Here is a 55,305-nt window from a genome sequence, read left to right on the forward strand (position 1 = left end):
GGGGGTGGGGGGGGGGGGGGGGGGGGGGGGGGGGGGGGGGGGGGGGGGGGGGGGGGGGGGGGGGGGGGGGGGGGGGGTGGGGGGGGGGGGGGGGGGGCCCCCCGCCCCCCCCCCCCCCCCCCCCCCCCACTCCATGCGGCCGCGATGTGCAGATCTGGCGCGTTCTCCCGCCGGAACGCGCCATCGGCGCACATCACCGGCGGCGCCGAGTGCTGTCCGGGGGCTCTTCCGTCGGAAGAGATCTCAGAGGGCGGTGCGCTCCGGGCCGGGGAGCTCCTGGAGGTTGGCGCGCAGGTCGGGGTGCGGGAAGAAGCAGACCAGGACGAGGTCCGACGTCCCCGACGCGACCGTCGCGTGCGGCACCCCCGGCGGGAGGACGACCAGGTCACCGGCGCCGACGGCGGAGGGGACGTCGTCCTCCCACGCCGTGCCGGTGCCGGAGACGACGTAGACGAGCTCGGCGCTGTGCGGGTGGACGTGCGGCGTGCGCGGGCCGGGCGCGATCCGCACCACGCGGGCGCTCGCGCCGACGGCGAGGCCGGCCGGCAGCGGGTCGGCGGACGTGCGACCGGGCAGCGGGACGAAGTCCAGCTGCCCGGCCCGGACGACGGGCATGGGCGGGATCCCTACGAACCCTCGACGCCGACCTTCTCGATGACCTCCTGCACGAGCACCGCCTCGCCGTTGCGCTTGGAGGACTCGAGCACCGCCCGGACGACGCCCAGCGCGCGCACCGCCTCCACCGCGCCGACCTCGACGGTCGCCTGCCCGCGGATCGCCAGCCCGAACTCCTCCAGCTGCTCGCGGAACATGTCGGTGCGCGGCAGCTCGACCTTCTGCCGCTCGGACTCCCCGTAGAACTGGGACTTCAGCGACGACCAGTCGTCGGCCAGGTGCGACTCGTCCCAGTGCGTGAAGTCGAGGTCGTACATCAGGTTGGCCTTCGTGCCGAGCAGCTTCATCGTGTAGACGCCCGGCGACGCCCAGCCGGTGCCGATGTAGCCCAGCGGGCCGCTCTCGAACTCGAGGATCGCCATGACCGCGTCGGGCACCTCGGACTTCGTGTAGAGCTTGCGCGCGTGCGCGGTCACGCTCTTCACCGGGCCGAGCAGGAACTGCAGCGTGTCGGCGTGGTGCACGCCCAGCTGGATGAACGCCCCGCCCGGGCTCTTGTCGGCGTAGTAGCGCCAGGTCTGCGGGGTGAGCTCGAGACCGCGCTCGTTGGAGAAGTTCGCCTCGGCCAGCGAGATCTGCCCGATCCGGCCGTCGTCGAGCCAGCGCTTCATCTCCCGGTGGCCCGACAGCCGGCGCGAGCTGTGCCCGACGGCGAACACCTGCCCGGTGTCGGCGACCGCGGCGGCGATCCGGTTGGCGTCCTCCAGCGTGTGCGCGATCGGCTTGTCGGTGTAGACCGCCTTGCCCGCCTCCAGCGCCTGGATGATCACGTCCATGTGCGTGTCGTTCGGCGTCGTCACGAGCACACCCTCGACCCCCGGGTCGGCCAGCAGCTCCTCGTAGGACGACGCCGTGTTCGGGACGCCGAACTCCTCCTGGAACGCCGTCCGCTTCGCCTCGTCGCGGCTGAAGCAGCTGTAGATCTCGACGGCGTCGCCGCGCTGGATGCCGCGGGCCAGCACGCGGGCCCAGCGGCCGAGCCCGACCGATGCCAGTCGCACCTTGTCCGTGGAGGAGCTGTCCTGGGTCACGAATCCTGCCTTCCGTCGGATCGGATGTCGCGGGCTTTCAGGACGACGTCGAGGAGCTCCAGCACCCCGTCGGCGACGACCTTCGTGAACGTGGCCGCCCGGTCGGGCGTGGCCCACCGCGGGTTGCCGTACCAGCCGTCGGAGGCGAGCTCCGAGACGTCGGTGATGAAGCCGTAGACCTCGTGCGAGCGGCGCATGGCGTCCATCTCCAGCGCGCCCGGCGGGCGGGTCGGCTCGCCGGCCCGCTCGGCCTTCACCAGCGCCGGGTCGTGGGCCAGCACGGCGAGGGTCTCGATGCCGCCGCCGTGGGTCAGCTCGCCGCCCTCGTCGCGGTAGAGCCGCTGCGCGACGTAGCAGGCCTGCGCGGCGACGAACGTGCAGTCGAAGCGGTCCTGCAGGTCGGTGGCGACCGCGTTCATCGACGCGATGTTGCCCTCGTGCCAGTTGACCAGCACGAACGTCTGCACGCCCATGCGGATCAGCTCGGTGCAGATGTCGGTGAGCAGCGCCTCGAAGGTCTCCCGCCGCAGCGTGACCGTGCCGGGGTGCCCGGCGTGGATCGGCGTCACCCCGTACGGCCCGAACGGCGCGTAGACGGCGTCGAGCCGGTCGGCCACCTCCCGGGCGACCAGCTCCGCGGCGAAGGTGTCGGTGCCGTTGGGCAGGTGCGGCCCGTGCTGCTCGATGCTGCCGATCGGCAGGACGGCGGTGCGCGAGCGGGCGACGGCCTCGGCCGCCTCCGGGCTCGTCATGTCGGCCAGGTCGTACCTCATGCCCGCACCCCTCCCTCGACGACGGGATCGCGCAGCGGCTCGCCGCGCAGCAGCCGGGCGGCCTCGTCGGCGGCCTTGCGGCGCATGTCGGCCTCCGACTCGTCGGTGTACCAGGCCATGTGCGGGGTCAGCAGCACCCGCTCGGCGACCGGGTCGAACACCGCGGCGTCGACCGGCTCGGACGGGTAGACGTCGAGCGCGGCCCACCCGGGACGGCCGGCGGCCAGCCCCTCGAGCAGCGCCGGCAGGTCGACCAGCGATCCGCGGGCGGTGTTGACCAGCACGCTGCCGGGCTTCATCTCGGCCAGCTCGGCCGGCCCCAGCAGCGGCCGCCCCGACGGATCGCCGGGCGCGTGCAGCGTGACGACGTCGCTGGTGGCCAGCAGCTCCTCGAGCGGCACCGACGCCACGCCGTCCCCCGGCGGGACGTCGACGTACTCGTCGTGGGCGACCACGGCGAAGCCGAGCGCGCGCAGGTAGCCGGCCGCCTGGCGGCCGATCCGCCCGTACCCGACGACACCGGCGGTGGAGGCGCTCGGCAGGTGCAGCGGGCGCAGCCCGGCCACGCCCCAGCCGCCGGCACGCACCGTGCGGTCGGCGTCGGGCAGCCGGCGGAACAGCGCCATCGCCGCCGACACCGCGTGCACGGCGACCGCCTCGGTGCCGTAGTCGGCGACCCGGCCGACGGCGATCCCCCGGTCCCGCGCCGCGTCGAGGTCGATGGTGTCGACACCGATGCCGTAGCGCACGATCCCGCGGCAGCGCAGCCCGTCGAGGACGGCGGCGTCGAAGCGCGGCCGCGACCCGGCGAGCACCACCTCGGCGGTGGCGGCGACGGCCAGGATCTCCGCGGCGCTGCCGCCGTCGCCGAGCACCAGGTCGACCCCGAGCGGCCCGAGGACCTCCTCCTCGATCGCCAGGTCGGCGTAGCGCGTGCCGAGCACCGCGACCGTGCGGGATGTCACGCACACCACCTCCGGGACGACGACGGCGCCACTGTTGCCCAATCGTTTGCGCACGTCAAGCCTGCCCGTTCACGCGCGGTTTCGCGCCCATGGTGCGGACTCCTTGACAATCGCTGCGCATACGTTTGTATGAGCCTGCGCGGCACCGGAGCCAGCCTGGGAGGAACGCGATGGCGCACAGCTTCTTGGTCCACGCACCGGACGACGTCGTGGGCGTCGCGGTGCAGGACATCGACCCCGGGCAGGCCGTGCCCGGGAAGATCCAGTCCAACGGCCAGCCCCTGCAGCTCGACGTCCTCGACCCCGTCCCGCTCGGTCACAAGGTGGCGCTGCGCGACCTCCCCGCCGGCGAGCAGGTCGTCAAGTACGGCATCTCGATCGGCCGGGCCACCCGCGACATCCGGGCCGGCGAGCACGTCCACGTCCACAACGTCAAGGGAGAGCGCTGGGCATGAGCGCCGGACGTACGTTCCTCGGGTACCGCCGCGCCGACGGCAGCGTCGGCTGCCGCAACCACGTGGTCATCCTGCCGATCGACGACATCTCCAACGCCGCCGCCGAGGCCGTGGCGAAGGTCGTCCAGGGCACCACGGCCCTCCCCCACCCCTACGGGCGGCTGCAGTTCGGCCCCGACCTCGACCTGCACTTCCGCACGCTCATCGGCACCGGCGCGAACCCGAACGTCGCCGCCGCCGTGGTCATCGGCATCGAGCCGAACTGGACCAAGCGGGTGGCCGACGGCATCGCCGCCACCGGCAAGCCGGTCGCGGCCTTCTCCATCGAGGGCCTCGGCGACCTGAAGATCATCGAGCTGGCCAGCCGGGCGGCGGTGCAGATGGTGCACGACGCCACCGCGCTGCAGCGGGAGGAGATCCCGCTGACCGACCTGGTCATCAGCACCAAGTGCGGCGAGTCCGACACCACCTCGGGCCTGGGCTCCAACCCCACGATCGGCCGGTTCGCCGAGCGCTTCAGCAGCGCCGGCGGCACGTTCTTCTTCGGCGAGACCTCCGAGCTCACCGGCGGCGAGCACATCGTGGCCGACCGGATCACCGACCCGGTGCAGCGGGAGAAGTTCCAGCGCCTCTTCGACGAGCACCAGCGGATCATCCTCGAGCAGGAGGCGAACCTGCTCGGCTCGCAGCCGACCGAGGGCAACATCGCCGGCGGGCTGACGACGATCGAGGAGAAGGCGCTCGGCAACATCCAGAAGATCGGCCAGGCCAAGATCGACGGCGTCCTCGAGATGGCCGAGGCGCCCACCCGCCGCGGCCTGCACTTCATGGACACCTCCTCGGCGGCCGCCGAGTCGGTCACCCTCTTCGCCGCCGGCGGCGCCGCGCTGCACCTGTTCACCACCGGCCAGGGCAACATCATCGGCAACCCGATCGTCCCGGTGCTCAAGCTGACCGCGAACCCGAAGACGGTGCGCACGATGAGCGAGCACGTCGACCTCGACGTCTCGCCGCTGATCACCGCCGACATGACGCTGGACCAGGCGGCCGACCTCACCGAGGACGTCGTCGTGGCGACGGCCAGCGGCCGCTGGTGCGCCGCGGAGGTCCTGGGTCACAAGGAGTTCGTGCTCACGCGCCTGCACCGCACTGCGTGAGCGCTGTCGACCTCGCGGTCATCGTGGTGGCGATCGCCGCCGGCGCGTTCGTCAAGGGCGCGACCGGCGGCGGTCTCCCCCAGATCGCCATCCCGGTGATGGCGATCTTCCTCGGCGTGGAGCACGCGGTGGTGGTCATGGCGATCCCCGGGGTGGTCGCCAACGGCTGGCTGGTGTGGACGCACCGGGCCGAGGCGGGGCGCACCCGCGACCTGCCCGGCATGCTCGTCGCCGGCACGGTCGGCGCGGTCGCGGGCACGTTCCTGCTCACCTCGCTGGACGGGCGCATCCTCTCCGGCGTCCTGGCCGTGGTCATCATCGGCTACATCACCGTGGCCCTGCTGCGGCCCGGCTTCACCATCCCGGCCCGGGTGACCCGGGTGGCCAGCCCGCCGGTGGGGCTGGTGGCCGGCGGGCTGCAGGGCGCCACCGGCATCTCCGGCCCGCTGCTCACCACCTGGCTGCACGGCTTCGGCCTGCCGCCGCGCGCGTACGTCTTCGCGCTGTCGTCGCTGTTCTTCGTCTTCGCCGCCGTCCAGGCGGTCACCCTGGCCGCCGTCGGCCTCTACACGCCGTCCCGGCTGGTCGAGAGCCTGCTCGCGCTGCTGCCGATCCTGCCGTTCCTGCCGCTCGGGTCGGCCGCCGCCCGCCGGCTCTCGCCCCGCACCTTCCAGCGCGTCGTCCTGGTTCTCCTGGCGGCGTCGGTGGTCTCGCTCCTGCACGACACCTTCGCCGGAGGCAGCGCATGACCGACGCCAAGGTGGAGGCGGTCGTCGCCCACTGGTACCCGCGCTTCCTGGCCAACGGCATCGACTTCTTCGACCTGCGGCGCACGCTCGCCGCCGTCGACGACTGGGCCGACTGGGCGCCGGCGTGGACGCAGGCCGCCGACCGGTACGAGGAGCTCGGCCGCGCCGCCCTCGCCGCTGGGCACCGGGTGACCGCCGCCGAGCACCTGCGCCGGACGGCGCTGACCCTGCAGTTCGCCCAGTTCGTGCTCACCGACGACCGGCCGCGGCGCGCCGCGCTGCAGGCCCGCATGGCCGCGGTCTACCGGGAGGCGGCACCGCTGCTCGACCCGCCCGCCGTCCGCACGGTGGTGCCGTACGGCGAGGGCCGGGAGGTCGTCGGCTACCTGCGCGTGCCGCGCGGCGCGAGCTCTCCCGGCCTGGCGGTGCTGCTGCCCGGTCTGGAGTCGACCAAGGAGCAGTTCAGCACCTACGAGCCGTACTTCCTGCGCCGCGGCGTGGCCACCCTGTCGGTGGAGGGGCCGGGGCAGGGCGAGGGCGCGTTGTCAGCACCGTTCCGCGACGAGCTCTACGGGACGGCGGTGGCCTGCGTCGGCGAGGCGATCGCCGGGTTCCGCGGGGTGGACACCCGGCGGGTCGCCGTCGTCGGCACCAGCTTCGGCGGCTACCTGGCGCTGCGGCACGCGACCCGGCTGCCCGGCCTGCGCGCCGTCGTCGACATCGCCGGGCCCTACGACCTGCACGCGTTCGGCGAGCTGCCCGAGGTGACCCGGGAGGGCTTCCGCGAGTTCGTCGGCGCGGACGACGAGGAGCAGGCCCGCGCGCTGCTGGCCGACGTCACGCTGGACGGTGCGCTCGACCGCCTGCGGGTGCCGGTGCTGGTCGTGCACGGCGAGCAGGACCGGATCATCCGCGCCGGGCACGCGCACCGGATCGGCGCCGCGCTGGGCGAGCGCGGCACCGTGCGCCTGGAGCCGGACGGCAACCACTCGTGCAACAACCTGGCCCCCGTCGTGCGACCGGCCGTCGCCGACTGGGTCTCCGACCGACTGGGAGGCACGTTGTGACCGATGCACTGCACCTGCGCACCGTCGCGCAGGACGTTCTGGGCGGCTACGGCGACGGCATGCAGGTCATGCGCGAGGGCGACGCCGTCTACGTCGGCCACTTCGGCCCGAGCGGCATGGGCACCAGCGTGCTCGACGCCTCCGACCCGACGCGGCTGCGGCTGGTGAAGCAGTGGCGGGCGCCGCACGGCAGCCACACCCACAAGGTGCAGGTGGCCGACGGCCTGCTGCTGGTCAACCACGAGCAGTTCCGCGGCGGCGACCCGTACAGCGCCGGCATGGCGGTCTACGACCTGGCCGACCCGTTCGACCCGCAGCAGGTCGGCTGGTTCGACTCCACCGGCAAGGGCGTGCACCGCATCGTCTGGGAGGGCGGCCGCTACGCCTACGTCTCCGCGATCCCCGAGGGCTTCGGCGACCGCATCTGGGTGGTCGTCGACCTGGCCGACCCGCGCAACCCGGTCGAGGCCGGCCGCTGGTGGTGGCCCGGGCAGCGGGACGGCGAGGAGCCGACCTGGCCGGCCGGGAAGCGCTACGCCGCGCACCACGCGCTGGTCGACGGCGACCGCGCCTACCTCGGCTACGGCGACGCCGGCCTGGTGGTGCTCGACATCGCCGACCGGTCCAACCCCAAGCAGCTGGCGACGCTCAACTGGGAACCGGGCGGGGACACCCACACCTGCCTGCCCCTGGCGGGCCGCGACCTGCTGGTGGTCACCGACGAGGTGGTCACCGACGGCCGCACCGGGGAGCCGCACTACGCGCGGATCGTCGACGTCGCCGACCCGACCGCCCCCCGGGTCGTCGGGATCTGCCCGCCGCCGCCCGACGAGTTCTACGACCACGGCCTGCGCTTCGGCCCGCACAACCTGCACGAGAACCGGCCGGGCACCTACCGCAGCGCCACCCTGGTGTTCTGCACGTACTTCAACGCCGGCCTGCGGGTCTACGACGTCGCCGACGCAGAGCACCCGGTCGAGGTCGCGCACTGGGTGCCGGACACGCCGCCGGGCCAGCAGGCGCCGCAGATCAACGACGTCTTCGTCGGGGCGGGGTTCGACATCTGGGTCACCGACCGGGTCACCGGTGGGGTCTACCGCCTGGAGGCCGACGACGAGCTGGCCGCGCGGATGCGGGACGCCGCGCTGTGACCACCGACGTCCACGCCCACTGCGTGCCGGTCGGCGTGCTGGAGACCCTGCGCGCCGAGGGCGGGCGCCACGGCATCGAGGTGGCGCAGGCCGACGGCCGCTGGGCGGCGACCATCGCCGGGCGGGTGCGCACCCGGCCGATGGTGCCGGGGCTGCTCGACCTCCCCCGCCGGCTGGCGGCCATGGACGCCACCGGCGTCGACGTGCAGCTGCTGTCGAGCTGGATCGACCTGACCGCCTACGCCCTCGACGCCGACGTCGGCGCCCGGTACTCGCGGATGTTCAACGAGGGGCTGGCGGCCACGGTGGCCGAGGCGCCCGACCGGTTCCGGGCCCTGGCGACCGTGCCGCTGCAGGCGCCGGAACGGGCCGCCGAGGAGCTGCTCACCGCGGTCAAGGCGCTCGGCATGGTGGGCGCCGAGATCGCGACGACGGTGGACGGCGCCGAGCTCGACGACCCGTCGCTCGAGCCGTTCTGGGCCTGCGCCGAGGAGCTGCGCTGCCTGCTCGTCGTCCACCCGTACGCCTCGCTGGCGGGGCGGAACGTGTCCCGGTACGGGCTCGCCAACCTGGTCGGCAACCCGGCCGAGTCGACGATCGCGCTGGGGCACCTGCTCTTCGGCGGCGTGCTGGAGCGCCACCCGGGGCTGCGGCTGTGCGTGGTGCACGGCGGCGGGTTCGCGCCCTACCAGGTGGGCCGGTGGGACCGCGCCTACGCCACCGGCGCGCGCGGGGCGGCCGAGCACCTCACCCGCTCCCCCGGCGAGTGGCTGCGCTCGGTCTACTTCGACACCGTCCTGCACTCGCCGCGGTCGCTGCGCCACCTCGTCGACGTCGTCGGCGCCGACCGGGTGGTGCTGGGCAGCGACTACCCGTTCGTCATGGGCGAGCCCGAACCGGTGCGCGCGCTGGCCGCCGTGGCCGACCTCGACGACCGGCAGCGGCACGCGATCCTGCAGGGCAACATCGCCGCGGTCCTCGACGGGATCGCGCGGTGAGCGGGCCGTCGTTCAGCGACGCCGAGCTCGCTGACCGGCGCCGGCGGGTCGAGGAGGTCGCGGTGGCGCTCGGCCTGGACGCCGTCGTCGTGTACGGCGCCAACCGGTTCGGCAGCGCCGTCCCGTGGCTGACCGGCTGGCCGGTCACCCGGGAGGCCGTCGTCGTCCTGCGGCCCGGCCGGCGGCCGCAGCTGTTCGTCGGCTTCCCGAACCACGTGCCCAACGCCCGCCGGCTGGCCCGGGACGCCGACGTCGACGGCGTCGGCGAGCGCACCGAGGAGACCGTGGTCGCGGCGCTGCGGGCCGGCGGCCCGGTCGGGCGGATCGGCACGATCGGCCCGGTGCCGGTGCGCATGCACGACGCCCTGATCGGCCTCGGCGCCGTCGTGCCGCTGGACGCCCAGCACACCCGGCTGCGCAGCGTGAAGAGCGACGAGGAGCTGGCGGTGCTCCGGCACGCGGCGGCGCTCACCGACGCCTCGGCGGCCGCCCTGGTCGCCGCCGCCGTCCCGGGCGCGACCGAGCTCGACCTGGTCGCCGCCGTCGAGAGCTCCTACGTGCGCACCGGGGCGACCAACCACATCCACTACGTGGCGGCCACCTCCATGGCCGACCCCGACCGCCCGGCGCCGGCGCAGTGGCCGACCGACCGCCGGCTGGAGCCCGGGTCGGTCGTGCTCTTCGAGCTGTCCACCAGCTGGGGCAGCGACTACCCGGGGCAGCTGCTGCGCACGGTCGCCGTCGAGGCCGACCCGACGCCGCTGTACCGGGAGCTGCACGAGGTGGCCGAGGCGGCGCTGGCCGGGATCGCCGCCCGGCTGCGGCCCGGGGTGCTGCCGGCGGAGCTGCTCGCGGCCGCCGACGTCGTCCCCGGCGCCGGCTTCACCACGCTCGACGACCTCGTGCACGGCTTCGGCGGCGGCTACCTCCCACCGGTGCTCAGCCACCGCGGCCCGGCGACCGGGGTGCACGCCGAACCGCTGGCCGAGCGGATGACCGTCGTCGTCCAGCCCAACGTGGTCACGCCCGACCTGCGGGCCGGGGTGCAGACCGGCGAGCTGTTCGAGATCACCGCCGACGGCGCCCGCTCGCTGCACGCCTTCCCGCCGGGTCTGCTGCGCGGCGGCCCGCGCTAGGAACCCCCGGACGGCGACCGGTAGGAAGGGCGCATGGCCGAACCCTTCCCCACCGTCGCCGAGCTCGCCGCCGAGGAGGCCGAGCTGCAGTTCACCTCGTTCACCAACGACGACGCGTGGGAGCTGGGCTCGGCGCTGGTGGCCACCGCCCGCCGCGACCGGCTGCCGGTGGCGATCGCGATCACCCGCAACGGCCACGGGCTGTTCAAGGCGGCGCTGACCGGCGCCACGCCCGACAACGACACGTGGATCGAGCGGAAGACGCGGGTGGTGCAGCGCTTCGGGCACAGCAGCCTGTACGTGCGGCAGGCCAGCGTCGAGCGCGGCACCACCTTCGAGGAGGAGTTCGGCCTCGACCCGCAGCAGTACGCCGCGCACGGCGGCGCCTTCCCGGTCCTCGTCCGGTCGGTGGGCCCGGTCGGCGCCGTCGTCGTCTCGGGTCTGCCGCAGCTGCAGGACCACCGCGTGGTCGTCGCGGCCCTCCGCGAGCACCTGGCCCGTCAGGCCGCCTGACGCGTCGCGGCTCGGCAGCGGGCGATCCGCGCGCACCGGGCGATGCGGGCGGCCTCGACCTCCGGCACGACCGGCAGCGGCGTCGTCCCCTCCAGCTCGTCGCCGTCCAGCGCGAACCGGCCGTGCAGCGGCGCGGCCAGCCGGCGGACCTTGAGGTTGTGCGCGTCCATGAGCCAGAGCAGCGAGCGCACGCCGGCGTCGCCCGCGGCCACCCCGACGACGTCGACGAGCAGCCGGCCGATGCCCAGCCCCTGGTAGCGGTCGACCACCTCCAGCGCCACCTCGGCCAGCTCGGGGTCGTCCCTGTCGCGGATGTAGCGCCCGATGCCGACCGGCTCGCCGTCGACCTCGGCGACCCAGCACCCGTGCCGGTCGTGGTCGACGTCGGTCAGCGCCCGCAGCACCGCGGGCAGCAGCGCCGGGATCGGCGCGAGGAAGCGCATCCGGCGCGAGTGCGCCGACATCCCGTCGAAGACCGCCTGGACCGGTCCGGTCTCGCCGTCGGCGAGCGGACGGACGACGACCCGCGGCAGCGACAGGCCCCGCCGGCCGGCGACCTCGAGCGACGGCATCCCATCGGCGGCCGTCGTGAGCGTGATCATCTCCGTCTCCTCCGCCCGGCGGATCGGGGAGGCTGCCGGGCTGCGGACCAGGCTGCCGACGGCGTCTTTCGCGGACCTTCCGCGCGGCGGGCCCGGGGCGGACGCCGCGGAAGGCCACCGGAAGGCGGTCGCCCGACCCTCGCCCCATGACCTCGACGACGTCCCCTCCCGTCCGCACGGGCGCCGACCTGCTGGCCGGTGCGCGTGCGTGCGTACCGCTGGTGATCGGCCTGGCCCCCTTCGGCCTGACCGTCGGCGCCGCGGTCGGCGCCAGCGCCGACCCGGTCGCCGCCTGGTTCGGCAGCCTGCTGGTCTTCAGCGGCAGCGCCCAGCTCGCCCTGCTGCAGCTGCTGGGCGACGGCGGTGCGCTGTGGACCGCGGTCGCCGTCGCCGTCCTCGTCAACGCCCGGCTGCTGGTGTACAGCGGTGGGCTGGCCGCGCTGTGGACCGGTGCCCCGCTGTGGGCGAAGGTGCTGGGTGCCGCGACGATCGTCGAGCCGACGTGGGCGGTGGCCGAGCAGCGCCGCCGCTCCGGGGCCCCGCCGGCCGGCGCGCTGGCGCACTACGCCGGCGCCGCGATCGCGATGGCCGTCGGCTGGATGGTCGCCATCAGCGCCGGGATGGTGGTCGGCGGCGTCGACGGTCTCGCCGCGCACCTCTCCGTCGCCGTCCCGCTGTGCCTGGTCGTGCTGGTCGTCCCGCACCTGCGGCTGCCCGGCGGCGTCGCCGCGGTCGCGGCCGGCGCGGCCACGGCCCTGGTGGCCTCGGCGGTGGTCCCGGGTGCGGAGGTCCTGCCCGCCATGGCCGCCGCGGCGCTGGCCGGCGGGCTGGCGGAGCGGGGGCGGTCGTGAGCGCCGTCTGGACCGCCGTCCTGGTGGTCGGCGGGGTGAGCCTGGTGTTCCGGTTGCTGCCGCTGGTCGTCGTCGAGCGGACCGGGCTGGGCGAGCGGACGGCGGCCGTGCTGCGGCACGCCGCCGCGGGGGCGATCGCGGCGCTGGTGGTGCTGAGCGTCGCGGGCGGCAGCGGCGGGCCCGACCCCGCGGTGCTCGCCGCGCTGGCCGTGGGCGGGGTCGTCGCGTGGCGCGGCGGCTCGATCGTGCGGGTCGTGCTCGCCGGCGGGGGCGTCTACGCCCTGGTGGCGCTGGGCGCCGCCCTGGTATGACCGCGGGCGTGGGAGTGCGGGTCCGCCTGCTCGGCGGCTTCGCCGCGGAGGTCGACGGGCGCCCCGTCGACGCCGCCGCCTTCGCCCGGCGCAGCGCCCCGGCGCTGGTCGGGCTGCTGGCGCTCGCGCCGGCACACCGGCTGCACCGCGAGCGGGTGATGGACGCGCTGTGGCCCGACTCGGCTCCCGAGGACGCGGCGAACGCCCTGCACAAGGCGGCGCACTACGCCCGCCGCGCCCTGGGCGCCGCGGACGGGGTCGTCCTCCGCAAGGATCTCGTGTCGCTGTTCCCCGGCCAGGACGTGGAGGTCGACGCGGCCGCCTTCGAGGCGGCCGCGCGGGCCGCGCTGAAGGCCGGCGACGCGGCGGCCGCGGTGCGGGCGCTCGACACCTGGGCCGGCGAGCTGCTGCCCGACGAGCCGTACGCGCCGTGGGCCGACGGCCCGCGCCAGCACCACGCCCGGCTGCGCCGGGAGCTGCTCCGGGTGGCCGGCCGGTGGACCGAGCTGGTGGCCGCCGACCCCACCGACGAGCCGGCTGCGCTCGGGCTGGCCGGCGAGCTGCTGGCCGCCGGCGACCGGTCCGGTGCCCTGCGGCAGATCGCCCGCATCGAGTCGGTGCTGCGCGAGGAGCTGGGCATCGGGCTCAGCGCGGAGGGGCGGGCGCTGCGCGCCGGCGCGCTGGGCGGCCCCGACCGCCTGCCGCCCCGGCCGGGCGCCCGCCCCGCGCCGCGGGAGGCCCCGCTGGCCCGCCAGACCCTCGGCTCCTGCCGGGCCTCGGACGGCGTCCGACTGGCCTACGCCACGAGCGGCAGCGGGCCACCGCTGGTCAAGGTGGCCAACTGGCTGACCCACCTCGACCACGACTGGGGCAGCCCGGTCTGGTCGCACTGGTGGCGGGAGCTGTCCCGCGACCACACCCTGGTCCGCTACGACGAGCGGGGCTGCGGCCTGTCCGACCGGGACGTCGACGCCGACTCGTTCACGCTCGAGGCCTGGGTGCGCGACCTGGAGACCGTCGTCGACACCCTCGGCCTCGAGCGGTTCCCCCTCCTCGGGCTCTCGCAGGGCGGGCCGATCGCCGTCACCTACGCCGCCCGGCACCCCGAGCGCGTCTCGCACCTGGTCGTGTACGGCACCTGCGCGCAGGCGCTGTGGCCGCGGGCGAGCGCGGCGCTGCGCAGCGAGCTGGTGGCGCTCGGCCAGCTGCTGCGGGTGTCGTGGGGCTCGGAGACGCCCGGCTTCCACTCGGTCTACGACGCCCGCTTCCTCCCCGACGGCCCGGTGGAGCTGTGGCGGGCGTTCGACCGGCTGCAGCGGCGCTCCACCTCGCCGGAGAACGCCTTCCGGCTGTGGAGCGCGTTCGGGCGGCTCGACGCCTCGGCGGCCGCGCGGCAGCTCGACGTCCCGACGCTGGTCCTGCACCCGCGCGGTGACCTCGTCTGGTCGTTCGAGGAGGCCGAGGAGCTGCACGCCGCCATCGCCGGCAGCCGCCTGGTGGCGCTCGACAGCCGCAACCACATCCTGCGGGCCGACGAGCCGGCGTTCGCTCACTTCCTCCGGGAGGTGCGGGCCTTCCTCGGCGGCTCGGGCGGCTCCTCGGCGGCGTCGTCGGTGACGAGCTCGTAGCGGCGGCCGTAGGTCTCGACGACCGCCTGGATCGCGGCGACGACCGGGATGGAGACCAGGGCGCCCAGCGCCCCGAACAGCGACGCCCCGGCGATGACCGAGCCGAGCGCGACCGCCGGGTGGATGTTCACCGTGCGGGCGGTCACCCGCGGCCCGATCAGGTAGTTCTCGACCTGCTGGTAGACGGTGCCGAACACGACCACCCACAGGGCGTCGAACGGGTCGACGGCGAGGGCGACCAGGGCGGGCAGGCCGATGGCGAGGTAGGTGCCGATGGTGGGGACGAACTGGGAGACCAGGCCGGTCCACAGCGCCAGCGGCAGCCAGAACGGCACGCCCAGCACCAGGAGGACGACGGCGGTCACGACCGCGCTGACCACGGCCAGGACGAGCCGGGAGACGACGTAGCCGCCGGTCTTCTCCACGGCGATCTCCCAGACCGTCGAGATGACCCGCTGCTGCCGCGGCGGGAAGCGGCGGGCGACGCTGCGGCGCAGCGCCGGCGCCTGGGCGGACATGTAGTAGGCGAACAGCAGGAAGGTGAAGGTCTGGAAGAGGGCGCCGATCAGCGTGGTGACGACGCCGACCAGTCCCGGCGTGAGGTCCTGCGCCAGGTCCTGGATCCGCTCCGGCGTGAGCTGCAGCGAGTCGACGACGTCCCCGGCCGCCAGGTCGGTGTCGAAGCTGCGGTTGACCCAGTCGACGACGTCCCGGACGACGTCGGGCAGCGCCCGCACCAGGGCGGCGACCTGGTCGACCAGCAGGGCGCCGAACACCGCGAAGAAGCCGACGGTGAGGACGACCAGCGCGGACAGCACGATCCCGGTGGCCCCGCCGCGGCGCACGCCCCGCCGCACGAGCGCGGCGACGACCGGCTCGATGCTGATCGCGAACAGCCAGGCCAGGAACAGCAGGCCGAGGAAGCCGCGCAGGTTGGTGAACGCCCAGAGCACCACCTGGTAGGCCGCCACCGCCGCCAGCACCAGCAGCAGCGCGCGGCGCAGCCACGGCGGCTCCCGCCGTCCGGCGGTGCCCGGCCCGCCCCCGTCCGCTGCGCTCCCTGCCACGGCGGCACGCTAGATCCCCGACCCGGCCCGTGGCAGGGGACGCGCCCGGAGGTCACCGGGGAGGGGGATGCACCGTCCCGCCCGCCCGGCCCCGGCGACCCGGTCAGCGGGCCCGGAGGGCCCGGAGCTCGCCGACCAGCCGCTCGGTGCGCGGGACGGCGACCCCGTGGCGGGCGGCCGCCCGGAGCACCGCTCCCCCGATCGCCTCCAGCTCCAGCGGCCGGCCGGCCTCGGCGTCGCGCTGCATCGACGAGCGCATGCCGGCGGGCAGCCCGGCGAAGAACCCGACGATCCCGTCCGGGTCGACCGGCACGCCCTCGGCGCGGGCGACGGCGGCCACCTCCCCGACGACGGCGGCGACGTCGTCGGGACGGCGGTCGCGGACCACCCCGACCGGCGCCGCCTCGTGCGTGGTGAGCAGCGCGAACGGGGCGAGGAACGCGAGCTTGCCCCACAGCGCCGCCCGCTCGTCGTCCACGACGGTGGTGTCGACGCCGGCGGCGCGCAGGTCGGCGGCCAGCTCCTCGGCACGGCCCCGCAGAGCGGCCGCCGGGGCCAGCTCGACGCGGACGAACGGGCTGTCGTGCCGCACCTCCCCCGGCGCCACGCGGCTGGCCTCCACCCGGATGGTGCCGGCCATGACCGCGGCCCCCGGGTAGCGCTCGCGCAGCACCGCCATGTGCTCGACGCCGTTGAGGAACGGCACCAGCAGCGCCCCGCCGAGCACGTCGGCCGGGACCCGGTCGAGCGCGGCGTCGAGCTGGGTCGCCTTGACCGTGACCAGGCAGGCGTCCACGGGGTCCGCGAGCCGCTCGGCCGCGGCGACCGGGACGGCGAAGTCGCCCAGCAGCCCGCTGCGGACGGCGATCCCGCGCTCGGCGAGGGCGGCGACCGTCGACGCCCCGGCCAGGCAGGTCACCGCCGTCCCCCGCCGGGCGAGGGCAGCGGCCAGCAGCCCGCCCACCCCACCCGGACCCAGCACCGCGACGGCGTCCACGGCGGGCACCGTAGCGCCGGGGTCAGTGGCCCGTCAGCGCCGTCATCGCCCGGTCGAGCAGTGTGGCCGGGCGGCCGGTGCGCCGCTCCCGGCCGTCGAGCAGCGCCGCCAGCCGGAAGCCGGCGTTCACGCCCACCCACCGCAGCGGCTCGGGCTCGAAGCGCCGCGACCGGTGGCCCACCCACGGCAGGCGGGTGATCGGGGTGTCGTCCCCGCAGATCAGGTCGGCGAGCGTCCGCCCGGCGAGGTTGGTGAGCGCGACGCCGTCCCCGCTGTAGCCGCCGGCCGCGGCGAGCCCGGTCGCCCTGTCCAGCGTGACCGACGGCCACCAGTCCCGCGGCACGCCCAGCGGCCCACCCCAGCGGTGGGTGATCGTCGCGTCGGCGAGCGCCGGGAAGAGCTCGACGAGGCTGCGCCGCAGCTGCTCGTGCACGCCACGGGCCCGCTCCGACGCCGGGTCGATCCGCGAGCCGAAGCGGTACGGCGCGCCGCGGCCGCCGAAGGCGATCCGGCCGTCGCGGGTGCGCTGGCCGTAGACCAGGAGCCGGCGGTCGTCGTTGAGGGTCTCCCGCCCCGCCCAGCCGGTCTCCGCCCAGAAGTCGTCGGGCAGGGGCTCGGTGGCCAGCATCAGCGAGTAGACCGGCACCAGCGCGCGGCGCGCGCCGGGCAGGGCCGGCGTGAAGCCCTCGGTCGCCCGGACCACCACCCGGGCGAGCACGTCGCCGTGCGGCGTGCGGGCCCGGTGCGGCTCGATCCCGGTCACCGGCGTGCCCTCGTGCAGCACGACGCCGCGCCGCTCGACGGCGTCGGCCAGCCCGCGCACCAGCCGGGCCGGGTGGACGGCGGCGCAGTGCGGGGTGTGCGTGGCGCCGAAGGCGCCGTCGGCGGCCACCCGCTCGCGCAGCTCCGCGCGGGAGAGCCAGCGCAGGTCGTCCTCGCCGAGGTCCCACTCGCGCGCCCGCGCGACCGCCGCCCGCAGCCGCCGCGCCTGCAGCTCGGAGGTGGCGAGGCGGAGGTAGCCGCCCTTGTCGGCGTGCGCGTCGATGCCCTCGTCCGCCGCCACCCGGAGCACCTCGTCGACGGTGGCCTCGGCGGCGCGCTGCCAGGCCAGGGCCGCGTCGCGCGAGGACGCCGCGGCCACCGTCTCCAGCGACACCGGCAGCAGCCCCGACACCCAGCCGCCGTTGCGGCCGGAGGCGCCGAACCCGGCGAACTCGGCCTCCAGGACCACGATCCGCAGCCCGGGGTCGCGCCGGGCCAGGTAGTAGGCGGTCCACAGCCCGGTGAAGCCGGCGCCGACGACCACCACGTCGGCCTCGGTGCCGCCGGGCAGCGGCGGCCGCCGCCGGTCCAGCTCGCCCTCGGGCAGCGTGGCGTGCCAGAGCGACAGGGAACGGCGATCCTGGGGCACGTCGCCAGCCTGCCGCATGCCCCCCGAGGAGAGCCCGTGCGCCGCACCGCCGCCGTCGTCGCCGTCCTCGCGCTGGTCCTCCCCGGCTGCGGCGCCGAGGCGCCGCCCGAGCCGACCGTCGCCGACGCCCCGGGCGAGGAGCTCGACGCCCTGACGATCCCCGAGCTGCAGGAGCGGATGGCCGCCGGCGACCTGACCGCCGTGGAGCTGACCGAGACGTACCTGGCGCGCATCGAGGCCCTGGACGACGACCTGGGCGCCGTCCTGCACGTCAACGAGGACGCCGTCGCCGAGGCGGAGGAGAGCGACCGGGTGCGCGCCGGATCGGGCCCGCGCAGCCCGCTGGAGGGCATCCCGGTGCTGCTCAAGGACAACATCGACACCGCCGACCTGCCCACCACCGCCGGGTCGCGCGCCCTGCTGGGCAGCGAGCCGGACGACGCCACGATCACCCGCCGGCTGCGGGAGGCCGGCGCGGTGGTGATCGGCAAGGCCAACCTCTCCGAGTGGGCGTTCTTCCGCGGCGAGGGCGGGACCAGCGGGTGGAGCGCCGTCGGCGGCCAGACGCACAACCCGCACGTGCTCGACCGCAACCCGTGCGGCTCGTCCAGCGGCTCGGCGGTCGGCGTGGCGGCCAGCCTGGCGCAGGTGGCCGTCGGGACCGAGACCGACGGGTCGATCGTCTGCCCGGCCGGCACCACGGGGATCGTCGGGCTCAAGCCGACGCTGGGCCTGGTCAGCCGCGACGGGATCGTGCCGCTCTCGGCCGAGCAGGACACCGCCGGGCCGATGGCGCGGCACGCGGTCGACGCGGCGGTCCTGCTGGCCGTCCTCGCCGGGGCCGACCCCGCCGACCCGGCCACCGCGGAGATCCCCGCCGACCTCGACGCCGACCCCGCCGCGCTCGACCCGGCGGCGCTCGACGGCGCCCGGATGGGGGTGTGGACGCTCACCCCCGAGCAGTCCGAGGCCGTCGACGACGCCACCGAGGCCGTGTACGAGCGCGCGGTGAAGGTGCTGGAGGCGGCCGGGGCGACCACGGTGGAGGTCGAGCTGCCGTACCAGGCCGGGATCCTCGAGGGCGAGACGCCGGCGCTGCTGGCGGAGTTCCACCGCGACGTCGACGTCTACCTGGCGGCCACGCCGGGCGACCACCCGGAGGACCTGGCCGGGCTGATCGCCTTCAACGAGCAGGACGACGTCGAGCTCGAGCACTTCGGGCAGGAGCTGTTCGAGCAGGCGCTGGCCGCGCCGGTGCCCGAGGAGGACCCGTCGGTGGCCGAGCTGCGGGCCACGATCCGCGACCTGGCCCGCCGGTCGGTCGACGAGGTGCTGGCCCAGGGGCTGGGCACCGAGGACGACCTCGACGCGATCGTCGGGCTGACCGGCACCCCCGCCTGGGTCACCCGCTACCTCGACGAGGACGGCGCCGGCGACGAGTTCGTGTACAGCACCTCGACGCCCGCCGCGGTGGCCGGCTACCCGAGCATCGCGGTGCCGGCCGGGTTCGCCGGGCCCGAGGAGGCACTGCCGGTGGGCATCACGTTCTTCGGCGCCCGCTGGTCGGACGCGGCCCTGCTGGACCTGGCCGCCGCGTTCGAGGCCGCCTCCCCCGCCCGCCGAGCCCCGGAGTACCTGGCCACCGTCGGCTGAGCCTGTGGAAACGGCCGGCGGGCTCGGCGCGGGAGCTGACACCGTGCCGCCATGACGACCGTGCCGAGCCCCGAGAGCCCCGTCCGCTCCGCCGCCGAGCTCACCGCCCGCTGGGCGGGCCTGCTCGAGCCGCCGGTGTTCCGCCGCCGCAGCCTCTGGCTGGCCTGGGTGGCCCCCGACGGCCTGATGCTGCCGCTGGTCCTGCCCGTCGACGACGTCCCGCCGGTGCCCGACCGGTTGCTGCTGTCGGGCCTGCTCGACCTGCACGAGGCGATCTGCGAGCAGGGTCTGCCGCGCGGCAGCCACCTGGCGATGGCCCTCTGCCGGCCGGGCGCGCCGGCGATGCGGCTGGACGACGCCGAGTGGGTCGACGCGCTGCACGACGTCCTCGACGGCGCGGCGGAGGGCACGTGGAGCCTGCACCTCGCCGCGGGGGGCGCGGTCACCGAGCTCGTCGGGCCGCCGGAGGGCCCCCTCGCGCGGTAGGAACGGCGCATGACCGGTCGAGACGCGTCCGTCGACGAGTACGTCGCCGCGCTGCCCGACGACGTGCGGCCGGTCCTGGAGGGCCTCCGCGACGCGGTGCACGCCGCCGTCCCGGGAGCCGGCGAGACGATCAGCTACAAGATGCCGACGTTCACCCTCGACGGCCGGCCGCTGCTGCACGTCGCCGCCTGGAAGCGGCACATCGGCCTCTACCCGTTCCCCGAGCTCGACGGCGAGCTTGGTGCCGCGCTCGAGCCCTACCGCGGCACCGACAGGGGCACCATGCGCCTGCCCCTCGCCCGCCCGATCCCCTACGAGCTGGTGGGCCGGATGGCCGCCGCGCTGGCCCGGCAGCGCGACTAGGTGTCCTTCGCGTTCACCGACCGCCGCCCCGGCGGGCGGCTCGGCCGCTACGTCGAGTCGGTGTGGCACGCCTCCGGGCAGATCCCCTACCGCCGGGAGCGGATCGCGCCGACCGGTTCCACCGTCGCCGGGATCTTCCTCGGGCCGCCGATCCGGCAGACGCCGGACGGCGGGCCGCCCTTCCTCGCCGACACCGGTTTCCTCATCGGCCCGCACGACCGGCCGCTGGGCAACGAACCGACCGGGCGGACCGAGGTGGTCGGCGTGGTCACCACCCCGGTCGGCTGCCGGGCCGCCCTCGGTGTCGACCCGGCCCCGCTGCGCGGCCGGGTCGTCGACCTGCTCGCCGCCTGGCCGGCGGCCCGCGCCCTGCGGAGGCGGCTGCTGGACCTCGGCGACGACGCCGGGGCGCTGCTCGACGCGACCGAGGAGGCCCTCACCGCCGGCCTGGACGAGTCCGTGCCCGGCCTGGACCGGTGCGCCGCCGCGGTGGCCGCGCTGGAGGCCGACCCGGCCCGGCCGATCGCCGAGCTCGCCGCCGGGCTCGGGGTCTCGCACGGCCACCTCGACCGGCAGTTCACCCGGGTGGTCGGGTTGAGCCCGCGCACGCTGGCCCGGGTGCTGCGGGTGCGCCGGCTGCTGGAGCGGATCGACGTGCAGGACCGGGTCGCCTGGACCGAGCACGCCGCCGAGCTGGGCTGGTACGACCAGGCGCACCTGGTCCGCGACGTCGCCCGCGCCACCGGCGTGCCGCCCTCGGCCTACGTCGCGGCGCAGCGGGCCCACCTCTCCCCCGGCGAGCAGGCGCCCGGGTTCGTGCCCGACCCGGGGTGAAATCCGTCCAAGACAGCCGAGCCGGCGACGGTCACGCTGCCGCCATGGCCCGCCCTCCGCTCCGCACCGCCTTCACCGCCTCCCGCACCCTCGACGTCCCCGCCGACCGGGTGTGGCACCAGCTCACCGACTGGCCGGCCGCGGCCGGCTGGCTCGGCGTCGACGCGATCCGCGCCGAGGGACCCACGGCCGTGGGGACGGCGCTGACGTTCACCGCCCGGGGCCGGGAGCGGCGCAGCGAGATCGTGGCCCTGGACCCGGGCCGCTCGCTCACCCTCCGGTCGGTGCAGGGCGGCGTGACGGCCGACTACCGCTACTCGGTCGAGCCGGCCGACGGGGGCAGCCGGCTCGAGCTGGTGGCCGACGTCGGCACCCGCGGGCCGTGGGGCCTGCTGGCGCCGGTGATCCGGGCGGCGATCCGCCGCCAGGACGCGGGCCAGCTCGACGCGCTGGCCCGCGCCGTGGGTCAGCGGCTGCGGTAGGGCTCCGTCACCGGCTGCGTCACCGGCTGCGTCACCGGCTCCGGTACAGCCGGGTGGTCAGCGGGAGGAACACCAGCGCGAGCACGGCGGCGACGGCGAGCGAGACCACGATCGCCGTGCCGTCGGGTTCGCCCTCCATCAGCGACCGCGACGCCGTGGCCAGGACCGAGATCGGGTTGACGTCGACGAACGCCTCCAGCGGCCCGGGCAGGGTGGTCGGGTCGACGAACACGTTGGACAGGAACGTCAGCGGGAAGATGCCCATGAAGCCGGCGTTCATGACCGCGTTCGGCGAGCGCAGCAGCAGGCCGAGCACCGAGAACACCCACGACAGCCCGAACGAGAAGACGACGACCAGGCCCAGCGCCCCGAGGACGCCGAGCACTCCCCCGTCGGGCCGGTACCCGAGCGCCAGCCCCAGCGCGATGATCACCGTGCCGGCGATGACGTAGCGGACGCTGTCGCCGAGCAGCGAGCCCAGCAGCGGCGCCGGGCGCCAGATGGGCAGCGACCGGAACCGGTCGACCACGCCCTTGGTCAGGTCGGTGTTCAGCGAGACGCCGGAGTAGACGGTCGTGAACAGCACCGACATCACCAGGATGCCGGGCAGCACGTACTCGAGGTAGGCGCCGGTGGAGCCGGCGATGGCGCCGCCGAACAGGTAGGTGAACATCAGCACGAACATCACCGGCGTGACCGTGACGTCGAGCAGCTGCTCGGGGACGTGCTTGACCTTGAGCATGCCCCGCCAGCCGAAGGTGAGCGCGGTCGACAGCCGGCCGGGGCGCGGCGGGCGGGTGGTGCCGGCGATCGCCCGGCGGACGGCGGCGGTGTCGGCGGCAGCCGTGGTCTCGGTGGCGGTGGTCATGACGGCTGCTCCTGCAGGGTCGGCTCGTCGGCGGCCGGCTCGGCGGCGTGACCGGTGAGGGCGAGGAAGACCTCGTCGAGGCTGGGCTGGGACAGGGCGAAGTCGGCGATGCCGATGCCGGCGCGCGCCAGCGCGGCGACGCCCTCCGCGGCGAGGGCGGCGTCGGCGCACGACGCCGACAGCGCGGCGGGATCGGGTTCGAGCACCGGCGGGCCGACCACCCGCTCGAGGACGGCGGCCGCCTCCGGGCGCTGCCCGGGGTCGAGCAGCCGCACGTGCAGCCCGCCGGAGCCGACCGAGGCCTTGAGCTGGCCGGGGGTGCCCTCGGCGATGACGCGGCCCTTGTCGATGACGGCGATGCCGTCGGCGAGCTGGTCGGCCTCCTCCAGGTACTGGGTGCAGAGCAGGATCGTCGTCCCGCCGGCGACCAGCGCCCGCGCGATCTCCCACACCTGGTTGCGCGAGCGCGGGTCGAGGCCCGTGGTGGGCTCGTCGAGGAACATCAGCTCCGGCGTCACGACGATGCTGGCGGCGATGTCGAGCCGGCGGCGCATGCCGCCGGAGTAGTTCTTCACCAGCCGACCGCTCGCCTCGGCGATGCCGAACGCCTCGAGCAGCTCGTCGGCCCGCGCCCTGGCCGCGGGGCGGCCCAGGCCGAGCAGCCGGCCCAGCAGGATCAGGTTCTCCCGGCCGGTCAGCTCCTCGTCGACCGACGCCAGCTGCCCGGTGAGGCTGACCGCGCCGCGGACGGCGTCGGCGTCGGCGACGATGTCGTGCCCGAGCACCCGCGCGCTGCCGCCATCGGGCGCGATGAGGGTGGCGAGCATGCGGATGGTGGTGGTCTTGCCGGCCCCGTTCGGCCCGAGCACGCCGTAGATGGCGCCGGCCGGCACGGCCAGGTCGATGCCGGCCACGGCCTGGGTGCTGCCGAACGACTTGGTCAGGCCGGTCGCCTCGATGGCCAACGGCGTCTGGGTCATGTCCTCGTCCTCTCCGCGCTGCGTCGTCGCCAGCGTCGGGGTTCAAGCCGACTCGAGGTCAAGAGGCGCCGTCCGCGCCTCCCGGACTGCCTGCAGCGTCCTCTGCCCCTACGACAGGATTGGCGGGCGGAAGTCATCGCGGCGCCACTGGTTTTCCGCTGGGACGGCTGGGACGGCTGCGCCGGTGTGCCGGACGACGCACCCCGGGGTCCCGGCGTCCGCGACCCGGGCGCGGCATCGTGGGGAGCCGTGTGCCGACTCCTGGGCTGGGCCTCGCGGGTGCCCACGCCGCTGCGCGACCTGCTCGGCGAGGCCGACCTCGACGCGTTCACCGAGCTGTCGGCGAAGCACGCCCACGGCTGGGGGCTGGCGCGCAGCACCGGCGCCGGCGTGGAGGTGCGCAAGCAGGCCGACGCCGCCCGCGGCAACGCCGAGTTCGCCGAGCTGGCGCGCGCCGGGCGCGCCGACCTGGGGCTGGCGCACCTGCGCCGGGCGACCCTGGGGCTGGGCATCGGCCTGGAGAACACCCACCCGTTCACCGACGGCCGGGTGGCCTTCGCGCACAACGGCTCGATCATCCCGCCGCGGTCGGTCGACCGGCTGATCCCCTGGCGGCTGCGCCGCGAGCGGCGGGGGGACACCGACAGCGAGCGCTACTTCCTCGCCGTCCTGGCCCGGATGCGCGACGGCCTCGCGCCCGCGGAGGCCCTCCTCGACACCGTGGGCGAGCTGGCCGCCACCGGCGACTTCACCAGCCTCAACTGCCTGCTGCTCACGCCCGACGAGCTCCACGCCGTCTGCCGTGTCAACCACGCCGCGTCGCAGGAGTTCGACGAGGGTCCCGACTACTACGAGCTGCGCTACCGGGTCACCGGCGACGCCGTCGTCGTCGCGTCCAGCGGCTGGGGACGCGACTGGTCGGCGCTCGGGAACGGGGACCTGCTCTCCGTGCGCCGGGGGACCCTGGAGGTCTCGCTCCGGTCCCTGGACGACGACGGGGTGCTCGTCGCCTAGCAGCGGGTGGGCGGCGGGTCAGGGGGCGCACCGGCTGCTCGACGCGTACGCCGAGCAGGACCGGCGGATCAGTCGTCCGCGGTGACCGGCGGCCGCTGCTCCTCCTCCCAGCGGGCGGTGACCGGCCGGGCGAGAGCGAGGATGAGGAACGTCATCACGAGCAGCCCGAGGGCGGACCCGACGGCCCACAGCATGAGGTCTCCACCATTCTGCGCCGGTCGCTGTCGTTCCGGTCCCCCCGCGTACCCGACGCCGGTCCACCATCCCCGACATGTCGACATGGCGACAAGCCACCCCGCCGCGACGAAGATCACGCGCCGGTCTCGGACGGTCGCGCCGCTCCGCGACGCGATCTTGCGGTCGCTCACCGTGCGCTGAGGCCCTCAAGTCACAGCACTAGAACTTCTCTCTAGAACATCAGTCCAGAACCGGTTAGGGTCGCCGGCGTGCCCTCCGCGTCCTCCCGCCCGGTCGCCGTCGTCACCGGCGGTGCCGCCGGCCTCGGGCTCGCCGTCGCGGAGGCGCTGGGCGGGCAGGGGCGGCGCGTCGTCCTCCTGGCCCGTGACCCCGGCCGGGGGACGGCGGCCCGCGACCGGCTCCGGGCGCAGGGCGCCGACGCCGAACTGGTGGTCGGCGACCTCGGCGACACCGCGTCGACGCGCAAGGCCGCCGCGGCGCTGCTCGACGCCTGCCCGCGGCTGGACGTGCTGGTGCACAACGCCGGCGCCTGGCCCAGCCGCCGGGTGCTCAACGCCGACGGCGTCGAGGCGGCCTTCGCGGTCAACCACCTCGCGCCCTTCCTGCTCAACGCCCTGCTCGAGGAGCGCCTGGCCCGGTCGGGGGCCCGGGTCGTCCAGGTGAGCGCGGGCATCTACGTCAAGGGCCGCGCCGAGCCCGGGGTGACGGCGGTGGGCGGCCGGTTCTCGGGGCTGCGCACCTACGCCGACACCAAGCTGGCCAACCTGCTGGTGACCCCGCTGTGGGCGCGGCGCTGGGCCGGCTCGGGGACGACGATCAACGCGGTGCACCCCGGCGTCCTGCGCACCGGCCTCGGCGACCGCCGCGGTCCGGTCGGGCTGCTGCTCGCGCTGGTCAAGCGCAGCTGGGAGCCCGCGGAGGCCGGCGCGGCGCGCGTCGTGCGGCTGGCCACGGCGGCGGAGTTCGCCGGGGTGACCGGGCGCTACGTCGAGGAGGAGACGGAGAAGGAGCCCGCTCCCCCGGCCGCCGACCCGGCGCTGGCCGCGGCCCTGTGGGCGGAGGCCGAGCGGCTCACCGGGGCCGGCCCGTGACGGCGCGCGGCAGGGAGACCAGCGCGCGGCTGCTCGACGCCGCGCTGGCGGTGCACGCCGAACAGGGGCACGACGGCATGACCGTGCACGCCGTGCTGGAGCGCAGCGGGGTGAGCCTCGGCAGCCTGTACCACCACTTCGGCAGCGCCGGCGGGCTGGCCGCCGCGCTGTACGAGCGCTGCCTGGGGGAACTGCTCGACGCCGTCCTCGCCGACCTGCGCCGGGCGCGCACCGCCCGCACCGGTGTGCGGGCCGTGGTGACCGCGTACCTGCGCTTCACCCGCGAGCACCCGGACGTCGCCCGGTACGTGCACGCGTCGTCGTACGCGTCGTTCCTGCCCGAGCACGCGCCGCGGATCGCGGCCTCCCAGGCCGCCCGCATCGAGGAGTTGCACGGCTGGTTCGCCCGCCAGGTGGCGGCGGGGCGGATCGTCGACGTGCCGCCCGACGTGCTGGAGGTGGTGGTCATCGGGCCGGCCGCCGAGCGGGCCCGCCGCTGGCTGGCCGCCGGCCCGGGTGTCGACCTCGCCGTCGCCGCATCGGGCATCGCCGACCTGGTCTGGCGGGCGGTCCGCACCGACGGGTGAGGATCAGCGCGGGTGCCGCTTCTCCACCACGCGGGCGAACTGCAGCACCATCGGCCGGCCGCGCAGCAGCATGAGCGCGTCGGAGACCGGGTTGTGCAGCCACGACGCCGGCCCGCGCAGCGGGTGCTCGTCCAGCTCGACCACGGTGTCCTCCCCCCACTCGTCGAGCTCGATCATGATCCGCGCCGAGCCGAGCAGGCCGGCGTCGGCCTCGAGCCCGAGCCGGCGGCCCTTGTCGAGCTGCCGGACCGTGGTGCGTCCCTTCAGCGTCAGCGGGCCGACGCCGACGGTGTAGTGGAGCGCCGTCCCCACCGCCGGCCAACCGGGGTCGACGGCGCGGATCTCCTTGGTGCCGATCACCCACTCCGCGTAGGCGTGCCCGTCGGCGAGCACGTCCCAGACCTGCTCGGGACGGCGCGGGACCAGCACGTTGACGACCGCCATGGGCGCATCCTGCCCGGGCGGTGCGCCGCTCACCCCTCGGGGCTCACCCGTCGGGGAAGGAGTGGTGCTCGTGGGCGACCACCCAGCGGCCGTCCTGCCGGCGCAGGCCGAGGGTGAGCCGCAGCCGCCGTCCCGGGTGCTCCGCGAGGTCGTCGGCCGTACCGCAGCGCAGCAGCGCGGCGGCGTACGCGACGTCGGTGCCGGCGGTCACCTGCAGCTCGACGACCTCGAACGACGCCCCGGACCGCTGCCACTCGAAGAACGGGGGCCAGGTCTCCCGGTAGGCGTCGATCCCCCGCACGCCGTCGTCGGGTGGCGGCACGTCGAACATGAGGATGTCGGCGGCGTGGTCGGCCAGGACGTCGTCCAGCCGGCCCTCGTGCACCGCGTCGGCCCACCGGTGCACCAGGTCCCGGATGTCGGTGTCGTCCATGCAGCAAGGACGCCGGGAGCCGCCTCTTCTCATCGGCGACCTGGCACCGTGTACCCCCGTGACGCCGCAGACCGGGATCTTCGCCCTGGGCACGCCGGAGCACTGCTACCTGGAGCTGGACCTCCTCCCCGGGGTGTCGCCGGAGGAGCTGGTGCGGGCGGTGGCCTCGCTGTCCGGGCCGCTGTCGACCACGGGCGGGGTCAACCTCGTCGTGGCGTTCCGGCCGGAGCTGTGGGTCGCCGTCGCACCGGGTGAGGCGCCGGCCGACGCGGCCGGGTTCGACGAGCCGGTGCAGGGGCCGGGCGGGTTCGCCATGCCGGCCACGCAGCACGACGCGTGGGTGTGGGTGGCCGGCGGCGACCGGTCCGCCGTCTTCGACAACACCCGGCTGGTGATCGACCAGCTGCGCGAGGTCGCCGACGTCGCCCGCGAGGTCACCGGCTGGCTCTACCACCACGACCGCGACCTCACCGGGTTCATCGACGGCACCGAGAACCCCTCGCTGCTGGAGGCACCGGGGGTGGTCGCGGTGGCCGACGGGCCGGGCGCCGGCTCGTCGGTCGTGCTCTTCCAGGTCTGGCGGCACGACACCCGGGCGTGGGAGTCGCTCGGGACCGGCGGGCAGGAGCGGGCGATGGGCCGGACCAAGGCCGACAGCGTCGAGTTCGACGAGGACGACATGCCGCCCAGCGCGCACGTGGCACGGACGACGGTCGAGCGGGACGGCGAGGAGCTGCGCATCTTCCGCCGCAACGTCGCCTACGGCGGGGTGACCGACCACGGGACGGCGTTCGTCGGGTTCGCCCAGGACCGCTGGCGGATGCACGAGATGCTGCGCCGCATGGCCGGGGCGACCGACCGGGTCCGCGACGGCCTCACCCACTGGCTGGTCCCGCTCAGCGGCTCGTACTACACGGTGCCGTCGGTCCGGTCCCTCGCCCGCTTCGCCCCCGTGGACGACGACTGACCCGACCCGCGGGTCTACCGCGAGCGCTGCTGGCGGCGGGCGATGAGCACGAGCACGCCCATCACGACCACGATCGGCACCCACGACGGCAGGCCGAAGGGCCCGAGGATCATCTGGGCGACGAAGAGGACGAGCTGGAAGCCGAGCCAGAAGCCCACCAGGAGGACGATCCAGAAGAGCACGGGCCGCTCGTACTGCAGCCGGCGCAGGTAGTCCATCGCCCCTCCTCGGGTGTGCCTGGGCCCATCGTCCCCCCGCCAACGCCCCGCGCGCCGGACCGGGTTCCCGCCCTCCCTCCTCCGAGGGCCCGGCAGCCGGGCTCGCCCTCCGGAATGCCCGCTCTCCGCGCGCACCGCCCGCGCTGCAGCGCGGGCGACGGGCGTGGAGGGCGGGCGGAGGGGCGTTCCCGCGGGAACGACGACCCGGCGCGCTGCCCCACGGCCGCGCTCCCCCACCGGGCGACCGGCCGGGCCACGACGGCGGTGAGCAGGGCCAGCGCGGCCACGCCGAGCATCGCCGTGCGCAGGCCCGCCGCGTCGGCCAGCGCGCCGACGAAGACCGGGCCCAGCACGAAGCCCAGGTAGGAGGTCGTCGAGACGGCGGAGGTGGCCCGGCCGCGCACCTCGTCGCGGACGTCGGCCAGCGCGGTGCGCATCAGGGTCGGGAAGAGCACCGCGGTCCCGGCGGCGGCGAGCGCCAGCCCGGCGAGCGCGGTGACCGACGACGAGGAGCGGGCCAGCAGGAGGGTGCCGGCGGCGGCCGTGACCGCGCCGCCGGTGAGCAGCGCCCCGGCCGGCACGCGCGCCGACGCCCCGGCCGCGAACCGGGCCGCCGCCGCGACGCCGGCGAAGACCGCCGGGGCGGTCGCGGTCAGCCCGCCGGCCACGGCGAGCTCGTCGGCCAGGAACACCGCGCCCCAGGACTGGTGGGCGTTCTCCACCGCGAACGCCAGGGCCCCGACCAGCCCGACGGCGACGAGCGGCAGCACCCACGAGGGCGTGCGCGCGGGCGGCGACCCGGCGGCCGGCACGGCCACGCCGGTGGCCGGCCGCACCGGCCACAGCGAGACGGCGGCGGCCAGGGTGGCCAGGACGACGAGGCCGAACGCGACGGCCACGGGCAGTCCCAGCGCCTGGATGCCGCCGGTGCCCAGCGCCCCGGCGACGACCGCCGTCGAGAACACCCCGTGCGCCCGGGTGAGCACCGGCCGCCCGGTGAGGCGCTCGGCGGCGCCGGCCACCGCGTTGATGCCGACGTCGCCCGAACCGGACATCGCGCCGAGCAGGAGCAGCAGCACGGCCAGCGACACGGCGTCCGAGGCGGCCGTCGCCACCGCGACCCCGGCCGCCGCCATCAGGACCAGCGTCACCGCCGCCGCCCGGCCCCCGAAGCGGTCGACCGCCCGGCCGGTGAGCAGCATCGCGGGGAGCGCGCCCAGGCCGATGAACAGCAGCGCCGTCCCCAGCTGCCCCTGGGTGACGCCGGCGGCGTCGCGCACCGCGGGCAGGGCGGCGCCCCACACCCCCCAGAGCGCCCCGTAGGAGGCGAAGGCGAGGTAGGCCGTCCGGGAGGAGGGTGAGGTCGCCGTCCGCATGATCTTAACGTTACACAGCCTGCGCTAGTCTCGCACCATGGCACGGAGACCGACGATGCCCGACGTCGCCCGGGCGGCCGGCGTCTCGGCGATGACGGTCAGCTACACCTACAACCGGCCCGACCGGGTGGCGCCCGCGACCCGGGAGAAGGTCCTCGAGGCCGCCGCCCGGCTGGGCTACCCGGGCCCGGACGCGGCGGCGCGCAACCTCCGCCGGGGCCGCACCGGCAACCTGGGCGTCGTCCTCGGCGAGCACCTCACCTACGCCTTCGCCGACCCGCAGGCGACCGCGTTCCTCGCCGGCATCGCCGAGGTCTGCACCGAGCACGGCCTCGGTCTCACGCTGATCCCGATCTCCGGCGAGGCCTCGGACGTCGACCGCGTGCGCGAGGCCGCGGTCGACGGGTTCGTCGTCTGGACGACGGTCGACGACGACCCCGTGCTGGCGGCCGTGGCCGCCTCCGCGCGCCCGGCCGTCGTGCACAGCGGACCGGCGGTCGAGGGGCTGCACGTGGTCACGATCGACAACCGGGCCGCCGCGGCGGCCGTGGCCGCGGTCGGGCTGCGCGGGTCGGCCCGGCCGGGCGTGCTCGCCTTCCCGCTTGACCGCCGCCGGGAGCCCGGCCTGCTGTTCGGGCCCGACCCGGAGGCGGCGCCCTTCCCGGTGACGCGCGAGCGGCTGGCCGGCTACCGCGACGCCGTCACCGCCGCCGGGCTCGACTGGGCCGAGGTCCCGGTCGTCGTGCTCGCCCGCAACGACCCGGCCGAGGCCGAGCGCGCGATCGCCCGGTTCCCGGCCGGCACCGACACCGTGCTGGCCATGGGCGACCAGGTGGCCCTCGCGACGCTGCGCGCCACGACGCGGTCGGTGCCCGACGAGCTGGCCGTCACCGGCTGGGACGACGCCGCCGGCGCGGCGGAGGCAGGGCTCACCACCGTGCGGCAGTCGCTGCAGGACCAGGGCCGGCGCTGCGCGCGGCTGGTCGTCGGTGACCCGCCGGGGCCGGAGCCGTCGTGGGCGGTCGTCGAGCGGCGGAGCACGCGGTGACCCGCGCAGCCGCGGACCTCGGACGCGCGGCGCCGTGGGCCCGCGCGGCCGGGATGACGGGCATGGCCGCCAACGGGCTGCTCGTGGCGGTCGTGCTGGCCGCCAGCCCCGACCGGTGGACCCGCCGGCTCGGGCTCGCCGCGACGGGCGTGCTCACCCTCGCCGGGCCGGCCCTGGTCACCGGCCTGGTGCCCTTCCGCGTGCAGATGCCGGTCGCCCTGGGCGGGTTCGGCGCCCTGGCCGCCTGGATCGGGCTGAGCAGCCGGCGCGCGCCACTGCCGGACGACGTCGCCCGCCTCGGCGTGCTGTCCGGCGGCGCGCCGGCCGCGCTGGGCGGACTCGCCGTGCCGACCTGGTTCCTCCGCCACGGGCGGGTCACCGGCCGGCTCCCCGGGTAGGCGCTGCGGGCACCGCAACCGAACCGGAGGAGCACGGCATGGACGTGGGAGGCCTCGCCGACAAGGCGAAGAACGCCCTGGACAGCGAGCAGGGCGAGAAGCACAGCGACCAGGCGCTGGACCGGGCCGAGCAGTTCGCCGACGACAAGACCGGCGGCAGGTTCGACCAGCAGTCGGACAAGGCCGGCGACCTGGCCGACCAGCACATCGGTCAGCAGCAGCCCGGCTCGTAGGCCGGGAGCTGGCGGCGGTGGGCGACACCCGCCGCCGCCCACCGGCTCCGGGGAGGTGCCCGTGGCGGACGTCCTGGAACAGGTGCTGGACCGGTGGGACGGCGAGCTGACCGTCGTCCACCGGGCCCGGGGCGCGGATGCGTGGATCGTCGTCGCCGTCCACTCCACCGCGCTGGGACCGACAGCCGGCGGGTGCCGGATGGCGGTCTACGCGACGCTCGCCGACGCCGTACTCGACGCCCACCGCCTGTCGTCGGCCATGACCGCGAAGTTCGCGGTGTGCGACCTGCCGCTCGGAGGCGGCAAGGCGGTGCTCGCGGTTCCCCGCATCCCGGACGGGCGCGGGCGGGTGCGGCTGCTCACCGAGTTCGGACGTGTCCTGGCCGGGATGCGCGGCCTGTACTCGACGGCCCCGGACGTGAACACCTCTCCCGCCGACATGGACGTGATCGCGGACGTGACCGACCACGTGTTCTGCCGGAGTCCGGAGCGAGGCGGTTCCGGGAGCACGGCGCCGGCCACGGCCGCGGGCGTGCTCCACGGGATCCGGGCGACTCTCGAGCGCCTGCACGGGTCTCCCCAGCTGCAGGGGCGGCGGATCGCCGTCCAGGGCACCGGGGCGGTGGGGGCGCTCCTCGCCACCCGTCTGCACGAAGCCGGCGCCGACGTCACCGTGGCCGACGTCGACCCGGACCGGGCGGCCGTCCTCGCCCGGCGCCTCGGCGCGAGGGCCGTCCCGGCGGACCGCATCCTCGAGCACCCGTGCGACGTGCTGGCCCCGTGTGCGGTCGGCGGAGTGCTCGCCGTCGACGACGTCCCCCGCCTCGCCTGTGCCGGGATCGCGGGCGCCGCCAACAACCAGCTGACCGACCCGTCGGTCGCCGAGCGGCTCGCCGAGGCGGGGATCTCGTGGGCTCCCGACTTCGTCGTGAACTGCGGCGGTGTCCTGCACGGCGTCGGCCTCGAGCTGCTCGGGTGGACGACGGACCAGCTCGAGGCCCGCCTGCGCGGGATCGCGGACACGGTGAGGGGTGTCTTCGCCCGGGCGAGCGCCGACGGGGTCAGCACGCTGACCGCCGCCGAGACCCTCGTGCGGGAGCGACTGGCCCGTACCGACCGGCCGCAGCCGGACTCGTAGGCCGCCGCGTGGCGGGGCTGGGCGGGAGAACGCCCAGCGTCAGCGGCGGGCGCCCAGCCGGTCCACGTCGATGCGCTCGCGGGCGACGTAGTAGAGCGTGGCGCCCTCGGGCACCGGCGTCTCCCACGGCGGGCTGACCACCAGGTCGCCCTCGACGCGCTGGGCGAGGACGGTGGCCCCGAACGTCTGCCCGAGGAAGGTCTGCGCGTCGCCGTAGGTGGTGGCCGGGAAGCCGCGCGGCACCCGCAGCGAGTAGGTGTTCCCGTGGCCGCCGCTGCTCATCAGGTCGTTGTAGACCTGGGTCAGCCCGGGGTCGGCCGCCTCCTCCGACAGCAGGAACGGCATGTGCCACTGCACCACCTGCACGCCGGCGTTGACGTAGCGGAGGTTGTCCCGCCGACCGAGGTCGCGCAGCGCCACGACGAGGTGGATCCCCGGGTTGGCGTGGTCGACGGCCACCGCGACGGCGAGGGCCTCGTTGTCGTCGCGGGCGTCGACGATCGCCGTCCGGGCCCGGTCGACGCAGGCCCGGGTCATCACGTCCTCGTGCGTGAGGTCGCCGCGCACGAAGTGGACGTCGCCCTGGTCGGGCACCGGGTTCTCCGCGACGTCGTCCCACGCGCACAGCGCGACCTGGCACCCGCCCTCCGCGGTCAGCTCGGCGATGATCCGTTCGCTCCGTCCGGGGGTGTAGCCCAGCAGGACGACGTGGTCCCGGAGGTCCAGCGCGACCACTCCTCTCAGGCGCCGGCCCCGCACCGACTGCAGCGCGGTGGCCAGCTGGGTGAACAGCAGGGTGAGCGTGACGATGCCGCCGACGATCACGAACGTGCCGACCGCCCGGCCCGCGGTGGAGACCGGGAACTGGTCGCCGTAGCCGACGGTGGCGGCCGTGACGACGAAGTACCACCAGTAGGTGCCGGGTGCGGTGATGCCGCTGCCGGCCGGCTCGACCAGCCACATCAGCAGCCAGCTGGTCAGGAACACGCCGACCGCCACGACCAGCGGCAGCCGCCAGCCGCGCAGCCGGAGCCGCACGAAACGCGACAGGCGGTACAGCAGGAACGGCATCGGCTCTCCTACCAGGGCGGACGTCCGGGGCAACCTACCCGGCGGCGTCGGCTCAGTGGCCGCGGAAGGCCTCCTCCAGCCACCACGACGGCTCGTCCCGCGTCACCTTGGCGTCGATCAGCAGCGGCCGGTCGCGCGGCCCGGCGAGCCACTCGGCCAGCGGCAGCAGGTCGCGCACGGTCCGCGCGGTGAGCGCGTCGAAGCCGTAGCCGCGGGCGATCGCGGCGAAGTCGGTCTCCGGGAAGCGCACCGTGTCCAGGGCGGCGCCGGCCGGGCCGAAGTGGTGCACCTCGGCGCCGTACGCCGCGTCGTCGTAGACGACCACCACCATCGGCAGGCCCAGCCGGACGACGGTCTCCAGCTCCGCGGCCCCCATCAGCGCCCCGCCGTCGCCGAGCGCCGCCACCGGCAGCCGGCCGGGCTGCGCGAGCGCGGCGCCGATCGCCGTCGCCAGGCCCAGCCCGACCGACTGGAAGGCCTGCGTGAAGCAGAACCCGAACTCGTCGGGCACCCCCAGGAACATGCTCGGGTAGCCCATGAAGTTGCCCGAGTCGACCGCCACGACGCGCTCGGCCGGCAGCAGGTCGTCCAGCGCGATGGTCAGCGCCCGCGGGTCGACGAACCCGTCGCCCCCGGCGTCCTCGAACGGCTCGTCGCGCCAGCGGATCCGGTCGTCGAGCCCCGCCCGCACGGCGTGCGTCCGGTAGCCCTCCCGCGTCTCCCCCACCGCCCCGGCCGCGGCGACGGCCACCTGGCGCACGTCGCCGACGACGCCGAAGGTGATCGGCCGCTGGGCTCCCAGCGCGTCGGGCTCCAGGTCGACCTGCACGACGACGGCGTCGTCGGCGATCAGCCGGCCGTGCCGCATGGTCCACATGTTCAGCGCGCAGCCCCAGCCCACGATCAGGTCGGCGCGGCCGATGAGCTCCGCGGCCAGCGGCGAGGCGAAGCCGCCGGAGACGTCCAGCGACCACGGGTTGCCCGCGAACAGCCCCTTGGCCACCGCCGACGTGGCCAGCAGCGCGCCGCAGCGCTCGGCCAGCTCCTCCAGCGCCCGCCGGACGCCGGCCCCGCGGGCGCCCCGGCCGGCGACGAACACCGGGCGCCGCGCCGCCGTGAGCGCCTGCACCAGCCGGTCGACGTCGGCGGCGTCCACCGGCCCGCTCGGCGGCGCGGCCGGCAGCGTCGGCATCGGCAGGTCCGGCGCCGCCTCGCCCTGGACGTCCAGCGGCAGGTTGAGCAGCACCACCCGCCGCTCGTGCAGCGCGGTGGCCACCGCGACCGCCGCCTGGGCGACCGCCGCGCCGGCCGAGCTGACCCGCATCGGCACCGCGCCCACCGCGGTGGCCAGCGCCGCCTGGTCGACGGCGAAGTTCGACCGCGGCGAGGTCGCCTCCGCGGCCAGGACGACGAGCGGCGTGCGGCTCTTGGCGGCCTCGGTCAGGCCGGTCATCGCGTTGGTCAGCCCGCAGCCCTGGTGCAGGGTCACCGCGGCCACGCCCCCGGACAGCCGCGCGTAGGCGTCGGCCATCGTCGCCGCGCCGCCCTCGTGGCGGGCGGCGACGAACCGGGCGCCCGCCGCCACCATCGCGTTGGTGACGGCGAAGTTGCCCGAGCCGACGACGCCGAAGACCTGCCCCACGCCGCACCGGACCAGTGCGGCGCCGACGGCCTCCGAGACGTTCACCGGGGAGCCCCCGTCAGCGCTCGACCAGCGCCAGCACCCGCGCCGGCGCGCCCGAACCGGTGACGATCGGCAGCGGAGCGGCGATCAGCAGCGCGCCGGTGGGCGGCAGCGCGGCCAGGTTCTGCAGCTGGGTCAACCCGTACTTGCCGCTGCCCATGAGCGCGGCGTGGCACGGGAACGGCGGGTCGAAGGAGTGCGCCGCCCCGGCGTCGGTGCCGACGGTCTCCACGCCCAGGCCGAGGATCGGCGCCTCCTGGCCGAGCCAGCGCGCGCAGTCCGGTGAGATGCCCGGCGTGTGCGGGCCGGTGTCGTCGGCGTTGAGGAAGTCGGCCTGCGACGCCGAGCGCGCGTCCCAGCCGGTGCGGTAGAGCAGCCAGCCGCCCTCCGGCAGCGGCCCGTGCTCGGCCTCCCACGCCCGGACGTGCTCCACCTCCAGCAGGAAGTCGGGGTCCTCGGCGGCCTGCTGCGAGAAGTCGAGGACGACGGCCGGCCCGACCAGCCGGTACGGCGGCACCGAGGCGACGTCGTCGCCGTCCTTGCCGGTCACCCAGTGGTTGGGCGCGTCGAAGTGCGTGCCGGTGTGCTCGCCGGTGCGGAAGTTGTTCCAGTACCAGGCCGGCCCGCGGTCGTCGTAGCGGCTGAGCTCCTCCAGCTCGAAGCGCGCGGTCTGGGCGAACTGCGGCGGCAGCTGGATGATCGGCGTCTCGGCCGACAGCGGGGCGGTGAGGTCGACGATCCCGACGCGCCCGCTGGTGAGGGCGTCGGCAACGGTGGACAGCAGCGACATGCGCTGCAGCATGTCGCATCCGCGGCCGTCACTGGAGAGCGCCGGGTCCGGCGGGGGAAGATCCTGGCACCGCGACGACTTGGCACGCACCAGGTCGACCCGTGCAGCGGGGCACGGTCGCGGCCGTACGGAAGCCGCTGTCGAAAGGGTGCCCGTTGAGCACTGAGCAGGTCCTGCCGGCCCCGTCCCGCCCCGGGCCGTCGCTGCGCATCAGCATGCCGGTCCCCTACCGCTCGGCCAGCTTCGGCCGGTTCCTGGCCAACGAGGCCGGCAGCGCCGTCCTGCTGCTGGTCGCCGCGGTGATCGCGCTCGTCTGGGCCAACCTGGGCGACTCGTACGAGGACTTCTGGCACACCGAGGTCGCCGTCCGCATCGACGACTGGACGGCGTCGATGGACCTGCGGCACGTGGTCAACGACGGGGCCATGGCCCTCTTCTTCCTCGTCGTCGGCCTGGAGATCAGCCGCGAGGTGACCGTCGGGGAGCTGCGCGACCGCCGCCGGGTGATCGTGCCGGCGCTCGGGGCCCTCGGCGGGCTGGCCCTGCCGGCGCTGATCTACCTGGCGTTCGCGCCCTCGGGTGAGGCGGCCATGGGCTGGGGCATCCCCATCTCCACCGACACCGCGTTCCTGATCGGCATCCTCGCCCTCTTCGGCCCGCGCTGCCCCGACCAGCTGCGGCTGTTCCTGCTGACGCTGGCGATCGTCGACGACATCGGCGCCATCGGCGTGATGGCGATCTTCTACACCGACGACGTCTCCGTGCCCGCCCTGGTCGCCTCTGCCCTGCTCACGGCGCTGCTGCTGGCGATGCGCTGGGCCGGGGTGTGGCGGCTGGCGCCGTACCTGGTGGTGGGGCTGGCGCTGTGGTGCGCGGTCTTCGCCTCCGGCGTGCACGCCACCCTGGCCGGCGTCCTCGTGGGTCTCATCGTGCCCGCGGCGCCGGTGGAGGACGCGCAGTGGGAGCGGCTGAAGTTCTACGGGAAGGCGCTCAAGGAGCGGGCCGACCCGGCCCGTGCCCGGCTGGCCTCCGCCGCCGTCCGGGCGACCGTGCCGGCCAACGACCGGCTGCAGAACGAGCTGCACCCGGTCAGCGCCTACCTCGTCGTCCCGGTGTTCGGCCTGGCCAACGCCGGGGTGGTGCTCGACGGCGAGACGCTGTCGGCCGCGCTGAGCTCCGGGGTGTCGATCGGCATCGTGGTGGCCCTGCTGGTCGGCAACGCCTTCGGCATCTCGCTGGCGGCCGGGATGGCGTTGCGGTTCGGCTGGGGCGACCTGCCCGGCCGCGTGCGCTACGGCCACCTCATCGGCGGCGCGGTGCTGGCCGGGATCGGGTTCACCATCTCGCTGTTCATCACCGACCTGGCGTTCACCGACGAGCTGCTGCGCCAGGAGGCGAAGATCGGCGTCCTGGCCGGGTCGCTGCTGTCGGCCGTGGTCGGCTCGCTGCTGCTGCGCTACCTCGGCGAGCGGCTGCCGCTGTGCACGGTCGAGGACGACGAGGAGCCCCCGGAGCTGCCCGTCGGCCCCTGGCGCGACCCCACCCTCGCCCCCGCCTGACCGCCGCGAGAGCGGCGCCGCCGGTCAGTCGAGGCCGAGGGCGCTGCGCAGGTCGCCGAGCTTCGCCCGGCCGGTGTAGCGCTGGCCGTCGACGAACAGCGTGGGCGTCCCGCGGACGCCGTTCTGCACCCCCGACCGGTAGTCGGCCTCGACGGCGGGCCGGAACGCCTGCGCCGGCTCGCCCACCACGTCGGCCGCCCCGATCTGCCCGCCGTAGCCGGCGAGGTCGGTGTCGGTGAGCCGGTCCTGGTTGGCGAACAGCAGGTCGTGCATCTGCCAGAACCGGTCGCCCGACGCCTCGGCCGCCAGCGCCGCCGTGAGCGCGAACGGGTGCACGGTGAACAGCGGGAAGTGCCGGAAGACCAGCGCGACCCGGCCGTCGGAGCCGTCCACCAGCTTCTTCAGGTGCGGCGCGGCGTCGCGGCAGTACGGGCACTCGAAGTCGCCGTACTCGACGACGCGGATCGGCGCCGCCGGGTCGCCGTAGAGGTGCCGGTCGGGGTCGTAGCCGGTGGTCACCCGACCTCCTCCACGCCCGCCGCGTGCCGCCGCGCCAGCTCCTGGTAGATCGCCGGGTTGTGGTCGACCCAGCGCCGCGCGCCCGTCGACAGCGGGCCGCGCACCTGGGCCGGCGCGCCGAGCGCCAGCACCTCGTCGGGGATCTCGGCGCCGGGCGGCACCAGGCTGCCGGCGCCGATCAGCGCGCGGGCGCCGACGCGGGCGCCGTCCTGCACCGTGGCCCCGTTGCCGATCAGCGCCTCGGCGCCGATGACCGCCCCGTGGACGACGCAGGTGTGGCCGATCGTGGCGCCGGGACCGACCTCGGTCTCCGGGTCGTCGCCGCCGTGCAGCACGGAGTTGTCCTGGATGTTCGCGCCCTCCCGGACGACGATGCGGCCGAAGTCGGCGCGCAGCACCGCGCCGTACCAGACCGAGGCCCCCGCCTCGACGACGACGTCGCCCACCAGCGTCGCGGTGGGCGCGATCCACGCGTCGGGGTGGACCTGCGGCTTGCGGCCTTCGAAGGAGAACAGCGGCATGGCTCCGCAGCCTAGGTCTGCAGCGCCCGCCAGAACGCCGACCGCACCCCACCGGCCCCCCACGCGTTCGGCTCGATCACCGAGCAGAACCACAGGTCCCGCGACCCCGGCCGCGGGTCGGGCCGCGCCGGGTCGCCGGCGCGCACGCCGTGGCCGGCGAACTCCTCGGCGATCTCCGCGACGCCGGCCCCGTGCGCGGCCGCCACCTCCCGCAGCGCCGCGTTGAGCTCGCCGATCAGCGCGACGCCGTCCGGCCACGGCGGCAGGCCGAGGCGCGCGGTGTCGCCGGTGCCGTCGCTGGGGTCGTACACGGTGCCGACCAGCACCCGCCCGCCGTCGGCGAGCCGGGCGGCGACGGTGCCGAGCACCCGGTCGACGTCCGCCCGCACCCGCCGCACGACCGCCCGCGCGGCAGGGGTGTCGCCGTAGGCGCCGAGCAGGTCGTTGCCGCCCACCGTCAGGGTGACGAGGTCGGGCCGCATCCCCAGCGCGCCCAGCCGGGGCAGCTGGCGCCCGAGCACCGTGGCCGTGGTCGCCCCGTCGGTGGCCAGCAGGTCGAAGGCCGCCGCCGGGTCGGCCGAGACGAGGTCGCGGCCGCGCCAGTCGGGGAAGTCGTCGTCGCGGTTGCGGTGCAGCAGGCTCGCGCCGCCGCGCCCGGGGCCACCGGCGTAGTCGTCGATGGAGATGGAGTCGCCCAGGGCGACGTAGGCGGCGACCACCTCACAGCTCCCGGACGTCGGCCTCGACCGCCTCGAAGGCCTTGCGCGCGGCGATGAGCACCGGGTCCCACACCGGCGAGAAGGGCGGGGCGTAGGACAGGTCCAGCGACAGGATCTCGTCGACGGTCATCTCGTTCCAGATGCAGATGGCCAGCGCGTCGATCCGCTTGGCCGCCGCCTGCTTGCCGACGATCTGCGCGCCCAGCAGCCGCCCGCTGCGCCGCTCGGCGATCATCTTGACCCGGATCGGCGAGGCCCCGGGGAAGTAGCCGGCCCTCGTCGTGGAGTCGACGACGGCGGTGACGAACGAGTAGCCGGCGGACTCGGCCTCCGCCGTCGACAGCCCGGTGCGCGCCACCTCGGTGTCGCAGATCTTGGTGATCGCGGTGCCGATGACACCCGGGAACGTCGCGTACCCGCCGCCGATGTTGATGCCGGCCACCCGGCCCTGCTTGTTGGCGTGCGTGCCCAGCGCGACGACGACGCGCTGCCCGGAGAGCCGGTGCCACGACTCCACGCAGTCCCCCGCCGCCCACACGCCCTCGATCTGGGTGCGCATGCGGGCGTCGACGGCGATGCCGCCGGAGACGCCCAGCGGGATGCCGGCCTCGCGGGCCAGCCGCACGTCCGGCCGGACCCCCAGCCCGAGGACGACGAGGTCGGCGGGCAGCTCGCGCCCGCTCCCGGTCACCACGGCGCGCACCCGCCCGTCGGGGCCGGCCTCGAGGGCGGCGACGCCGTCGGCGAGCACCAGCTCGACGTCCTCCCCGCGGACGGCGTCGGCGATGAACGCGCCGACGTCGGGGTCGAAGGTGCCCACCGGCGTGGGCGACCTGTCGACGACGGTGACCTCGAGCCCGCGGATCCGGCAGGCCTCGGCGATCTCCAGGCCGATGTAGCCGCCGCCGATCACCACCACCCGGCGCACCCGGCCGCTGTCGAGCTCGGCGCGCAGGGCCACGCCGTCGTCGAGGGTCTGCACCCCGTACACGCCGGCGGCGTCGATGCCCGGCACCGGCGGGCGCATGGGCACGCTGCCGGTGGCGTGCACCAGGTCGTCGAACGGCTCGGTACCCTCTCCCCCGCCGTCGAGCTCCCGCCAGTGGACGACGCGGCGGTCCAGGTCGATGCCGACCACCTCGGTGCGCATCCGGACGTCGATGCCCCGCGCCCGGTGCTCCTCCGGCGTGCGCGCGACCAGCGCGGCCTCGCTCTCGACCGCCCCGGCGATCCAGTACGGGATGCCGCACGCGGAGTACGACGTCGCGCGGCCGCGCTCGAACACCACCACCTCGAGGTCCGGGCGCCGCTTCTTCGCCTGCGACGCCGCGCTGCCCCCCGCGGCGTCCCCTCCGATCACCACCAGCCGGCCGCTCACGTCGCGGACGCTAGGTCACGCTCCCACCACCCGCCCGGCGAACATGCGGAGGCGGTTCCGGAAAGGGGGTTCCGGCCGGGCGCGTGCCCCGGCGAGGATGGAGGCGTGGGCAAACCTGTGCTGCTGAGCGTGGACGACGACCCGGGCGTGTCGCGGGCGGTGGCCCGCGACCTGCGCCGGCACTACGGCGAGGACTTCCGGGTGCTGCGCGCCGGCTCGGCCGCCGAGGGCCTGGAGGCGCTGCGCGAGCTGAAGCTGCGCGGCGACGCCGTGGCCGTGCTGCTGGCCGACTACCGGATGCCGCAGATGAACGGCATCGAGTTCCTCGAGAAGGCGATGGACGTCTTCCCGCGGGCCCGGCGGGCGTTGCTCACCGCCTACGCCGACACCGACGCGGCCATCCAGGCGATCAACCTCGTCGACGTCGACCACTACCTGCTCAAGCCGTGGGAGCCGGTCGAGGAGAAGCTCTACCCGGTCGTCGACGCGATGATCCAGGCCTGGAAGGAGAGCAAGGACGCCGCCGTCGAGGACGTGCGGATCGTCGGCCACCGGTGGTCGGCGCCGTCGTTCAAGGCGCGCGACTTCCTGGCCCGCAACGCCGTCCCCTACCGCTGGTACAGCGTCGAGGAGGCCGAGGGGCAGCGGCTGCTGGAGGCGGCCGACGCCACCCCCGCCGACGTCCCGGTGGTCGTCACGCCGACCGGGCAGGTGCTGCGCTCCCCCGGTCCGGCCGAGCTCGGCGCGGCGGTCGGCCTCGACGTCGAGCCCCGCACCGACTTCTACGACCTGGTGGTCGTCGGCGGCGGCCCGGCGGGGCTGGGCGCCGCGGTGTACGGCGCCAGCGAGGGCCTGCGCACGGTGCTGGTGGAGAAGCGGGCCACCGGCGGCCAGGCCGGGCAGAGCAGCCGGATCGAGAACTACCTCGGCTTCCCCGACGGCGTCTCCGGCGCCCAGCTGGCCGACCGCGCCCGGCGGCAGGCCACCAAGTTCGGCGCCGAGCTGGTCACCGCGCGCGACGTCGTCGCCCTGGAGGTCACCGGCTCCTCGCGGACGGTGCACTTCGACGACGGCAGCAGCATCGCCGCGCACGCCGTCGTCCTGGCCACCGGCGTCTTCTGGCGGACCCTCGGCGCGCCCGGCTGCGCCGAGCTCACCGGCCGGGGCGTCTACTACGGCTCCGCCATGACCGAGGCCGCCAACTGCAAGGACCAGGACGTGTTCATCGTCGGCGGCGCCAACTCCGCCGGGCAGGCCGCGGTGTTCTTCTCCCGGCACGCCAGGTCCGTGCACCTGCTGGTGCGCGGGCCGTCGCTGGAGGCCTCGATGTCGCACTACCTGATCGAGCAGATCGCGGCGATCGAGAACATCGTCGTCCGCACTTGCACGACGGTCGCCGAGGCGCACGGCGACGAGCACCTCGAGCACCTGACCCTGCGCCACCTCGACGGCACCGAGGAGAAGCGGGCCGCCGACCACCTGTTCGTCTTCATCGGCGCCGCGCCGCACACCGAGTGGCTCGACGGCGTCGTCGCCCGCGACGCCAACGGCTTCATCCCCACCGGCCCGGCGCTGCTGGCCGACGGCGGCCGGCCGGCCGGCTGGCCGCTGGACCGCGACCCCTACTTCCTGGAGAGCAGCCTGCCCGGCGTCTTCGTGGCCGGCGACGTGCGGGCGGAGTCGGTCAAGCGGGTGGCCTCCGCGGTCGGCGAGGGCGCCATGGCGGTCACCCTGGTGCACCGGTACCTGGAGGAGCGATGAGCACCCACCTCGAGCCGGCGGAGCTGCGCCGGCTGTTCCTCTTCGAGGACCTCGACGACGAGCAGCTGGCCTGGGTGGCCGGGGCCGGGGACGTCGTCGACTACCCGGCCGGGGCGGTCGTGTCGGCGGAGGGCGAGCCGGCGGAGTGCTTCTACGTGCTGCTCGAGGGCACGATGACCATGTCGCGGCGGGTGGGCGCCGACGAGGTGGAGACGATCCGCACCAGCAGCCCGGGCGTCTACTCCGGCGCCGTCCAGTTCTACTTCGGCGACCAGATCGACCAGCGCTACCCGGCGACCGTGCGCGCCGTCACCGACTCCCGGTTCCTCGCGCTGCCGGCCGTCGAGTTCGGCACGGTCTTCCGCGGCTGGTTCCCCATGGCGACCCACCTGCTGCAGGGCCTGTTCGTCGGCACCCGCAACACCAACGAGCTGGTCGGCCAGCGGGAGCGGCTGCTGGCGCTGGGCAAGCTGACCGCCGGGCTGACGCACGAGCTGAACAACCCCGCCGCGGCGGCCGCCCGGGCCACCGCGTCGCTGCGCGACCGGTTCGCCGGCATGCGGCACAAGCTGGCGATGCTGGCCTCCGGGAAGATCGACGGCCGGGTGCTGCGGGCGCTGACCGACCTGCAGGAGACCTTCGTCGCGAACCTCCAGCAGGCCGAGGAGCTCTCGGCGCTGGAGCGCTCCGACCGCGAGGACGTGCTCGGCGAGTGGCTGGAGGACCACGAGGTCAACGGGCCGTGGGAGCTGGCCGCGGTCTTCGTCCCCGCCGGCCTGGGCCCCGCGGACCTGGAGAAGGTCGCCGACGCCGTCGACCCCGGCTTCCTGGAGCCCGCGCTGCGCTGGCTGGCCTACACGGTCGAGACCGAGATGCTGCTGGGTGAGATCCGGGAGAGCACCAGCCGGATCTCCGGTCTGGTCAACGCCGCCAAGCAGTACTCCAACCTCGACCGCACACCGCACCAGGACGCCGACCTGCACGCCGGGCTGGACGCCACCCTGGTCATGCTCAGCGCCAAGGTCGGCGGCGGCATCACCGTCGTCAAGGAGTACGACCGCTCGCTGCCGCTGGTGCCGGGCTACCCGGCGGAGCTGAACCAGGTGTGGACCAACCTGATCGTCAACGCCCTCGACGCGATGGGCGACCGCGGCACGCTCACCCTGCGCACGGGCCGCGACGCCGACTGCGCCTTCGTCGACGTCTGCGACACCGGCCACGGCATCCCCGAGGAGCTCCAGCGACGGGTGTTCGAGCCGTTCTTCACGACCAAGGCGGTCGGCGAGGGCACCGGCCTGGGCCTCGACATGTCCTACCGCATCGTGGTCAACCGGCACGGCGGCGACCTGCGGGTCACCTCCCGCCCGGGGGACACCCGGTTCCGGGTGCTGCTGCCGCTGACCGAGCCGGTCAGTGCAGCCGTTCCCGCCAGTCCGCCGGCACCCGGCCCAGGGGACCCGGCGCCGGCTGGTTGACCGGCCGCGACGCCGGCGGCAGCAGCTCGGGCCCCTGGGCGTACGTGCTGCGGGTGTAGTCCCAGAACCAGCTCTCGCCCGGCTCGAAGCTGCGCACCACCGGGTGCCCCGACGCCCGGGCGTGCGCGCTGGCGTGCTGCGCCGGCGAGGAGTCGCAGCAGCCGATGTGCCCGCACTGCGCGCACCGGCGCAGGTGGAACCACCAGCCACCGGACTGCTCGCACTCCAGGCAGCCGTTGCCGGACGGCGGGACGGACGGGTCGATGCCGGGGGTCGTCGCGGTCACCCTCTCAGTGGATCAGTCGAAGAGCTGGTCGAGGAAGGACTTCTTGCGCTTCGGGTGCCCGTGGCCGTACGGCCGGCCGTACTGGTCGTAGCCGTGGCCCGACGAGCTGTGCGACTTGTGCTTGGTCGCGTTGAGCACCTCGTTGACGACGGCGCCGAGCCCGCCGGCCGTCGCGGCGTGCCCCGAGTGCGACGACGAGTGCGACGACGAGTGCGACGAGTGGGTCGAGGACGGCGGGTGCGCGGACGACGGGTTGTCGCCGTGCCACGCGTTCTCGGCGTCGATCAGCCGCTCCAGCTCACCCCGGTCGAGGAAGATCCCCCGGCAGTCGGCGCACTGGTCGACGTGGACGCCGTTGCGCTCGTAGGTGCGCATCGGGCCGTGGCACTTCGGGCAGGTGAGATCCATGCCCGCCCAAACGGCCGGACCGCGGTCCGGAGTTCCTGGGCTCAGGCGCCCTGGGCCAGGAACCGCGCGTAGCGGCGCCGCTCGCGCCAGGCGACGAACACCGGGGCCTGGCGGCGCCAGAAGCGCTGCCGCCGCGCGCGGCGCTCGGCCGCGCGGAGGATCGCGGCGATGTGGGGGTCAGCGGCGAGGAAGCGGCTGAGCGTGTCGAACTGACGGCCTTCGGCGTTCGGGTGCACCAACGGTCTCCGGGATCGGGCAACGGGCTCGGCCGGGTGGTGGCGGGTGCCGTGGCAGGCGGCCCCGGCCGGTGGGCCGATGACCTCAGACCCTACGAGCACAACCGTGACCGTGCCCGGCGCAGGGTCGGCGCCGAGCCCCGGCGGGCCCGCCGTCGTCCGAGGTGGCGCCGCGCGTCGCCGTGGTCGCGGTGAGCGGAAAAATTCTCCGCCGCCGATGTCGAAGCGGGCGGCTCCCGTTCGTGGAGGGGCGACGGGCCGGAACGACCGGCCCGCGCCACCCGGAGGACCGACGCATGACCGCCACCACCGCCGCCCGCACGACCGCCTGCGACCCGCGGACGGCCGTCACCCGTTCGCTGCTGGGCTACGGCGCCCTCGCCGGCCCGCTGTACGTCACCGTCTCGCTGGCGCAGGCCGTGACCCGCGAGGGCTTCGACCTCCGCCGCCACGCGTGGAGCCTGCTCGCCAACGGCCCGCTGGGCTGGATCCAGGTCACCAACCTGGTCGTGACCGGGGCGATGGTGGTCGCCTTCGCCGTCGGCGTCCGCCGCTCCCTCGCCGGCGGGCCCGGGGCGAGGTGGGCACCGCGGCTCGTGGGTGCCTACGGCGCGAGCCTGGTGGCCGCGGGGCTCTTCCGCGCCGACCCGGCCCTCGGCTTCCCGGCCGGCACGCCCGACGGCGTCGGCGAGGTGACCTGGCACGGCACGACGCACCTGGCCGCCGGTGCCGTCGGGTTCTCCTGCCTGGCCGCGGCCTGCTTCCTGCTCGCCCGCCGGTACGCCGCCGAGGGACGGCGCCGCAGCAGCACCGTCTCGCGCGTCGTCGGGATCGTCCTGCTCGCCGGGTTCGCCGGCATGGCCGCGAGCGGCGGCAGCACCGCCGGCACCCTCGGCTTCACCGCCGCCGTCGTCCTGACCTGGGCCTGGCTGGCCGCGGTGGCCGTCGACCGCTACCGCGCCACCACCCGCTGACCCGCCGTCCGGCAGAGTGCCACCCCGACACAGGAGGAGATCGAGATGCGCTACCTGACCCTGCTGCGCGCCGCCCAGCCCAGCACCCCGCCGCCCCCGGAGCTGATGGAGGCGATCGCCCGGCTCGGTCAGCAGGCCACCGGGTCCGGCGCCCTGGTGGACATGGGCGGGCTCGTCCCCGGCGCGGCCGGCGCCCGGGTGGAGCTGACCGGGGGTGAGCTGATCGTCAGCGACGGGCCGTTCGCCGAGGCCCGCGAGGTCGTCAGCTACGCGGTCTACGAGGTGCGGTCGAAGGAGGAGGCGGTCGAGTGGGGCCGGCGCTTCCTCGACCTCCACCGGCAGCACTGGCCGGGCTACGAGGCAACCGTCGACGTCCTCAAGGTGTTCGGTCCGGAGGACCTGGCGCCGCCCGCCTGAGCCCGTGGTGGTTGGCTGCCGGTCGTGGGAGCGCGGCCGGCGGCCACCGCAGGTGCGGTCGAGGCGGTGTGGCGGATCGAGTCGGCCCGCCTCGTCGCCGCGCTGGCCCGGATCACCCAGGACGTCGGGCTGGCCGAGGAGTACGCGCAGGACGCGCTGGTGACCGCGCTCGAGCAGTGGCCCCGCACCGGGGTGCCGCCCAACCCGGGCGGCTGGCTCATGACCACCGCGCGCAACCGCGCCGTCGACGCCGCCCGCCGCCGGGCCGTGCACGCCACCAAGCTGGCGGCCCTCGGCCGGGACGTCGAGGTGCGCGAGCAGTCGGCCGAGGCCGAGGCCGACGACGCGCTCGACGACCACGTCGGGGACGACGTGCTCCGCCTGGTCTTCACCGCGTGCTCCCCGGCGCTGACGCTGGAGAGCCGCGTCGCGCTCACGCTGCGCTGCCTCGGCGGGCTGTCCACCGCCGAGATCGCCCGCTCGTTCCTGGTCTCCGAGGCCACGGTCGCCCAGCGGATCTCCCGCGCCAAGCGGACGCTGCGCGGTGTCCCGGTGGAGCTGCCGCCGGCCGCCGAGTGGCCGCAGCGGCTCTCCGCCGTGCTCGAGGTGGTCTACCTGATGTTCACCGAGGGCCACGCCGCCACCGCCGGCGAGCACTGGGTGCGCCCGGCGCTGTGCGCGGAGGCGGTGCGCCTGGGCCGCGTGCTCGCCGGCCTGCTCCCCGAGGAGCCGGAGGTGCACGGGCTCGTGGCGCTGATGGAGCTGCAGGCGTCGCGGCTGCCGGCGCGGACCGGTCCGGACGGGGCCGCCGTCCTGCTGGCCGACCAGGACCGTACGCGGTGGGACCGGCTGCTCGTGCGGCGCGGACTGGCCGCGCTGGAGCGGGCCGGCTCCACCGGCCGGCCCGTCGGGCCGTACACGCTGCAGGCCGAGATCGCCGCCTGCCACGCACGGGCGGCGCGGCCCGCGGACACCGACTGGCGGCGGATCGCCGACCTCTACACCGTGCTCGCGCACCTGTGGCCGAACCCGGTGGTCGAGCTGAACCGCGCGGTCGCGGTCGGCTACGCGGACGGCCCGGCCGCCGGACTGGCCGTCGTCGACTCGCTGGCCCCCGACGCGCTGGCCGACCACGCCCCGCTGCCCGCGGTCCGCGGCGACCTGCTGGCCCGGCTCGGCCGCACCGAGGAGGCCGCCGCGGAGTTCCGGCGGGCGGCCCGGCTCGCCCGCAACGAGCGCGAGCGGGCGTTGTACGAGTCGCGCGCCGCGGCGCCCTAGCGGCCGGGGACCGGGCCGCGCCGGTCCGGCGTCAGGAGGGACGGTCGGGCTCCGCGGCGGCCGAGGCCCGGTCGCGCCGGTCCTGCTCGCGGTCGGCCCGGGCGGCCGCACGGTCCCGCTCCGCCCCCAGGCGGTCCTGCTCCGCCGCGCGGCGGTCCGCCGCGTCGGCCGCCCGGTCGGCATCGGCCCGCGCCACGTCGTCCGCGTCCCAGCCGCGGTAGCTCGCGTCGACCTCGGCGTCGATCGCCTGCTGCTGGTCCTCGTCGCCCACCGCGCCGCCGGCCGCGGCGGCCCGAGCGGTCCGCCTCGCCTGCTCGGCCCGGCGCTCGGCCGCAGCCACCTCCCGGTGCTCGGCGGCCAGGGCCCGCTCCCTGGCCCGCTGGTCGCGCGCGGCGGCCACCTCGTCGCGCTGCTGCGCGGCCTGCTCACGGCTCAGGGCCGCCTCGTCCCGGTGCCGGGCGGCCCGCTCACGACGCCGGGCCGCGTCCTCCTGCGCCCGGCCGGCCGCCATCCGCCAGTGCTCGGCCCGTGCGGCGTCCGCCGGCCAGCGGTCCGCCCGCAGCCGCTCGTGCTCGACGGCCCGCAGCGCCGCCGCGGCCTCGCTCAGCAACCCCCGCGCGTCCTCCAGGCGCCCCTCCCGCAGGGCCCGTTCCGCGAGGGAGAGGTTCGTGGCGGCGACGCCGCCCTCGGTCGCGGCCACCGCCTCGGCCCCGCGGCCCAGCTGCTGCTGGAGCCGCCGGATGTCCTCCCGGAGGCGCTCGGCGGCGTGCTCGGCTCGGCGCTGCTGCTGCGCCCGGCGCGTCCTCTCCTCGGACCCGTCCACGTGTCGAGGGTGTCCCCGTCGGGGACCGCGGACAAGGGCCGGGGCGGTGCGCTAGTCGCCGCGGCCGAGGTCGTCGTCGACCGCGGTCTCGCCGGCGGTGCGGCCGCCGCCGGCGTGGCGGACGTCGCGCTCCTGCTCGTCGGCGCCCTCGGCCCGGTCGGGGGTGGGCTCGGGCTCGGTCATCTGCGTTCCTCCGTTCCGGTGGCGGTGCAGGAGGGCCGGCACCACCTCGGCGCCGGCGGTGCCGGCCGCCGCCGAGGCGAGGACGACAGCCCACGACAGCGGGTCCAGCGGCGTGCAGCCGAAGAACCGCGAGACGCCCGGCGTCTGGACGGCGACGCCGAGGACGACGAGCGAGCCGGCGGCGGTGGCCAGCACCAGCGGGCTGCGCCGGCCCATCCACGCGGTCTGCCCGAGCTGGGTGGCGATCAGCGCGGCCAGCCCCATGGTGCCGGCCCGCCCGCGCAGCCCGGTCAGCCGTCCGACCGCCCACGCGCCGGTCGCGCCGCTGGCGGTGGCCGCGCCGCGCACCAGCACGATCCGGCGCAGCTCCTGGGTGAAGTCGCGGTGCGGACCGGCGCGGAGCACCTCGGCCAGCGGGTGCCCGGCCAGCGGTCCCTCGCCGTCGTCCCCACCGGCCGTGCGCGGCCGGGCGACCGCGACCGCCAGCGCCGGGAACATGTCGGTGAGCAGGTTGACCAGGAGCAGCTGGCGGGTGTTCAGCGGCGCCCGACCGCCGAACGCCGTCCCCAGGACGGTGAAGGAGACCTCGCCGGCGTTGCCGCCCACCAGGATCGACACCGCGTCGCGGACCCGCGACCACATGGCCCGGCCCTCGGCGATCGCGTCGACCAGCCGGGTGAGGTCGAGGTCGGTGAGCACGAGGTCGGCCGCGGTGCGGGCGGCGGGTGACTCGGCGCCGGACACCCCCACGCCGACGTCGGCCAGCCGGATCGCCGCGGCGTCGTTCACCCCGTCGCCGGTCATCGCCAGCGTCGCCCCGGTCCGGCGCAGCGCGCCGACGAGCAGCACCTTCTGCTCCGGGGAGAGCCGGGCGAAGACGGCGGCCTGCTGCACCATCCGCGTCCGCTCGGCGTCCGACGCCCGGGCCAGCTGCCCGCCGGTCACCACCCGGTCGGCGTCGGGGATGCCGGCCTGCGCGGCGATCGCGCCGGCCGTCTCGGGGTGGTCGCCGGTGGCCACCAGCACCCGCACGCCGGCCGCGCGCAGCTGCTCGACGGCCGCCACCGAGGAGCCGCGCAGGGTGTCGGCGAGCGCGACCAGCCCGCGCAGCGTCAGCCCGTCGACCGCCTCCTGCAGGTCCTCGGGCGCGCCGTCCAGCTCGCGGTCGGCCACGGCCAGCACCCGCAGCCCCTCGGCCGCCAGGCCCTGCACGCGGTCGCGCACCTCGTCGGCCGCGCCGCACCGGCGCAGCACCACCTCGGGCGCGCCCTTGACCACCAGCCGGCCGTCGCGCAGCGCCGCCGAGAACCCGCGCCCGGCCGCGAACGGCAGGCTCGCCGTGGGCTCGTCGGCGGGCAGCACGCCGCGGTCGCGCGCTGCCTCGAGCACCGCCCGGTCGGTCTCGTGCGCGGCGTCGTCGCCGGTGCCCATGCCGGCGGCGGCCAGCCGGAGCAGGCCCTCCTCGTCGAGGCCGTCGCACGGCACCAGCCGGGTGACCGCCAGCCGGTTCTCGGTGAGCGTGCCGGTCTTGTCGAAGCAGACGGTGTCGACCCGCCCCAGCGCCTCCAGCACGCGGGCCGACCGGACCACCGCGCCCCGCCGGGACAGCCGCTGGGCGGCGGCCTGCTGCGCCACGGTGGCCACCAGCGGCAGCCCCTCGGGGACGGCGGCGACGGCGACGGCGACCCCGTCGCGGACGGCGTCGCGCAGCGGCCGGCGCCAGAGCACGCCGAGCGCGGTGACCGCGGCACCGCCGGCGAGGGTCAGCGGCAGCACCTTGCGGGTCAGCTCGCCCAGCCGCGCCTGCACGCCGGCGGGCGGCGCCGCCGCACCTGCCGCCCGCGTCGCGCGACCGGCCTGGGTGGCCTGGCCGACAGCGACGACGACCGCCCGCCCCGACCCGGCCACCACCGTCGTGCCGTCGAAGAGCATGCAGGTGCGGTCGCCCACCTCGGCCCCCGGCGTGGCCGGCACCGACTTGGCCACCGCGAGCGACTCGCCGGTCAGGTTGGACTCGTCGACCTCGAGGTCGGTCGCCTCCAGCAGCCGGGCGTCGGCGGCCAGCACGTCGCCGGCCTCGACCCGCAGCACGTCCCCCAGCCGCACCGCGCTGCCGGGCACCTCCTCGGTGCCGCCGTCGGTCTCCCGGCGCACGCAGACGTCCTGCTCGAGCAGCAGCGACTCCAGCGTGCTCTCCGCCCGCAGCCGCTGCAGCCCGCTGACCAGCGCGTTGGCCACCGTCACGCTGCCCACCAGGACGGCGTCGGTGGCCTCGCCGAGCAGCGCCGTCGCCGCCGCCCCGGTGCCCAGCACGGGGGTCAGCGGGTCGCTCAGCTCGGCGGCGACGGTGCGCGCGTACCGCAGCGGGGTGCGCAGGGCCGGCCGGGCGGCGAGCCGGCGCAGCGGCTCCGGCACCGGCGACGGGTGCTCCTCCCGCGGCTCGGGCAGGTCGGCGAGGCGCCGCTGCACGTCGTCGGGGTCGAGCGCGTGCCAGGGCGTGTGCACGCTCGGTGGCGGTGGTGGGCGGTTCGCCACGCGGTACGCCGTCCACGTGCCGCTGGCCATCGTGACCACGGTGGCCGACTTGCCCGGCGTGGTCGCCTTGCGCTGCCCGTAGGCGGCGCTGCCCACCGCGGCGAGCAGGGCACCGAGCACGTTGCCGGTCAGCGCGCTCTCCACCGCCCGCCGGCTGACGGTGCGGGCGTCCGCGGTCGCGGCGACCAGGCCGCAGGCGTCGACCAGGCCGGCGCCGGTCACGAGGTCGGCGCCCCACGCCGGCGCCCGTCCCGGCGGCACCGGGGCCACGGCGACGTCGGCGGCCAGCAGCGCGGGCCCGTCGGCGGCCGAGACCAGCAGCACGCCGCGGCCGTCGGCCTGCAGCCGGCGGACGGTCTCCACCAGCGGCTCGCCCGCGTCGGCGACCTCGTCGGCCATGCCGGCGACCTCCCGGCTGCCGGCGTGCGCGGAGAGGACCAGCCGGTGCCCCGCCCGGCCGGCGGCGGTCAGCAGCGCCTCGGCGTGCGGGTCCAGCTCGGCGCTCACGGTGACCTCGCCGACCCGCCGCCGGCCCTCGAGCAGGGTGCGCCGCTCGCCGCCGGGCAGCTCGCCGGGGCGCGGCGGCCCCAGCCGCAGCGGCCGGCCGTCGCGGGCGACCTGCTCGTCATCGGGGGCGCGCAGCAGGCGCGCGGCGGCCGACCACACCGCGGCGTCGTCCCAGCCGTCGGCCGCGGCCCGGTCGTCGGTGGTCGCGTCCAGCACCACCGGCGGCCCGGTGCACAGCGCGTCGCCGTCGACGACGACGGCGTCGATCCGGTCCAGCCGCCGGTACGCCGCGCCGTCCATGGGCAGCACGCCGCGGCGGCACAGCAGCAGGTCGAGCGTGGCCGCGAACGACTCGCGCCCCTGGGACGCCGCCTTGGGGGTGAGCGCCTTCATCAGGTCGGCCGACCGCCCGGGGCGCCGGGTGAGCGGCAGCAGCGCCAGCGCCGAGACCAGCTCCGTCGGGCCCAGGCGGGCCTTGTACCGCTCGATCGGGCCGGGCGGCAGCGGGCGCGGGCGCTGGCCCGGCGCGGGCACCTCGTCGTCGTCGGCCGGCTCGGGCCCGGGCCCGCACAGCTCGTGCTCGCGGCGCTGCCACACCTGCCGGCGGGCGCGCATCTCCAGCGCCTCCTGCACCGCGGCCGCCGCGTTGAGGGCGGGCACGGTCGGGCTCTGGGTCATGGCGTGCAGCAGCGCGCTGGTGCCGGTGAAGACCAGGTCGGTGCCGAGCGGGCCGACCCGGTCGGTGAGCCGGGTCTTGATCCACTCCTGGCTGTCGAGCAGCGCCACGGCGAGCGTCGCGTGCCGGGTGAGCGCGGGGATCGGCAGCCGCTTCGCGGTGGCGGCGACGACCAGGGCGGCCACGTCGACCGCTGCGCTCAGCCACGCGGCCAGCACCGGCTCGAGGTCGGCGGGGTGGTCCTCGCGCAGGGGGTAGAGCTGCTTCGCCCCGCGGGCCTGCTCGACGGCGGACACCACCGCGACGACGTCCCCCACCCCCACCCGGCGGTCGTCGATCGCGACCAGCACGCGGCCGGCGACGTCGTTCACCGTGGCCCACGAGACGCCGTCGAGCTTCTCCAGCGCCTGCCGCAGCGAGCGGCGCACCTGCGGCGCCTCCTCGGCCGCCGGGGCGCAGAGCTCCACCTGCACGTGCCCGCGGTCGGCCCACACCCGCGGCGTGTGCCGGGTGGTCGGGGGCTCGACCATCGCCCGGGCCGCGTCGACGAGGGAGTGCACGTGCCCGTCGGGCATCGGGTCGGCGCCGGTGAGGACCGTGCCGACCCGGCGGGTCGCGGACTCGACGACGGAGCGGGCGGTGCGCGCGCCGGCCCGCGCGGTGTCGCCGAGCAGCCCCGCGGTGACGACGGCGGGGGCGAGCGCGAGCGCCGCGCCGCCGGTGGCCAGCCCGGCGGCCGTCCGCAGCACCCCGCGGACGGGAGCGATGCGGCTCGACAGCGCCACCGGCGTCCCCTTAACGGTCGTGCGCCGACCGTACGCCCGATCGCGTTCCGCCACCCGGTGGGGCGCACCCCTTTACCGCCCCCCGGCCGGCGCGGCAGGGTGCACCCCACGACCACCTCGACCGGGAGGCGCGATGCGGGTCGCCGTCCGTCTGCTCGGCGGCTTCGGCGTGGTGGTCGACGGCCGGGCGGTGGCCCCCGAGGACTGGCGCCGCCGCTCCGCCTCGGCCCTGGTCAAGCTGCTCGCGCTGGCCCCCGGGCACCGGCTGCGCCGGGAGCAGGTGGTCGACGCGCTCTGGCCCGACCTGCTGGTGGACGAGGCGCTGCCCCGCCTGCACAAGGCCGCGCACTTCGCCCGCGGCGCGCTCGGCGCCCGGGACGCCGTCGTCCTGGCCGACGACGCGGTCTCGCTGTTCCCGGGCGTCGAGGTGACCGTCGACGTCGAGGAGTTCGAGCGGGCCGACGACGCCGACACGGCGCTCGGGCACTGGCGCGGGGACCTGCTGCCCGACGACGCCTACGAGCCCTGGACCGAGGAACCGCGCCGCCGGCTGCGGCTGCGCCACCTCGAGCTGCTGCGGGCGGCCGGGCGGTGGGCCGACCTCGCCGCCGCCGACCCGCTCGACGAGGAGGCCGCGCTGCACGTCGTCCGCGAGCACGTCGCGGCCGGCCGCCGGGCGGACGCGCTGCGCCGGCTGCAGCACCTGGAGGAGACGCTCCGGCGGGAGCTCGGCACCGCGCCCGGCCGGGCGGCGGCGGCGCTGCGCGCCGAGGCGCTCCGGCTGCCCGTGGACGGCGGACCGCGCCCGGCCCGCGCCACCCCCGTGCCCCTGCCCGCGACGCCGACCGTCGGGCGGGACGCCGACCGGGACCGCGTGCTCGAGCTGCTGGAGACGTCCCGCGTCGTCACGCTGGTCGGTCCCGGAGGGGTGGGCAAGACCCGGCTGGCCGCCGAGGTCGCCCTCGCCCGCACCGGGGCGACCGGCGTCCCGGCCGTCTTCGTCGACCTGACCCGCGTGAGCGATCCGCGGCTGGTCGCCGACCTGGTCGCCGGCGCGCTGGGGGTGCACGTCGGCACCGGCGGCGACCCCGAGCGGGCGCTGGCCGAGCTGCTGCGCCGGCGCGAGCTGCTGCTCGTGCTCGACAACTTCGAGCACGTGCTGGCCGCCGCCCCCGTGGTGGGCCGGCTGGCCGCGACGGCGCCGGACGTGCGGTTCCTGTGCACCAGCCGGGCGCGGCTGCGGATCGCCGGCGAGCGCCTGCACGACGTCGCCCCGCTGGCGACCGCCGACGACGCCGGCTCCCCGGCCGTCGCGCTGTTCGCGCAGGCCGCCGAGGCCGTCGACCCCGGCTTCGACCTGGCCGCGCACCTGCCCGAGGTCGTGGCGATCTGCCGGCAGGTGGACGGGCTGCCGCTGGCCATCGAGCTCGCCGCCGGCCACGTGCGCACCCTCTCCCCCGCGCTGCTGCGCGCACGGCTGGGCGCCCGGCTCGGGTCACCGGACGGCGCCCCGCGGGACAGCCACCCGCGGCAGCTGACCATCCCGGCGACCGTCGACTGGAGCCTGCAGCTGCTCGGCGCGGCCGAGCGGGAGCTGTTCGCCGCGCTCGGCGTCTTCGCCGGCCCGGTGCCGGTGGCGGCGGTCGAGCAGGTGTGCGCCGACGTCGCCCCGGACGTGCTGGCGTCGCTGAGCCGCCTGGTCGACCAGAGCCTGGTGCGGCGGGGCACCGGCCCGGACGGCGAGCCGCGGTTCCGGCTGCTCGAGCTGCTCCGCGAGCGCGCCCGCGAGCTGCTGCCCGCGGAGGCGGCCGCCGACCTGCGGGCGCGGCGGGCCCGCTGGGTGGCCGACGTGCTCGAGGGGCTCGACGCGCACCGGTGGACGGCGCCCGACGCGTGGCTGGACCGGGTCGGCGAGCTGATGCCCGAGATCCGCGCCGCGCGGGCCGACACCACCGCGGCCGGGGACCTGCGGACCGCCGCCCGCATCGCCGGGCAGCTGGGCACCTACTGGCACCGGGAGGGACGGCACGACGAGGGCCGCCCCTGGGTGGGCGCCCTGCTCGAGGCCGCCGACCGGCCCGACGCCCCGCTCGACGCCCCGCTCGTCGCCCGGCTGCACCTGGCCGAGGGCTTCCTCTGGTGGACCGTCGACGTCCCCCGGGCCCGCACGCACCTCGTGGCCGCGGCCGAGCTGTTCCGCGGCTGCGGCCCCGACCGCTACCTCGCCTACGCCCTGGGGCTCGCCGGGGTGACGTTCGTGGGCGACCCGGCCGCGTACGCGGCGGCGCTGCGCCAGGTGGACGAGAGCATCGCGCTGGCCCGGCGCGTGGGTGAGGGCGGGCTCACCGCGCAGGTGCTGACCATCCGCGGCG

General features: G+C 76.2%; 58 protein-coding genes (1 of these 58 only partly in view). 31 read left to right on the top strand and 27 right to left on the bottom strand.

All coding sequences use genetic code 11. The features are described 5' to 3' along the window. Positions 1-243 precede the first annotated feature (243 nt). The 4 genes from ACI797_RS14305 to ACI797_RS14320 are packed head-to-tail and all read right to left on the bottom strand — an operon-like array spanning position 244 to position 3,444. Positions 244-615 carry a cupin domain-containing protein gene (locus tag ACI797_RS14305; RefSeq protein WP_456859342.1) on the bottom strand — a complete coding sequence of 124 codons (372 nt, stop codon included), beginning with the start codon at positions 613-615 and terminating at the stop codon, positions 244-246. Between the two features lie 11 nt (positions 616-626). Then, positions 627-1,706, bottom strand: coding sequence for a Gfo/Idh/MocA family protein (locus ACI797_RS14310; protein WP_456859343.1), 1,080 nt, complete (start codon positions 1,704-1,706; stop codon positions 627-629). Next, positions 1,703-2,479, bottom strand: a complete 777-nt coding sequence (locus ACI797_RS14315) for a creatininase family protein (RefSeq protein ID WP_456859344.1) — start codon at positions 2,477-2,479, stop codon at positions 1,703-1,705. Before ACI797_RS14315 ends, ACI797_RS14310 begins: the two co-directional genes overlap by 4 nt. Further along, a complete protein-coding gene (locus ACI797_RS14320; protein WP_456859345.1) occupies positions 2,476-3,444 on the bottom strand; it encodes a C-terminal binding protein in 969 nt (322 codons plus the stop codon). Before ACI797_RS14320 ends, ACI797_RS14315 begins: the two co-directional genes overlap by 4 nt. A 170-nt stretch (positions 3,445-3,614) precedes the next feature. On the opposite strand from ACI797_RS14320, the gene ACI797_RS14325 reads away from it, so the two are divergent. From ACI797_RS14325 to ACI797_RS14360, 8 genes are read left to right on the top strand one after another with little or no spacing between them, the layout of a single operon-like run. Beyond that, positions 3,615-3,899, top strand: coding sequence for a UxaA family hydrolase (locus ACI797_RS14325; RefSeq protein ID WP_456859347.1), 285 nt, complete (start codon positions 3,615-3,617; stop codon positions 3,897-3,899). Continuing rightward, the gene (locus ACI797_RS14330; protein ID WP_456859349.1) at positions 3,896-5,056 is read left to right on the top strand and encodes a UxaA family hydrolase; all 1,161 of its coding nucleotides are present in this window, start codon (positions 3,896-3,898) and stop codon (positions 5,054-5,056) included. Before ACI797_RS14325 ends, ACI797_RS14330 begins: the two co-directional genes overlap by 4 nt. After that, a complete protein-coding gene (locus ACI797_RS14335) occupies positions 5,053-5,805 on the top strand; it encodes a sulfite exporter TauE/SafE family protein (protein WP_456859350.1) in 753 nt (250 codons plus the stop codon). The genes ACI797_RS14330 and ACI797_RS14335 overlap by 4 nt, the downstream gene beginning before the upstream one ends. Then, positions 5,802-6,872 (top strand): alpha/beta hydrolase family protein, encoded by a 1,071-nt coding sequence (locus tag ACI797_RS14340; RefSeq protein WP_456859352.1) that lies wholly within the window; start codon positions 5,802-5,804, stop codon positions 6,870-6,872. The genes ACI797_RS14335 and ACI797_RS14340 overlap by 4 nt, the downstream gene beginning before the upstream one ends. After that, entirely contained in the window at positions 6,869-8,023 is a 1,155-nt protein-coding gene (locus ACI797_RS14345; RefSeq protein ID WP_456859353.1) for an LVIVD repeat-containing protein, read from the top strand. The genes ACI797_RS14340 and ACI797_RS14345 overlap by 4 nt, the downstream gene beginning before the upstream one ends. Then, entirely contained in the window at positions 8,020-9,021 is a 1,002-nt protein-coding gene (locus tag ACI797_RS14350) for an amidohydrolase family protein (RefSeq protein ID WP_456859354.1), read from the top strand. Before ACI797_RS14345 ends, ACI797_RS14350 begins: the two co-directional genes overlap by 4 nt. Continuing rightward, positions 9,018-10,157: a M24 family metallopeptidase gene (locus ACI797_RS14355; RefSeq protein WP_456859355.1), complete on the top strand. Its 1,140-nt coding sequence runs from the start codon at positions 9,018-9,020 to the stop codon at positions 10,155-10,157. The genes ACI797_RS14350 and ACI797_RS14355 overlap by 4 nt, the downstream gene beginning before the upstream one ends. A gap of 33 nt (positions 10,158-10,190) precedes the next feature. Then, positions 10,191-10,670: a heme-degrading domain-containing protein gene (locus tag ACI797_RS14360; RefSeq protein ID WP_456859356.1), complete on the top strand. Its 480-nt coding sequence runs from the start codon at positions 10,191-10,193 to the stop codon at positions 10,668-10,670. Here the strand turns inward: ACI797_RS14360 and ACI797_RS14365 are convergent. Next, on the bottom strand, positions 10,658-11,272 hold the full coding sequence (locus ACI797_RS14365; protein WP_456859357.1) for an N-acetyltransferase family protein: 615 nt from the start codon (positions 11,270-11,272) through the stop codon (positions 10,658-10,660). The genes ACI797_RS14360 and ACI797_RS14365 overlap by 13 nt on opposite strands. A 146-nt stretch (positions 11,273-11,418) precedes the next feature. On the opposite strand from ACI797_RS14365, the gene ACI797_RS14370 reads away from it, so the two are divergent. Genes ACI797_RS14370 through ACI797_RS14380 form a run of 3 tightly spaced genes read left to right on the top strand, consistent with a single transcriptional unit; the run spans position 11,419 to position 14,062 of the window. Then, positions 11,419-12,123 carry an AzlC family ABC transporter permease gene (locus ACI797_RS14370; protein WP_456859359.1) on the top strand — a complete coding sequence of 235 codons (705 nt, stop codon included), beginning with the start codon at positions 11,419-11,421 and terminating at the stop codon, positions 12,121-12,123. Beyond that, complete coding sequence (locus ACI797_RS14375; protein WP_456859360.1) at positions 12,120-12,434, top strand: AzlD domain-containing protein; 315 nt, start codon at positions 12,120-12,122, stop codon at positions 12,432-12,434. Before ACI797_RS14370 ends, ACI797_RS14375 begins: the two co-directional genes overlap by 4 nt. 8 nt (positions 12,435-12,442) lie before the next feature. Then, positions 12,443-14,062, top strand: a complete 1,620-nt coding sequence (locus tag ACI797_RS14380; RefSeq protein ID WP_456859361.1) for an alpha/beta fold hydrolase — start codon at positions 12,443-12,445, stop codon at positions 14,060-14,062. Here ACI797_RS14380 and ACI797_RS14385 read toward each other — a convergent pair. The 3 genes from ACI797_RS14385 to ACI797_RS14395 form a co-directional block, all read right to left on the bottom strand. Further along, positions 13,984-15,129 carry an AI-2E family transporter gene (locus tag ACI797_RS14385; protein WP_456859362.1) on the bottom strand — a complete coding sequence of 382 codons (1,146 nt, stop codon included), beginning with the start codon at positions 15,127-15,129 and terminating at the stop codon, positions 13,984-13,986. The genes ACI797_RS14380 and ACI797_RS14385 overlap by 79 nt on opposite strands. Positions 15,130-15,232: 103 nt before the next feature. Next, on the bottom strand, positions 15,233-16,126 hold the full coding sequence (locus ACI797_RS14390; RefSeq protein ID WP_456859363.1) for a ketopantoate reductase family protein: 894 nt from the start codon (positions 16,124-16,126) through the stop codon (positions 15,233-15,235). Positions 16,127-16,148: 22 nt separating this feature from the next. Then, positions 16,149-17,537 carry an NAD(P)/FAD-dependent oxidoreductase gene (locus ACI797_RS14395; RefSeq protein WP_456859364.1) on the bottom strand — a complete coding sequence of 463 codons (1,389 nt, stop codon included), beginning with the start codon at positions 17,535-17,537 and terminating at the stop codon, positions 16,149-16,151. Between the two features lie 36 nt (positions 17,538-17,573). On the opposite strand from ACI797_RS14395, the gene ACI797_RS14400 reads away from it, so the two are divergent. The 5 genes from ACI797_RS14400 to ACI797_RS14420 are packed head-to-tail and all read left to right on the top strand — an operon-like array spanning position 17,574 to position 21,355. Next, a complete protein-coding gene (locus ACI797_RS14400; RefSeq protein WP_456859365.1) occupies positions 17,574-19,190 on the top strand; it encodes an amidase in 1,617 nt (538 codons plus the stop codon). Between the two features lie 51 nt (positions 19,191-19,241). Beyond that, positions 19,242-19,676: a hypothetical protein gene (locus ACI797_RS14405; protein WP_456859366.1), complete on the top strand. Its 435-nt coding sequence runs from the start codon at positions 19,242-19,244 to the stop codon at positions 19,674-19,676. Positions 19,677-19,685: 9 nt separating this feature from the next. Continuing rightward, positions 19,686-20,039: an iron chaperone gene (locus tag ACI797_RS14410; protein ID WP_456859367.1), complete on the top strand. Its 354-nt coding sequence runs from the start codon at positions 19,686-19,688 to the stop codon at positions 20,037-20,039. Further along, a complete protein-coding gene (locus tag ACI797_RS14415; protein WP_456859368.1) occupies positions 20,040-20,873 on the top strand; it encodes a helix-turn-helix domain-containing protein in 834 nt (277 codons plus the stop codon). 44 nt (positions 20,874-20,917) lie between these two features. Continuing rightward, the gene (locus ACI797_RS14420) at positions 20,918-21,355 is read left to right on the top strand and encodes an SRPBCC family protein (RefSeq protein ID WP_456859369.1); all 438 of its coding nucleotides are present in this window, start codon (positions 20,918-20,920) and stop codon (positions 21,353-21,355) included. 31 nt (positions 21,356-21,386) lie between these two features. On the opposite strand, the gene ACI797_RS14425 is transcribed toward ACI797_RS14420, so the two are convergent. After that, complete coding sequence (locus ACI797_RS14425) at positions 21,387-22,223, bottom strand: ABC transporter permease (RefSeq protein WP_456859370.1); 837 nt, start codon at positions 22,221-22,223, stop codon at positions 21,387-21,389. Then, complete coding sequence (locus tag ACI797_RS14430) at positions 22,220-23,203, bottom strand: ATP-binding cassette domain-containing protein (RefSeq protein ID WP_456859372.1); 984 nt, start codon at positions 23,201-23,203, stop codon at positions 22,220-22,222. The genes ACI797_RS14425 and ACI797_RS14430 overlap by 4 nt, the downstream gene beginning before the upstream one ends. Before the next feature lie 249 nt (positions 23,204-23,452). Here ACI797_RS14430 and ACI797_RS14435 point away from each other — a divergent pair, with 249 nt between their 5' ends. Further along, positions 23,453-24,217, top strand: coding sequence for a class II glutamine amidotransferase (locus tag ACI797_RS14435; RefSeq protein ID WP_456859373.1), 765 nt, complete (start codon positions 23,453-23,455; stop codon positions 24,215-24,217). 68 nt (positions 24,218-24,285) lie between these two features. On the opposite strand, the gene ACI797_RS14440 is transcribed toward ACI797_RS14435, so the two are convergent. After that, a complete protein-coding gene (locus ACI797_RS14440) occupies positions 24,286-24,411 on the bottom strand; it encodes a hypothetical protein (protein ID WP_456859374.1) in 126 nt (41 codons plus the stop codon). A 252-nt stretch (positions 24,412-24,663) separates the two neighbouring features. Between ACI797_RS14440 and ACI797_RS14445 the strand changes: the two genes are divergently transcribed. Together ACI797_RS14445 and ACI797_RS14450 are read left to right on the top strand one after the other, a co-directional pair. Continuing rightward, positions 24,664-25,506 (top strand): SDR family NAD(P)-dependent oxidoreductase, encoded by an 843-nt coding sequence (locus ACI797_RS14445; RefSeq protein WP_456859375.1) that lies wholly within the window; start codon positions 24,664-24,666, stop codon positions 25,504-25,506. After that, positions 25,503-26,093 carry a TetR/AcrR family transcriptional regulator gene (locus ACI797_RS14450; protein ID WP_456859376.1) on the top strand — a complete coding sequence of 197 codons (591 nt, stop codon included), beginning with the start codon at positions 25,503-25,505 and terminating at the stop codon, positions 26,091-26,093. Before ACI797_RS14445 ends, ACI797_RS14450 begins: the two co-directional genes overlap by 4 nt. A 3-nt stretch (positions 26,094-26,096) precedes the next feature. On the opposite strand, the gene ACI797_RS14455 is transcribed toward ACI797_RS14450, so the two are convergent. Together ACI797_RS14455 and ACI797_RS14460 are read right to left on the bottom strand one after the other, a co-directional pair. Further along, positions 26,097-26,537, bottom strand: coding sequence for an SRPBCC family protein (locus tag ACI797_RS14455; protein WP_456859377.1), 441 nt, complete (start codon positions 26,535-26,537; stop codon positions 26,097-26,099). Between the two features lie 43 nt (positions 26,538-26,580). Further along, entirely contained in the window at positions 26,581-26,970 is a 390-nt protein-coding gene (locus ACI797_RS14460; protein ID WP_456859378.1) for a nuclear transport factor 2 family protein, read from the bottom strand. A gap of 58 nt (positions 26,971-27,028) precedes the next feature. Between ACI797_RS14460 and ACI797_RS14465 the strand changes: the two genes are divergently transcribed. Then, the gene (locus ACI797_RS14465) at positions 27,029-27,937 is read left to right on the top strand and encodes a Dyp-type peroxidase (RefSeq protein ID WP_456859379.1); all 909 of its coding nucleotides are present in this window, start codon (positions 27,029-27,031) and stop codon (positions 27,935-27,937) included. 14 nt (positions 27,938-27,951) lie between these two features. On the opposite strand, the gene ACI797_RS14470 is transcribed toward ACI797_RS14465, so the two are convergent. Beyond that, positions 27,952-28,095, bottom strand: a complete 144-nt coding sequence (locus ACI797_RS14470; protein WP_456859380.1) for a hypothetical protein — start codon at positions 28,093-28,095, stop codon at positions 27,952-27,954. Further along, positions 28,047-29,531 carry an MFS transporter gene (locus ACI797_RS14475; RefSeq protein ID WP_456859381.1) on the bottom strand — a complete coding sequence of 495 codons (1,485 nt, stop codon included), beginning with the start codon at positions 29,529-29,531 and terminating at the stop codon, positions 28,047-28,049. Before ACI797_RS14475 ends, ACI797_RS14470 begins: the two co-directional genes overlap by 49 nt. Positions 29,532-29,568: 37 nt before the next feature. On the opposite strand from ACI797_RS14475, the gene ACI797_RS14480 reads away from it, so the two are divergent. From ACI797_RS14480 to ACI797_RS14495, 4 genes are all read left to right on the top strand, one after another. Beyond that, positions 29,569-30,579: a LacI family DNA-binding transcriptional regulator gene (locus tag ACI797_RS14480; protein WP_456859382.1), complete on the top strand. Its 1,011-nt coding sequence runs from the start codon at positions 29,569-29,571 to the stop codon at positions 30,577-30,579. Further along, complete coding sequence (locus ACI797_RS14485) at positions 30,576-30,977, top strand: hypothetical protein (RefSeq protein ID WP_456859383.1); 402 nt, start codon at positions 30,576-30,578, stop codon at positions 30,975-30,977. The genes ACI797_RS14480 and ACI797_RS14485 overlap by 4 nt, the downstream gene beginning before the upstream one ends. 38 nt (positions 30,978-31,015) lie before the next feature. Continuing rightward, a complete protein-coding gene (locus ACI797_RS14490; RefSeq protein ID WP_456859384.1) occupies positions 31,016-31,210 on the top strand; it encodes an antitoxin in 195 nt (64 codons plus the stop codon). Positions 31,211-31,271: 61 nt separating this feature from the next. Continuing rightward, positions 31,272-32,348, top strand: coding sequence for a Glu/Leu/Phe/Val dehydrogenase dimerization domain-containing protein (locus ACI797_RS14495; protein ID WP_456859385.1), 1,077 nt, complete (start codon positions 31,272-31,274; stop codon positions 32,346-32,348). Positions 32,349-32,387: 39 nt separating this feature from the next. Here the strand turns inward: ACI797_RS14495 and ACI797_RS14500 are convergent, their stop codons facing one another. Genes ACI797_RS14500 through ACI797_RS14510 form a run of 3 tightly spaced genes read right to left on the bottom strand, consistent with a single transcriptional unit; the run spans position 32,388 to position 35,905 of the window. Further along, complete coding sequence (locus tag ACI797_RS14500; protein ID WP_456859386.1) at positions 32,388-33,419, bottom strand: ion channel; 1,032 nt, start codon at positions 33,417-33,419, stop codon at positions 32,388-32,390. A gap of 52 nt (positions 33,420-33,471) precedes the next feature. Continuing rightward, on the bottom strand, positions 33,472-35,106 hold the full coding sequence (locus ACI797_RS14505) for a thiamine pyrophosphate-binding protein (protein WP_456859387.1): 1,635 nt from the start codon (positions 35,104-35,106) through the stop codon (positions 33,472-33,474). Between the two features lie 13 nt (positions 35,107-35,119). Continuing rightward, the gene (locus ACI797_RS14510) at positions 35,120-35,905 is read right to left on the bottom strand and encodes a cyclase family protein (protein WP_456859388.1); all 786 of its coding nucleotides are present in this window, start codon (positions 35,903-35,905) and stop codon (positions 35,120-35,122) included. Between the two features lie 143 nt (positions 35,906-36,048). Here ACI797_RS14510 and nhaA point away from each other — a divergent pair, with 143 nt between their 5' ends. Beyond that, positions 36,049-37,452 (top strand): Na+/H+ antiporter NhaA, encoded by a 1,404-nt coding sequence (gene nhaA, locus ACI797_RS14515; protein ID WP_456859389.1) that lies wholly within the window; start codon positions 36,049-36,051, stop codon positions 37,450-37,452. 24 nt (positions 37,453-37,476) lie between these two features. Here the strand turns inward: nhaA and ACI797_RS14520 are convergent, their stop codons facing one another. From ACI797_RS14520 to ACI797_RS14535, 4 genes are read right to left on the bottom strand one after another with little or no spacing between them, the layout of a single operon-like run. Then, entirely contained in the window at positions 37,477-37,971 is a 495-nt protein-coding gene (locus ACI797_RS14520; protein WP_456859390.1) for a DsbA family protein, read from the bottom strand. Then, positions 37,968-38,492: a gamma carbonic anhydrase family protein gene (locus ACI797_RS14525; protein ID WP_456859391.1), complete on the bottom strand. Its 525-nt coding sequence runs from the start codon at positions 38,490-38,492 to the stop codon at positions 37,968-37,970. Before ACI797_RS14525 ends, ACI797_RS14520 begins: the two co-directional genes overlap by 4 nt. Positions 38,493-38,503: 11 nt before the next feature. Next, positions 38,504-39,211: a GDSL-type esterase/lipase family protein gene (locus ACI797_RS14530; RefSeq protein WP_456859392.1), complete on the bottom strand. Its 708-nt coding sequence runs from the start codon at positions 39,209-39,211 to the stop codon at positions 38,504-38,506. 1 nt (position 39,212) lies between these two features. Next, positions 39,213-40,589 (bottom strand): FAD-dependent oxidoreductase, encoded by a 1,377-nt coding sequence (locus ACI797_RS14535; RefSeq protein ID WP_456859393.1) that lies wholly within the window; start codon positions 40,587-40,589, stop codon positions 39,213-39,215. A 105-nt stretch (positions 40,590-40,694) separates the two neighbouring features. Between ACI797_RS14535 and ACI797_RS14540 the strand changes: the two genes are divergently transcribed. Then, on the top strand, positions 40,695-42,350 hold the full coding sequence (locus ACI797_RS14540) for an FAD-dependent oxidoreductase (protein WP_456859394.1): 1,656 nt from the start codon (positions 40,695-40,697) through the stop codon (positions 42,348-42,350). Beyond that, a complete protein-coding gene (locus ACI797_RS14545; protein WP_456859396.1) occupies positions 42,347-43,825 on the top strand; it encodes an ATP-binding protein in 1,479 nt (492 codons plus the stop codon). Before ACI797_RS14540 ends, ACI797_RS14545 begins: the two co-directional genes overlap by 4 nt. Here the strand turns inward: ACI797_RS14545 and ACI797_RS14550 are convergent. Genes ACI797_RS14550 through ACI797_RS14560 form a run of 3 tightly spaced genes read right to left on the bottom strand, consistent with a single transcriptional unit; the run spans position 43,761 to position 44,755 of the window. Further along, complete coding sequence (locus ACI797_RS14550) at positions 43,761-44,111, bottom strand: UBP-type zinc finger domain-containing protein (RefSeq protein WP_456859397.1); 351 nt, start codon at positions 44,109-44,111, stop codon at positions 43,761-43,763. The two genes, ACI797_RS14545 and ACI797_RS14550, sit on opposite strands and share 65 nt — an antisense overlap. 12 nt (positions 44,112-44,123) lie before the next feature. Further along, the gene (locus tag ACI797_RS14555; protein ID WP_456859398.1) at positions 44,124-44,519 is read right to left on the bottom strand and encodes a TFIIB-type zinc ribbon-containing protein; all 396 of its coding nucleotides are present in this window, start codon (positions 44,517-44,519) and stop codon (positions 44,124-44,126) included. Between the two features lie 41 nt (positions 44,520-44,560). Next, the gene (locus ACI797_RS14560) at positions 44,561-44,755 is read right to left on the bottom strand and encodes a hypothetical protein (RefSeq protein WP_456859400.1); all 195 of its coding nucleotides are present in this window, start codon (positions 44,753-44,755) and stop codon (positions 44,561-44,563) included. Between the two features lie 296 nt (positions 44,756-45,051). Between ACI797_RS14560 and ACI797_RS14565 the strand changes: the two genes are divergently transcribed. Genes ACI797_RS14565 through ACI797_RS14575 form a run of 3 tightly spaced genes read left to right on the top strand, consistent with a single transcriptional unit; the run spans position 45,052 to position 47,424 of the window. Then, positions 45,052-45,729, top strand: a complete 678-nt coding sequence (locus tag ACI797_RS14565; RefSeq protein ID WP_456859401.1) for a DUF998 domain-containing protein — start codon at positions 45,052-45,054, stop codon at positions 45,727-45,729. Positions 45,730-45,774: 45 nt separating this feature from the next. Further along, entirely contained in the window at positions 45,775-46,146 is a 372-nt protein-coding gene (locus tag ACI797_RS14570) for a YciI family protein (RefSeq protein ID WP_456859402.1), read from the top strand. Positions 46,147-46,170: 24 nt separating this feature from the next. Further along, a complete protein-coding gene (locus ACI797_RS14575) occupies positions 46,171-47,424 on the top strand; it encodes an RNA polymerase sigma factor (RefSeq protein WP_456859404.1) in 1,254 nt (417 codons plus the stop codon). Between the two features lie 31 nt (positions 47,425-47,455). Here the strand turns inward: ACI797_RS14575 and ACI797_RS14580 are convergent, their stop codons facing one another. Then, positions 47,456-48,247 (bottom strand): hypothetical protein, encoded by a 792-nt coding sequence (locus ACI797_RS14580; RefSeq protein ID WP_456859405.1) that lies wholly within the window; start codon positions 48,245-48,247, stop codon positions 47,456-47,458. A gap of 51 nt (positions 48,248-48,298) precedes the next feature. Beyond that, positions 48,299-52,933, bottom strand: coding sequence for a cation-translocating P-type ATPase (locus ACI797_RS14585; RefSeq protein WP_456859407.1), 4,635 nt, complete (start codon positions 52,931-52,933; stop codon positions 48,299-48,301). A gap of 133 nt (positions 52,934-53,066) precedes the next feature. Between ACI797_RS14585 and ACI797_RS14590 the strand changes: the two genes are divergently transcribed. Next, positions 53,067-55,305, top strand: partial view of an ATP-binding protein gene (locus ACI797_RS14590; RefSeq protein ID WP_456859408.1) — the 5' portion only. 488 nt of this gene lie beyond the right edge of the window; 2,239 of the gene's 2,727 nt are visible here — the first part of the coding sequence; it begins with the start codon at positions 53,067-53,069; its stop codon lies off the right edge, out of view.

This window comes from Geodermatophilus sp. SYSU D00691, from assembly GCF_054050275.1.

Bases quoted from the DNA above. Each gene is read 5' to 3' on its own strand.
- ACI797_RS14305 (WP_456859342.1), bottom strand. From the start codon at position 615: ATGCCCGTCGTCCGGGCCGGGCAGCTGGACTTCGTCCCGCTGCCCGGT.
- ACI797_RS14315 (WP_456859344.1), bottom strand. From the start codon at position 2,479: ATGAGGTACGACCTGGCCGACATGACGAGCCCGGAGGCGGCCGAGGCC.
- ACI797_RS14325 (WP_456859347.1), top strand. From the start codon at position 3,615: ATGGCGCACAGCTTCTTGGTCCACGCACCGGACGACGTCGTGGGCGTC.
- ACI797_RS14330 (WP_456859349.1), top strand. From the start codon at position 3,896: ATGAGCGCCGGACGTACGTTCCTCGGGTACCGCCGCGCCGACGGCAGC.
- ACI797_RS14340 (WP_456859352.1), top strand. From the start codon at position 5,802: ATGACCGACGCCAAGGTGGAGGCGGTCGTCGCCCACTGGTACCCGCGC.
- ACI797_RS14360 (WP_456859356.1), top strand. From the start codon at position 10,191: ATGGCCGAACCCTTCCCCACCGTCGCCGAGCTCGCCGCCGAGGAGGCC.
- ACI797_RS14365 (WP_456859357.1), bottom strand. From the start codon at position 11,272: ATGATCACGCTCACGACGGCCGCCGATGGGATGCCGTCGCTCGAGGTC.
- ACI797_RS14370 (WP_456859359.1), top strand. From the start codon at position 11,419: ATGACCTCGACGACGTCCCCTCCCGTCCGCACGGGCGCCGACCTGCTG.
- ACI797_RS14405 (WP_456859366.1), top strand. From the start codon at position 19,242: ATGACGACCGTGCCGAGCCCCGAGAGCCCCGTCCGCTCCGCCGCCGAG.
- ACI797_RS14410 (WP_456859367.1), top strand. From the start codon at position 19,686: ATGACCGGTCGAGACGCGTCCGTCGACGAGTACGTCGCCGCGCTGCCC.
- ACI797_RS14420 (WP_456859369.1), top strand. From the start codon at position 20,918: ATGGCCCGCCCTCCGCTCCGCACCGCCTTCACCGCCTCCCGCACCCTC.
- ACI797_RS14425 (WP_456859370.1), bottom strand. From the start codon at position 22,223: ATGACCACCGCCACCGAGACCACGGCTGCCGCCGACACCGCCGCCGTC.
- ACI797_RS14430 (WP_456859372.1), bottom strand. From the start codon at position 23,203: ATGACCCAGACGCCGTTGGCCATCGAGGCGACCGGCCTGACCAAGTCG.
- ACI797_RS14440 (WP_456859374.1), bottom strand. From the start codon at position 24,411: ATGCTGTGGGCCGTCGGGTCCGCCCTCGGGCTGCTCGTGATGACGTTC.
- ACI797_RS14455 (WP_456859377.1), bottom strand. From the start codon at position 26,537: ATGGCGGTCGTCAACGTGCTGGTCCCGCGCCGTCCCGAGCAGGTCTGG.
- ACI797_RS14460 (WP_456859378.1), bottom strand. From the start codon at position 26,970: ATGGACGACACCGACATCCGGGACCTGGTGCACCGGTGGGCCGACGCG.
- ACI797_RS14475 (WP_456859381.1), bottom strand. From the start codon at position 29,531: ATGCGGACGGCGACCTCACCCTCCTCCCGGACGGCCTACCTCGCCTTC.
- ACI797_RS14480 (WP_456859382.1), top strand. From the start codon at position 29,569: ATGGCACGGAGACCGACGATGCCCGACGTCGCCCGGGCGGCCGGCGTC.
- ACI797_RS14490 (WP_456859384.1), top strand. From the start codon at position 31,016: ATGGACGTGGGAGGCCTCGCCGACAAGGCGAAGAACGCCCTGGACAGC.
- ACI797_RS14500 (WP_456859386.1), bottom strand. From the start codon at position 33,419: ATGCCGTTCCTGCTGTACCGCCTGTCGCGTTTCGTGCGGCTCCGGCTG.
- ACI797_RS14510 (WP_456859388.1), bottom strand. From the start codon at position 35,905: ATGCTGCAGCGCATGTCGCTGCTGTCCACCGTTGCCGACGCCCTCACC.
- ACI797_RS14525 (WP_456859391.1), bottom strand. From the start codon at position 38,492: ATGCCGCTGTTCTCCTTCGAAGGCCGCAAGCCGCAGGTCCACCCCGAC.
- ACI797_RS14545 (WP_456859396.1), top strand. From the start codon at position 42,347: ATGAGCACCCACCTCGAGCCGGCGGAGCTGCGCCGGCTGTTCCTCTTC.
- ACI797_RS14555 (WP_456859398.1), bottom strand. From the start codon at position 44,519: ATGGATCTCACCTGCCCGAAGTGCCACGGCCCGATGCGCACCTACGAG.
- ACI797_RS14565 (WP_456859401.1), top strand. From the start codon at position 45,052: ATGACCGCCACCACCGCCGCCCGCACGACCGCCTGCGACCCGCGGACG.
- ACI797_RS14570 (WP_456859402.1), top strand. From the start codon at position 45,775: ATGCGCTACCTGACCCTGCTGCGCGCCGCCCAGCCCAGCACCCCGCCG.